The 56,365-nt window shown below is 64.5% G+C and carries 50 protein-coding genes and 3 pseudogenes (2 of these 53 cut by a window edge); 28 read left to right on the top strand and 25 right to left on the bottom strand.

From position 1 onward, the window contains the following. Both rpoB and WKH79_RS12420 read right to left on the bottom strand, forming a co-directional pair. A pseudogene (rpoB, locus tag WKH79_RS12425) lies at positions 1-2,987 on the bottom strand (DNA-directed RNA polymerase subunit beta); it reaches 1,220 nt to the left of the window's first position. Between the two features lie 316 nt (positions 2,988-3,303). Continuing rightward, positions 3,304-3,792, bottom strand: a complete 489-nt coding sequence (locus tag WKH79_RS12420; RefSeq protein ID WP_341859057.1) for a nuclear transport factor 2 family protein — start codon at positions 3,790-3,792, stop codon at positions 3,304-3,306. A 210-nt stretch (positions 3,793-4,002) separates the two neighbouring features. Here WKH79_RS12420 and WKH79_RS12415 point away from each other — a divergent pair, with 210 nt between their 5' ends. From WKH79_RS12415 to rplL, 6 genes are all read left to right on the top strand, one after another. Continuing rightward, the gene (locus WKH79_RS12415; RefSeq protein WP_341859056.1) at positions 4,003-4,512 is read left to right on the top strand and encodes a DUF2975 domain-containing protein; all 510 of its coding nucleotides are present in this window, start codon (positions 4,003-4,005) and stop codon (positions 4,510-4,512) included. After that, the gene (locus WKH79_RS12410; protein WP_050601752.1) at positions 4,512-4,748 is read left to right on the top strand and encodes a helix-turn-helix transcriptional regulator; all 237 of its coding nucleotides are present in this window, start codon (positions 4,512-4,514) and stop codon (positions 4,746-4,748) included. The genes WKH79_RS12415 and WKH79_RS12410 overlap by 1 nt, the downstream gene beginning before the upstream one ends. Then, positions 4,745-5,494, top strand: coding sequence for a hypothetical protein (locus WKH79_RS12405; protein WP_341859055.1), 750 nt, complete (start codon positions 4,745-4,747; stop codon positions 5,492-5,494). Before WKH79_RS12410 ends, WKH79_RS12405 begins: the two co-directional genes overlap by 4 nt. 33 nt (positions 5,495-5,527) lie before the next feature. Continuing rightward, the gene (locus WKH79_RS12400) at positions 5,528-5,779 is read left to right on the top strand and encodes a hypothetical protein (protein ID WP_050601750.1); all 252 of its coding nucleotides are present in this window, start codon (positions 5,528-5,530) and stop codon (positions 5,777-5,779) included. A 306-nt stretch (positions 5,780-6,085) separates the two neighbouring features. Then, entirely contained in the window at positions 6,086-6,601 is a 516-nt protein-coding gene (rplJ, locus tag WKH79_RS12395) for a 50S ribosomal protein L10 (RefSeq protein ID WP_050601749.1), read from the top strand. Between the two features lie 80 nt (positions 6,602-6,681). Further along, positions 6,682-7,056 carry a 50S ribosomal protein L7/L12 gene (gene rplL, locus WKH79_RS12390; protein ID WP_050601748.1) on the top strand — a complete coding sequence of 125 codons (375 nt, stop codon included), beginning with the start codon at positions 6,682-6,684 and terminating at the stop codon, positions 7,054-7,056. A gap of 115 nt (positions 7,057-7,171) precedes the next feature. On the opposite strand, the gene WKH79_RS12385 is transcribed toward rplL, so the two are convergent. After that, positions 7,172-7,837, bottom strand: coding sequence for a hypothetical protein (locus WKH79_RS12385; protein WP_341859054.1), 666 nt, complete (start codon positions 7,835-7,837; stop codon positions 7,172-7,174). 240 nt (positions 7,838-8,077) lie between these two features. On the opposite strand from WKH79_RS12385, the gene WKH79_RS12380 reads away from it, so the two are divergent. Further along, on the top strand, positions 8,078-9,490 hold the full coding sequence (locus WKH79_RS12380) for an MATE family efflux transporter (protein WP_341859053.1): 1,413 nt from the start codon (positions 8,078-8,080) through the stop codon (positions 9,488-9,490). Between the two features lies 1 nt (position 9,491). On the opposite strand, the gene WKH79_RS12375 is transcribed toward WKH79_RS12380, so the two are convergent. Next, positions 9,492-10,325, bottom strand: a complete 834-nt coding sequence (locus WKH79_RS12375) for a mechanosensitive ion channel domain-containing protein (protein ID WP_341859052.1) — start codon at positions 10,323-10,325, stop codon at positions 9,492-9,494. Between the two features lie 226 nt (positions 10,326-10,551). Here WKH79_RS12375 and groES point away from each other — a divergent pair, with 226 nt between their 5' ends. Both groES and groL read left to right on the top strand, forming a co-directional pair. After that, on the top strand, positions 10,552-10,839 hold the full coding sequence (groES, locus tag WKH79_RS12370) for a co-chaperone GroES (RefSeq protein ID WP_050601743.1): 288 nt from the start codon (positions 10,552-10,554) through the stop codon (positions 10,837-10,839). Between the two features lie 53 nt (positions 10,840-10,892). Further along, positions 10,893-12,542 (top strand): chaperonin GroEL, encoded by a 1,650-nt coding sequence (gene groL, locus WKH79_RS12365; protein ID WP_050601742.1) that lies wholly within the window; start codon positions 10,893-10,895, stop codon positions 12,540-12,542. A 98-nt stretch (positions 12,543-12,640) separates the two neighbouring features. Here groL and WKH79_RS12360 read toward each other — a convergent pair whose 3' ends face one another. The 4 genes from WKH79_RS12360 to WKH79_RS12345 form a co-directional block, all read right to left on the bottom strand. After that, positions 12,641-13,699: an endonuclease/exonuclease/phosphatase family protein gene (locus tag WKH79_RS12360; protein ID WP_341859051.1), complete on the bottom strand. Its 1,059-nt coding sequence runs from the start codon at positions 13,697-13,699 to the stop codon at positions 12,641-12,643. A 1-nt stretch (position 13,700) separates the two neighbouring features. Further along, positions 13,701-15,923, bottom strand: a complete 2,223-nt coding sequence (locus tag WKH79_RS12355; protein ID WP_341859050.1) for a DUF305 domain-containing protein — start codon at positions 15,921-15,923, stop codon at positions 13,701-13,703. 105 nt (positions 15,924-16,028) lie between these two features. Further along, entirely contained in the window at positions 16,029-17,321 is a 1,293-nt protein-coding gene (locus tag WKH79_RS12350; protein ID WP_341859049.1) for an acyl-CoA dehydrogenase, read from the bottom strand. Continuing rightward, complete coding sequence (locus WKH79_RS12345) at positions 17,321-18,670, bottom strand: phosphotransferase (RefSeq protein WP_230833927.1); 1,350 nt, start codon at positions 18,668-18,670, stop codon at positions 17,321-17,323. The genes WKH79_RS12350 and WKH79_RS12345 overlap by 1 nt, the downstream gene beginning before the upstream one ends. A 102-nt stretch (positions 18,671-18,772) precedes the next feature. Between WKH79_RS12345 and WKH79_RS12340 the strand changes: the two genes are divergently transcribed. Next, positions 18,773-19,180, top strand: coding sequence for a host attachment protein (locus WKH79_RS12340; protein WP_050601737.1), 408 nt, complete (start codon positions 18,773-18,775; stop codon positions 19,178-19,180). Between the two features lie 182 nt (positions 19,181-19,362). Beyond that, complete coding sequence (locus WKH79_RS12335; protein WP_307020024.1) at positions 19,363-20,337, top strand: serine hydrolase; 975 nt, start codon at positions 19,363-19,365, stop codon at positions 20,335-20,337. 92 nt (positions 20,338-20,429) lie between these two features. On the opposite strand, the gene WKH79_RS12330 is transcribed toward WKH79_RS12335, so the two are convergent. Then, positions 20,430-20,831, bottom strand: a complete 402-nt coding sequence (locus tag WKH79_RS12330) for a hypothetical protein (protein WP_341859048.1) — start codon at positions 20,829-20,831, stop codon at positions 20,430-20,432. Positions 20,832-20,924: 93 nt separating this feature from the next. Between WKH79_RS12330 and polA the strand changes: the two genes are divergently transcribed. The 3 genes from polA to WKH79_RS12315 are packed head-to-tail and all read left to right on the top strand — an operon-like array spanning position 20,925 to position 26,164. Continuing rightward, positions 20,925-23,759, top strand: a complete 2,835-nt coding sequence (polA, locus tag WKH79_RS12325) for a DNA polymerase I (protein WP_341859047.1) — start codon at positions 20,925-20,927, stop codon at positions 23,757-23,759. Between the two features lie 44 nt (positions 23,760-23,803). Beyond that, positions 23,804-25,036, top strand: coding sequence for a CHASE3 domain-containing protein (locus WKH79_RS12320; protein ID WP_341859046.1), 1,233 nt, complete (start codon positions 23,804-23,806; stop codon positions 25,034-25,036). A 39-nt stretch (positions 25,037-25,075) separates the two neighbouring features. Beyond that, entirely contained in the window at positions 25,076-26,164 is a 1,089-nt protein-coding gene (locus WKH79_RS12315) for a mechanosensitive ion channel domain-containing protein (RefSeq protein WP_063511509.1), read from the top strand. A 51-nt stretch (positions 26,165-26,215) separates the two neighbouring features. Here the strand turns inward: WKH79_RS12315 and WKH79_RS12310 are convergent, their stop codons facing one another. Continuing rightward, positions 26,216-28,543, bottom strand: coding sequence for a CDC48 family AAA ATPase (locus tag WKH79_RS12310; RefSeq protein WP_341859045.1), 2,328 nt, complete (start codon positions 28,541-28,543; stop codon positions 26,216-26,218). A 488-nt stretch (positions 28,544-29,031) separates the two neighbouring features. On the opposite strand from WKH79_RS12310, the gene WKH79_RS12305 reads away from it, so the two are divergent. Genes WKH79_RS12305 through WKH79_RS12295 form a run of 3 tightly spaced genes read left to right on the top strand, consistent with a single transcriptional unit; the run spans position 29,032 to position 32,330 of the window. Continuing rightward, positions 29,032-29,988 carry an HAD family acid phosphatase gene (locus WKH79_RS12305; RefSeq protein ID WP_341859044.1) on the top strand — a complete coding sequence of 319 codons (957 nt, stop codon included), beginning with the start codon at positions 29,032-29,034 and terminating at the stop codon, positions 29,986-29,988. 25 nt (positions 29,989-30,013) lie between these two features. Then, positions 30,014-31,153 carry a nitronate monooxygenase gene (locus WKH79_RS12300; protein WP_341859043.1) on the top strand — a complete coding sequence of 380 codons (1,140 nt, stop codon included), beginning with the start codon at positions 30,014-30,016 and terminating at the stop codon, positions 31,151-31,153. A gap of 37 nt (positions 31,154-31,190) precedes the next feature. After that, complete coding sequence (locus WKH79_RS12295; RefSeq protein WP_341859042.1) at positions 31,191-32,330, top strand: CaiB/BaiF CoA-transferase family protein; 1,140 nt, start codon at positions 31,191-31,193, stop codon at positions 32,328-32,330. Between the two features lie 30 nt (positions 32,331-32,360). Here the strand turns inward: WKH79_RS12295 and metK are convergent, their stop codons facing one another. The 6 genes and pseudogenes from metK to hisS all read right to left on the bottom strand — a co-directional run bounded on the left by metK (position 32,361) and on the right by hisS (position 39,322). Continuing rightward, on the bottom strand, positions 32,361-33,602 hold the full coding sequence (gene metK / locus WKH79_RS12290) for a methionine adenosyltransferase (RefSeq protein WP_341859041.1): 1,242 nt from the start codon (positions 33,600-33,602) through the stop codon (positions 32,361-32,363). Between the two features lie 30 nt (positions 33,603-33,632). After that, on the bottom strand, positions 33,633-35,228 hold the full coding sequence (lnt, locus tag WKH79_RS12285; RefSeq protein WP_341859040.1) for an apolipoprotein N-acyltransferase: 1,596 nt from the start codon (positions 35,226-35,228) through the stop codon (positions 33,633-33,635). Positions 35,229-35,270: 42 nt separating this feature from the next. Continuing rightward, positions 35,271-35,936, bottom strand: a complete 666-nt coding sequence (locus WKH79_RS12280) for a DUF4167 domain-containing protein (protein ID WP_082835740.1) — start codon at positions 35,934-35,936, stop codon at positions 35,271-35,273. A gap of 238 nt (positions 35,937-36,174) precedes the next feature. Then, positions 36,175-37,024: pseudogene (gene prmC, locus WKH79_RS12275) on the bottom strand (peptide chain release factor N(5)-glutamine methyltransferase). Beyond that, on the bottom strand, positions 37,017-38,084 hold the full coding sequence (prfA, locus tag WKH79_RS12270) for a peptide chain release factor 1 (RefSeq protein WP_050601726.1): 1,068 nt from the start codon (positions 38,082-38,084) through the stop codon (positions 37,017-37,019). The pseudogene prmC and the gene prfA overlap by 8 nt, the downstream one beginning before the upstream one ends. Then, on the bottom strand, positions 38,081-39,322 hold the full coding sequence (gene hisS / locus WKH79_RS12265) for a histidine--tRNA ligase (RefSeq protein WP_341859039.1): 1,242 nt from the start codon (positions 39,320-39,322) through the stop codon (positions 38,081-38,083). The genes prfA and hisS overlap by 4 nt, the downstream gene beginning before the upstream one ends. Positions 39,323-39,432: 110 nt before the next feature. Here hisS and ppa point away from each other — a divergent pair, with 110 nt between their 5' ends. Continuing rightward, entirely contained in the window at positions 39,433-39,966 is a 534-nt protein-coding gene (gene ppa, locus WKH79_RS12260; RefSeq protein WP_050601724.1) for an inorganic diphosphatase, read from the top strand. A 3-nt stretch (positions 39,967-39,969) separates the two neighbouring features. Here ppa and WKH79_RS12255 read toward each other — a convergent pair whose 3' ends face one another. The 3 genes from WKH79_RS12255 to WKH79_RS12245 all read right to left on the bottom strand — a co-directional run bounded on the left by WKH79_RS12255 (position 39,970) and on the right by WKH79_RS12245 (position 43,150). Beyond that, a complete protein-coding gene (locus WKH79_RS12255; protein ID WP_341859038.1) occupies positions 39,970-41,358 on the bottom strand; it encodes a mechanosensitive ion channel family protein in 1,389 nt (462 codons plus the stop codon). Further along, positions 41,355-42,701 carry a TldD/PmbA family protein gene (locus tag WKH79_RS12250; protein WP_341859037.1) on the bottom strand — a complete coding sequence of 449 codons (1,347 nt, stop codon included), beginning with the start codon at positions 42,699-42,701 and terminating at the stop codon, positions 41,355-41,357. Before WKH79_RS12250 ends, WKH79_RS12255 begins: the two co-directional genes overlap by 4 nt. A 74-nt stretch (positions 42,702-42,775) precedes the next feature. Beyond that, complete coding sequence (locus WKH79_RS12245; RefSeq protein WP_050601721.1) at positions 42,776-43,150, bottom strand: hypothetical protein; 375 nt, start codon at positions 43,148-43,150, stop codon at positions 42,776-42,778. 206 nt (positions 43,151-43,356) lie between these two features. On the opposite strand from WKH79_RS12245, the gene lptB reads away from it, so the two are divergent. From lptB to WKH79_RS12230, 3 genes are all read left to right on the top strand, one after another. After that, on the top strand, positions 43,357-44,142 hold the full coding sequence (gene lptB, locus WKH79_RS12240) for an LPS export ABC transporter ATP-binding protein (RefSeq protein WP_230833907.1): 786 nt from the start codon (positions 43,357-43,359) through the stop codon (positions 44,140-44,142). A 26-nt stretch (positions 44,143-44,168) separates the two neighbouring features. Next, positions 44,169-45,617, top strand: coding sequence for an RNA polymerase factor sigma-54 (gene rpoN / locus WKH79_RS12235; protein WP_341859036.1), 1,449 nt, complete (start codon positions 44,169-44,171; stop codon positions 45,615-45,617). A gap of 142 nt (positions 45,618-45,759) precedes the next feature. Continuing rightward, positions 45,760-46,455 carry a response regulator transcription factor gene (locus WKH79_RS12230; RefSeq protein WP_050601718.1) on the top strand — a complete coding sequence of 232 codons (696 nt, stop codon included), beginning with the start codon at positions 45,760-45,762 and terminating at the stop codon, positions 46,453-46,455. Positions 46,456-46,518: 63 nt separating this feature from the next. Here WKH79_RS12230 and WKH79_RS12225 read toward each other — a convergent pair whose 3' ends face one another. Continuing rightward, positions 46,519-47,733, bottom strand: a complete 1,215-nt coding sequence (locus tag WKH79_RS12225) for a mechanosensitive ion channel family protein (RefSeq protein WP_341859035.1) — start codon at positions 47,731-47,733, stop codon at positions 46,519-46,521. 128 nt (positions 47,734-47,861) lie between these two features. Between WKH79_RS12225 and WKH79_RS12220 the strand changes: the two genes are divergently transcribed. The 3 genes and pseudogenes from WKH79_RS12220 to WKH79_RS12210 form a co-directional block, all read left to right on the top strand. Beyond that, on the top strand, positions 47,862-48,629 hold the full coding sequence (locus tag WKH79_RS12220) for a sulfite exporter TauE/SafE family protein (RefSeq protein WP_063512310.1): 768 nt from the start codon (positions 47,862-47,864) through the stop codon (positions 48,627-48,629). Positions 48,630-48,648: 19 nt separating this feature from the next. Next, positions 48,649-49,350, top strand: coding sequence for a tRNA (guanine(46)-N(7))-methyltransferase TrmB (locus WKH79_RS12215; RefSeq protein WP_050601715.1), 702 nt, complete (start codon positions 48,649-48,651; stop codon positions 49,348-49,350). Between the two features lie 127 nt (positions 49,351-49,477). After that, positions 49,478-50,452 (top strand): annotated as a pseudogene (locus WKH79_RS12210) (integrase arm-type DNA-binding domain-containing protein); the annotation flags it as partial. Between the two features lie 45 nt (positions 50,453-50,497). On the opposite strand, the gene WKH79_RS12205 reads toward WKH79_RS12210, so the two are convergent. The 3 genes from WKH79_RS12205 to WKH79_RS12195 all read right to left on the bottom strand — a co-directional run bounded on the left by WKH79_RS12205 (position 50,498) and on the right by WKH79_RS12195 (position 52,540). After that, positions 50,498-51,289: a phytanoyl-CoA dioxygenase family protein gene (locus WKH79_RS12205; protein WP_341859034.1), complete on the bottom strand. Its 792-nt coding sequence runs from the start codon at positions 51,287-51,289 to the stop codon at positions 50,498-50,500. After that, positions 51,286-51,798, bottom strand: coding sequence for an acyl-homoserine-lactone synthase (locus tag WKH79_RS12200; RefSeq protein WP_341859033.1), 513 nt, complete (start codon positions 51,796-51,798; stop codon positions 51,286-51,288). Before WKH79_RS12200 ends, WKH79_RS12205 begins: the two co-directional genes overlap by 4 nt. 316 nt (positions 51,799-52,114) lie before the next feature. After that, on the bottom strand, positions 52,115-52,540 hold the full coding sequence (locus tag WKH79_RS12195) for a helix-turn-helix domain-containing protein (protein ID WP_050601710.1): 426 nt from the start codon (positions 52,538-52,540) through the stop codon (positions 52,115-52,117). 59 nt (positions 52,541-52,599) lie between these two features. Here WKH79_RS12195 and WKH79_RS12190 point away from each other — a divergent pair, with 59 nt between their 5' ends. The 4 genes from WKH79_RS12190 to WKH79_RS12175 are packed head-to-tail and all read left to right on the top strand — an operon-like array spanning position 52,600 to position 54,908. Beyond that, complete coding sequence (locus WKH79_RS12190; protein ID WP_341859032.1) at positions 52,600-52,962, top strand: mercuric transporter MerT family protein; 363 nt, start codon at positions 52,600-52,602, stop codon at positions 52,960-52,962. An 11-nt stretch (positions 52,963-52,973) separates the two neighbouring features. Next, on the top strand, positions 52,974-53,321 hold the full coding sequence (locus WKH79_RS12185) for a heavy metal-associated domain-containing protein (RefSeq protein WP_050601708.1): 348 nt from the start codon (positions 52,974-52,976) through the stop codon (positions 53,319-53,321). Next, positions 53,321-53,539, top strand: a complete 219-nt coding sequence (locus WKH79_RS12180) for a GDCCVxC domain-containing (seleno)protein (protein ID WP_341859031.1) — start codon at positions 53,321-53,323, stop codon at positions 53,537-53,539. The genes WKH79_RS12185 and WKH79_RS12180 overlap by 1 nt, the downstream gene beginning before the upstream one ends. Beyond that, positions 53,442-54,908, top strand: coding sequence for an NAD(P)/FAD-dependent oxidoreductase (locus tag WKH79_RS12175; RefSeq protein WP_341859030.1), 1,467 nt, complete (start codon positions 53,442-53,444; stop codon positions 54,906-54,908). Before WKH79_RS12180 ends, WKH79_RS12175 begins: the two co-directional genes overlap by 98 nt. A gap of 154 nt (positions 54,909-55,062) precedes the next feature. Here WKH79_RS12175 and WKH79_RS12170 read toward each other — a convergent pair whose 3' ends face one another. Together WKH79_RS12170 and WKH79_RS12165 are read right to left on the bottom strand one after the other, a co-directional pair. Continuing rightward, positions 55,063-55,815, bottom strand: coding sequence for a LuxR family transcriptional regulator (locus WKH79_RS12170; RefSeq protein WP_050601707.1), 753 nt, complete (start codon positions 55,813-55,815; stop codon positions 55,063-55,065). 280 nt (positions 55,816-56,095) lie between these two features. Next, on the bottom strand, positions 56,096-56,365 hold the 3' portion of the coding sequence (locus WKH79_RS12165; protein ID WP_341859029.1) for a DUF2285 domain-containing protein. Its footprint extends 210 nt past the window's final position; the window shows 270 of its 480 coding nt (coding positions 211-480); its start codon lies off the right edge, out of view; the stop codon is at positions 56,096-56,098.

The following is a 56,365-nucleotide window of genomic DNA, read 5'->3' as shown; positions in this document are numbered from 1 at the left end:
GGTTGTAGGTCGCCCGGTTGAGAATGGCGCGTTCGTCGTTCGAATCCTTGCGGAGGCGTTCGATCTCCTCGTTCTGGATCGCACGGGTACGGTCGTCGATCTCGATACCGTGGCGGTTGAACACGCGCACTTCTACGACCGTGCCGGCCACACCCGGCGGCAGGCGAAGCGAGGTGTCGCGCACGTCGCTGGCCTTTTCGCCGAAGATCGCGCGCAGCAGCTTTTCTTCCGGCGTCATCGGGCTTTCGCCCTTGGGCGTGATCTTGCCCGCCAGGATGTCGCCCGGATGCACTTCGGCGCCGATGTAGACGATGCCCGCTTCGTCGAGGTTGCGCAGCGCTTCCTCGCCGACATTGGGAATGTCGCGGGTGATGTCTTCGGGCCCGAGCTTGGTGTCGCGCGCCATGACTTCGAATTCCTCGATATGGATCGAGGTGAAGACGTCGTCCTTCACGATGCGTTCGGAGATGAGGATACTATCCTCGTAGTTGTAGCCGTTCCAGGGCATGAAGGCGACGAGGCTGTTGCGGCCCAGCGCCAGCTCGCCGAGATCGGTCGAGGGACCGTCGGCGATGATGTCGCCCGGCGAAACCGTTTCGCCCACCTTCACCAGCGGGCGCTGGTTGATGCAGGTATCCTGGTTCGAACGCTGGAACTTCTGCAGCGTGTAGATGTCGACGCCCGACTGGCCGGGTTCGACATCGCCGATCGCACGAATGACGATACGCGTCGCGTCGACCTGGTCGACGATACCGCCGCGGGTCGCCGCAATGGCCGCGCCGCTGTCGCGGGCGACGGTTTCTTCCATGCCGGTACCGACCCAGGGCGCTTCCGCCTTGACCAGCGGCACGGCCTGGCGCTGCATGTTCGAGCCCATCAGCGCGCGGTTGGCGTCATCGTTTTCCAGGAACGGAATGAGCGATGCGGCAACCGAGACGAGCTGCTTGGGGCTGACGTCCATCAGCGTGATCGATTCTGCGCGGCGCCATCAGGTTGTCGCCGTCGTGACGGGCCGACACGAGATCTTCGAAGAACGAACCGTCCTCGGTTAGCTCGGCCGATGCCTGCGCCACCGTGTGCTTCTGCTCTTCCATGGCGGAGAGATAGACCACTTCGTCGGTAACCTTGCCGTCGACGACCTTGCGATACGGGGTCTCGATGAAGCCGTACTTGTTGACGCGGGCGAAGGTCGACAGCGAGTTGATCAGGCCGATGTTCGGGCCTTCGGGCGTTTCAATCGGGCAGATACGGCCATAGTGCGTCGGGTGAACGTCGCGCACTTCGAAGCCGGCACGCTCACGCGTCAGGCCGCCCGGGCCAAGCGCCGAGACGCGGCGCTTGTGGGTGACTTCCGACAGCGGGTTGGTCTGGTCCATGAACTGCGACAGCTGCGAGGAGCCGAAGAATTCGCGCACTGCGGCGACCGCGGGCTTCGCGTTGATCAGGTCGTTGGGCATGACGGTCGAGACATCGACCGAGCTCATGCGCTCCTTGACTGCACGCTCCATGCGCAGCAGGCCAACGCGGTACTGGTTTTCGAGCAGTTCGCCAACCGAACGCACGCGGCGGTTGCCGAGGTTGTCGATGTCGTCGACGTCGCCCTTGCCGTCCTTGAGGTCGACCAGTTCCTTGACCACGGCGAGGATGTCTTCCTTGCGCAGCGTGGTGACGGTGTCTTCGGCATCGAGCTCGAGACGCATGTTGAGCTTGACGCGGCCGACTGCCGAAAGGTCGTAGCGTTCGCTGTCGAAGAACAGGCCTTCGAACAGCGCTTCGGCGGTTTCCTTGGTCGGCGGTTCGCCCGGGCGCATGACCTTGTAGATCGCCTCGAGACCCTCGTCGCGGTTCTCGGCCTTGTCGACCTTGAGCGTGTTGCGGATCCACGGACCGGTGGTCACGTGATCGATGTCGAGCAGTTCCATCACGTCGACGCCGGCAGCGTCGAGGACTTCGAGATTCTCGGCCGAGACCTCGTCACCCGCTTCGATGTAGATGCGGCCCGTCTTCTCGTCGATCAGATCGCGGCTGGCGTAGCGGCCGAAGATTTCCTCGGTCGGCAGCAGCAGCGTTTCGAGCCCGTCCTTGGCCGCCTTGTTGGCCGCGCGCGGACTGATCTTCTGGCCGGCGGCGAAGACTTCTTCACCCGTCTTGGCATCGATCAGCGGGAAGGCAGGCTTCTGGCCGCGCCAGTTTTCGGCGACGAAGGGAATGTTCCAGCCTTCGCCCTTCTTGCCGGTCGCCCGCTTCCAGGTGACGGTGTCGTAGAAGTGCGAGAGGATGTCTTCGCTGTCGAGGCCGAGCGCATAGAGCAGCGCGGTGACCGGCAGCTTGCGCTTGCGGTCGATCCGCACGTTGACGACGTCCTTGGCGTCGAATTCGAAATCGAGCCAGCTGCCGCGATAAGGAATGATCCGCGCCGCGAAGAGGAGCTTGCCCGAGGAATGCGTCTTGCCGCGGTCATGGTCGAACAGGACGCCCGGCGAACGGTGCATCTGCGACACGATCACACGCTCGGTGCCATTGATCACGAAGGTGCCGTTGCCCGTCATCAGGGGCATGTCGCCCATGTAGACGTCCTGCTCCTTGATATCGAGCACCGAACGGGTTTCGGTTTCCTGGTCCACCTCGAACACGATCAGCCGCAGCGTCACCTTCATCGGCGCGGCATAGGTGATCCCGCGCTGGCGGCATTCGACGATGTCGTACTTGGGCGCTTCGAGTTCGTAATGGACGAAATCGAGTTCGGCAGTGCCGGCGAAGTCGCGAATCGGGAAAACCGAACGCAGCGTCTTTTCGAGGCCGGAGACGTAGTCGATCTCCTTGTTCGAACGCAGGAAGTGCTCGTAGCTCTCGCGCTGCACCTCGATCAGGTTCGGCATGTCCACGACTTCGTGGATGTCGCCGAAGATCTTGCGGATGCGCCGCTTCGCCGTACCCTGCGCATTTGCGCCGCGGGTCTTCTTGGGAGCCTTCGCCTTGGTAGCCATAAGGGGTAGATACCTCTTCTCGTGTGCATCGGCCGCTGCGCGGACAGAGCCGGAATTTCGTGTCTCATGCGCGTGAGATCCATCGCCGGGACGCGAAAAGGCCGCAGCGTGAGCGCACCCGTCCGGCGGCCTGCTGCAGCTTCTCTAGCGTCGCGATTATGGAAACGCCGCTTCCATCCTGTACCCGATTCCCGCGCATGAATCGGATTCGCTCGAAGCGTGCGGTTGCCGCATCATGTAGGATTTGCGCCGCGCCGTGTCAAACCGGCAGATCGGCATCCGCATAGCGATACCGCTGCGGCGCGGGATCGGCCACTTATTCGGGCGCGCGGGCGTTCCACATCATCCGTTCGATTTTCCAGTAACCCTGGTCGTCGGGGCGCGCATGGATGATGTAATGCCCCTCCTGCGCAACCCGCGTCCCGCGCGAAAAGAAGGCGATCCGGCTGTGGCCGGTAATCGCCGCGAGCGCGATCGACCCTTCGATGGCGAGAGTGTCGTGCTCGATGAACTCGACCGCGGCCGGCTGGCCCTCTTCGGCGAACCAGAATGCACGCAGGCGCTGCTTGCCGTCGATGGGCGAAGTGCCATAGCCTGGATAGACGACCACATTTTCGGCAAACAGCGTCATGAGCGCCTGCTCGCGTGCCGCCGCGTCGGGAACCAGCCACGCTTTCGCATAGGCCTTGTCGAGCGCGCGGAGCGCCGCACGGTCGCCCGAGGTCAGGCTCCCGGCCGGGCGCGGTTCGATGCCCTCAGGCTGCGCGCAATCCCCCGGCGAACAAGCGCCGAGCATCATGGCCATCAGCAATAACGCGAAGCGCGGCATCCCATACCTCCAGCGAGCCGGAAGTCCGGATGGCCGATCCGCCCGGCAGCCGCGACCGCTGTTCCACCAATGGCATGCGGCAAGCGGCGAACGGCTTGCCAGCGAGGATTTATCGATTTCCGATATTATCGATTGACGATAAGGAATCGGCAGGTCATATCGTTTTTCGATATTGGAGATCGCACCGTGTACGTTTTCATCCTCGCCGGGCTCAGGTTTTTCCGCTGGGTCAACTGGATCGTCGCCGCATTGCTGACGCTGTTTTTCGTGGTACTGCTGACCGATGCCGGGGGCCTCGGGACCTCGGTGCTGGCCGGTGTCGAAGGCGATCTCGCGGTGAGAGCGCAGGTTCGCGACTACCTGCTCGGTGTTACCGGACTGGTTCTGCCGATGGCGCTCGCGATAGATCGCATACTGACCCGCCTGGCAGGGCTGGTGCACGACGCGCGTGCAGGCACGGCGCTGAGCGAAGCCAACGCGGCCCGGTTGCGGACCATCGGCTGGTGCCTGCTGGCAATCAACCTGGCCGATCTCGTCTATGGCTCGCTGTCGGTACGGGCCAGCGCGGCCACCGGCGAATACTTCGGCTGGTCGCTCTCGCTGACCGGCTGGGTCGCGGTGCCGCTGCTGTTCGTACTCGCGCATGTATTCCGCGAAGGGGCGGCGATGCGCGACGATCTCGAAGGAACGGTCTGATGACGGTCCAGACCTCCTTCATCGCCGTCCGGCTGGACGAACTGCTGCGCGAGCGCGGCATGACATTGACCGAACTGTCCGACCGCATCGGACTCACCCTGGCCAATCTCTCGATCCTCAAGACCGGGAAGGCCAAGGCGATCCGCTTTTCCACGCTGGAGGCAATCTGCCGCGAGCTACGCTGCCAGCCGGGCGACCTGCTGATCTATTCCGAAACCGGGGGAATCGACCAATGACCACTTTCCTGCCTGTTTTCCGCGCCGTTCATACCCGCAGCCTCGCCTTCGCTGCCGCGCTGCCGTTCGCCGCGGCCATTCCGCTGGTGGCCGAGTTCGTCCAGCACGTGGTGGAGATGCGTGTCGGCATGTATGCCGGCGTCGAAGCCGCGCAACTGGCAGAGAACGACCCGGACCGGATCCTGGCCGGCTTCTTCAAGACGATCGCGCTGGGCCTGCCCGCCTATTTCCTCATCCGCTGGCTGCACAGCGAGGGCGATCGCGGTTTTGCCGTCCGGTTGGAAAAACCCGCCACCGCGCTGTTCGGCCTCGTCATCGGCTTGCAAGCATTGTTCGCGTGGCTCGGCCTCTATGTCTGGACCGGCGGACCGATCGCCATCGGCTTCTTCGTCTTCGGCCTGATCTTCATGCCGCTGATCGTGCGCTTCGTCGTCGCCGCACCGCTGGGCACGCTGATCACCCCGCTGCAGTCGATCCGGGTAATGGCGCGCGATGCGGTCTTCGCGATCCTCTTCCCGCTGGCCGCGATGCTCCCGCTGATGGCAGTGCATTACGCGCTCGGGATCGGGGCCATCTTCGTTGCGGGGGATGCGACCAAATGGGTGATGCTGGGGCTCGACAGCGTGGTGACCGCATGGCTCGCCCTGGTCATGATTTGCGCCCAATACGTGATCGCCACCCGCCGCGCGCCGCTGCCCGGTGCCCCGCAGCGGCAGCGGGCCGCAGCGGGAACAATCGCCGAATAGGTCCATTTTCGTCGCACACGCAGGAGAATAGACATGAACAAGACCGCACTTCTTGCCGCCCTTCCCCTGGCGCTGACGCTTGGCGCCTGCGGCGAACCGATCGACGGCAGCGACACGGCCGATCTCGGCAACGACACCACCACCGCGCCCGCTGCCGATGCACCCGATGACGGCCCGCTGGATTACGAGCCCGGCGAAGACGGCCTGCTGCAATCGGACATGGAGCCGATGGGCGACGACGACGCGGCCGACGAGACCGCGATGGACGACGACGCCGCAATGTGATGCCCGCGCGGAAGCGCCGGATAGGCTTGACCGCAGCAACCAAACCGCTAAAGGCCCGCCACGCAACGGCGGGTCTTTTCGATTCCGTCCTGCATCCGTCCGAGACAGTTGGTGAAGGCGAATTGGCGCTTTCTTAATCTCCAACCTAGGCGGGGAACAGAGATTTCCGGTGCTTCGGCGCCGTTTCGCGCCAACTGGCGCACTCCTTCCCCATCAACGGACTCGCCCGTCCCGGTTCGCCGGAACGGACAAACGTAGCCGGTCGCGGCGGGTTCTCCCGGCGCGGCCATAGTGAAGGAGTATGGCATGGATCGTTCGCAGAAAGCCGACGCGGTCGCCCAACTCAGCGAAGTCTTCGCCCAGTCCGGCGTGGTGGTTGTCACCCGCAATCTGGGGCTGACGGTGGATCAGTCCACCGAACTGCGTACGAAGATGCGTGAAGCCGGTGCGACCTACAAGGTTGCCAAGAACCGTCTCGCCAAGCTCGCCCTGAAGGACACCGACTACACGGGACTCGACGAGTTCCTGACCGGTCCGACCGCTCTCGGTTATTCCGAAGATCCGGTCGCCGCGGCCAAGGCCGTGGTGGAGTTCGCCAAGACCACCGACAAGATCGAAATTCTCGGTGGTTCGATGGGCGCGCAGAAGCTCGACGAAGCAGGGGTACGGGCACTCGCCTCGCTGCCCAGCCTCGACGAACTTCGTGGCACGATTGTGGGTCTCGTCAACGCACCGGCAACCAAGGTTGCCCAGGTCGTCAACGCACCCGCAGCCAAGCTCGCTCGTGTCTTCGGTGCCTATGGCGCCAAGGAAGCCGCGTAAGAGCTGGTTCGACGCACGAACATATATTCATCGGGGCAATACCTTCGGGAACCCCGGCCCTAATTTTGGAGTGAAACATCATGGCCGATATCGCCAAGCTTGTTGAAGAACTGTCGAAGCTGACCGTCCTGGAAGCCGCTGAGCTTGCCAAGGCACTTGAAGAAGAGTGGGGCGTAAGCGCCGCCGCTGCCGTTGCTGTTGCTGGCCCCGCCGGCGGTGGTGACGCCCCCGCAGCCGAAGAAAAGGACGAATTCGACGTCGTCCTGACCGGCGACGGTGGCAAGAAGATCCAGGTCATCAAGGAAGTCCGCGCCATCACCGGCCTGGGCCTCTCGGAAGCCAAGGCTCTCGTCGAAGGCGCGCCCAAGCCGCTCAAGGAAGGCGTCAACAAGGCAGAAGCCGAAGAAATCAAGGGCAAGATCGAAGCAGCCGGCGGCACCGTCGAGCTCAAGTAAGCGACTGCCCGTTTGGGCGCTTACGCTTCGATCTCGTTTCGCGAGATCACGGAAGGGCGGTGCCGCAAGGCGCCGCCCTTTTGCGTTGTTGGCCGGTGCCCGCAAGCGGCTCGGATCAGTCCAGCTGCGCGTGCTCCACGGTGTAATAGACCGAGTCCCCGTCGCGGCGGCGGTGCAGCACGATATGCCGCGGCGGCGCATTCGCCCCCAGCGCTTCGGCGATCGTGCTTTCCTTGGCCCGGACGAAATCCTCGGCGGACAGCGTCTGGAAACCGACCCCTTCCTCGTCCGCGAAAACGAGCGCCGCCGGCGCTTCGCCCCCCATCCGCGCGAGGAAGGTGGCGGCCGGTTCGCCGGTCATATAGCCGCTGAGTTCGAGGATCTGCGTCAGCGAATGCGACATCGCTACGTGGTTGTAGCCCTTCCCGTTGTGCAGCTTGCACAGTGGCATGAGATAGCAGGTCTGGGACGCGGGGACGCTTCCGTCCTGGTTCGGGGTCATGTGTCCGCCGACCTGGAAGCCGGGATGCGACCGGTCGGGAACCTGCGGATCGACATAGCAGTGATTGTCGCTGCCGACGCCGATTCCCTTGCCCTGGAGCAGGCTGGTCCAGCTGGAGTAGCCGGGCACCTTGGGATCGTCCGTGCTGCCGATCACGTTGTAAAGCGGCGCGGGATAGGTGACCACCACGGCGCTGGTCGAAAACAGGCGAATTTCGCCGAACCTGGTGACGAATTGCTGCAGGATGCCGACATGGTCGGCAAGGGCGGAAAATCCCATATGCGCGCTCCCCACTTGTGCGAGACGGCCTTCATATGAGCCTGCCATACACCCGCTGGCCAATCCTGTTGCGTACGGATCCGATCCGATAGCGTAGCGCCATCCGCCCGGCACGCCGCGCGATCCCCTTGGGCGATGCCGCTGAGTGTGGCCGGGCGGGCGCACCCGGGCTGCGTTCTGTGCAGCGCCGGGACTTAGTGTTTGAGCACCCGCACCCCTGCCCCTATCCGGTCCGGCTGCATGACGAACGCATACGCCATGGAGCCCCCGCCCCGTGGCGGCGATGGCTGGCGCGCCGAACTGCGTGCCACGTTGCAGCTGAGCTGGCCGCTGGCGGCAGCGAACCTGTTGCAGATGCTGACCTATGCGATCGATGTGATCTTCATTGCGCGGCTGGGCGACGACCAGCTCGCCGCGTCGGCGCTGGCGGTCGCGCTGTTCGGGCTGGTGCTGTGGGCGCTGTCGGGCCTGACCGGAGCGGTCGCACCGGTAGCTGCCGCAGAGCTGGGCGAACGGGCCCCGGCCCTGCGCCCGGTCCGCCGATCGGTGCGAATGGCACTGTGGCTGGCACTGTTTTCCGGCACTGCCGGGATCGGCGTGTGCCTGCTGCTCGGCCCGCTGATGCGCGTGACGGGCCAGCAGCCGCACATCATCGCCATGGCGATAGAATACAACACGCTGCTGGTGGTCAGCCTGGTCCCGATGCTGTTCTGCAACGTGCTGCGCAGTTTCGTCTCCACGCTCGACCGGCCGATCTTCGCCACCGCGATCACCGCGGGCGGCATCTTCGTCAATGCGCTGGCCAATTACGCTTTCATCTTCGGCAATCTCGGCGCGCCCGAGCTGGGGCTGAAGGGCGCTGCGGTGGCGACGATCTTCACCACGCTGACCACGCTGGCCGCCTATGTGGTCGCGATCCGGCTGGACAAGAAACTGCACCGCTACCACGTCTTCGGTCGCTGGTGGTCGCCCGACTGGGCGCGGCTCATGCATATCGTCCGCGTCGGCGCGCCGATCGCGCTGACGATCACTGCCGAGGCCGGTATCTTCGGGGCGGCGGCCTTCCTGATGGGCAATATCGGCGCCAGCCAGCTGGCTGCGCACACCGTGGCGTTGCAGATCGCCGCGCTCGCCTTCCAGGTGCCCTTCGGAGTCGGTCAGGCGGCGACCATAAGGGTCGGCTATTTCTATGGCGCGCGCGATCCCGAGGGGGTCAAGCGCGCGGGCTGGACCGCGATCGTCGTCGGCACCGGCTTCATGGTGCTCACCGCGCTGGCGATGGTGATCATTCCCAAGCCGCTGATCGCGATCTATGTCGATCCATGGGACCCCAAGAACGCGGTGCTGGTCGGCTTCGCGCTGCAGTACATAGTCATCGCGGCGGCGTTCCAGCTGGTCGACGGGATGCAGGCGGTGGCTGCGGGCGCCCTGCGCGGGCTGCAGGATACGCGCATTCCGATGTGGATCGCGGCCTTCGCGTATTGGGTCCCCGGGATCGGGACCTCGCTGGTGCTCGGGTTCCTGACCCCGCTCGAGGGAGTTGGCGTGTGGATCGGCCTTGCCACCGGCCTCACCGTTGCAGCGGTGCTGCTGGGCTGGCGCTGGCACCGGCGCGAGCGGCTGGGCCTGACCCGGCGCCCGCTCCCGGGCTGAATTACGCGCTGCGCTGGACGATCTCGCGCTGCGGGAAGGGGATCGAGATGCCCGTTTCGTCGAACCGCGCCTTGGCCGCTTCGGTGAGGTCCCACGATAGCCCGAGATAGTCGGGCGTCTTGCACCAGACACGCATGCCGATGCCGACCGAACTGTCGTCGAGCGAATTGACGAAGGTCACCGGGGCGGGATCGTCGAGCACGCGGTCGTCGGCCTCGGCGAGCGCCAGCAGTTCGCGCCGCGCCTGATCCATGCTGTCGCCGTAGCCGATGCCCACCACGAGTTCGAGCCGGCGGGTCGCATGCCGCGTGAAGTTGACGATTGCCTGGTTCCACAGCTCCGAATTGGGCACCATCACGAACAGGCCGTCGAACTGCTTGAGCTCGGTGGTAAAGAGGCCGATCTGCTGGACGGTTCCCGTCACTGCGCCGGCCGAGATCGCTTCGCCCACCTTGAACGGCTTCTGGACGAGGATCATCACCCCGGAAGCGACGTTGCTGAGCGTGCCCTGCAACGCGAGGCCGATCGCAAGCGCCATGCCGCCGAGCGCGGCGAGGATGCTGGTGGTTTCCACTCCGAACTGCGCGAGCACGGTGACCAGCACCACCGCCCACAGAGCGTATTTCACGATGCTCGAGAGGAAGTTGGCCACGGTCGGCTCGAACCGCGGTGAGCGCGTCATCGCGCGTTCCGCCCAACGCGAAAGTATCCCGGCAAGCAGCAGGCCGATGACCAGCACCGCGAAAGCCCCCGCGATATCCATCATGTGCAGCCGCAGCCAAAGCCAGATCTGTTCGGGAATGGTCAGTGCGGAAATGGCTTGGTCGGTCGTCATTCGTGGGCAGCCCTTTATCGCGGCATTTTCATATCGGTCGGGGTGGGCCCATCGGGAATTGGCCCACCCGCTTCGCCACCCCCAACGCAGCACTGGCGCAAGAGTTCATTTTTTGCTCGCCGACCCGTTGACTCTGCCAACCCGTGCACCCAAATGCCCCGTGCTGGCACTCTCACCGAGTGAGTGCCAACATCCCTTTTTCACTCTTAGAAGAGAGGTCATCATCATGGCATTTCGTCCGCTGCACGACCGCGTACTGGTCCGTCGCATCGAAGCCGAAGAAAAGACCGCCGGCGGGATCATCATTCCCGACAGCGCCAAGGAAAAGCCGAGCGAAGGCGAAATCGTCGCTGTCGGTTCGGGCGCCAAGGCGGAAGACGGCACGGTTACCCCGCTCGACGTGAAGGCAGGCGACCGCGTGCTGTTCGGCAAGTGGTCCGGCACCGAGGTCAAGCTCGATGGCGAAGACCTGCTGATCATGAAGGAAAGCGACATCATGGGGATCATCGGCTGATCGCCGGATCCTGACGCTTTCCCCCAGACACACGAATTCCAGGAGAAACACCAATGGCAGCCAAGGACGTAAAGTTCGGCCGCGACGCGCGCGAAGGCATCCTGCGCGGCGTCGACACCCTCGCCAATGCCGTCAAGGTCACGTTGGGCCCCAAGGGCCGCAACGTCGTGATCGACAAGAGCTTCGGCGCCCCGCGCATCACCAAGGACGGCGTCACCGTCGCCAAGGAAATCGAACTGACCGACAAGTTCGAGAACATGGGCGCGCAGATGATCAAGGAAGTCGCATCGAAGGCGAACGACGCCGCCGGTGACGGCACCACCACGGCAACCGTTCTTGCCCAGTCGATCGTGACCGAAGGCATGAAGTCGGTCGCTGCGGGCATGAACCCGATGGACCTCAAGCGCGGTATCGATCTCGCCGTGACCAAGGTCGTCGAAGACCTCAAGGGCCGTTCGAAGGACGTTTCGGGCAGCGAAGAAATCGCCCAGGTCGGCGTGATCTCGGCCAATGGCGACCGTGAAGTCGGCGAAAAGATCGCCGAAGCCATGGAAAAGGTCGGCAAGGAAGGCGTGATCACCGTCGACGAGTCGAAGGGTCTCGAATTCGAGCTCGAAACCGTCGAAGGCATGCAGTTCGACCGCGGCTACCTGTCGCCCTACTTCATCACCAATCCGGACAAGATGACGGTCGAACTCGAAAACCCGTACATCCTGATCCACGAAAAGAAGCTGTCGAACCTGCAGGCAATGCTGCCGGTGCTCGAAGCGGCTGTACAGAGCGGTCGCCCGCTGCTGATCATCGCCGAAGACATCGAAGGCGAAGCGCTGGCCACCCTCGTGGTCAACAAGCTGCGCGGCGGCCTCAAGGTTGCAGCGGTGAAGGCTCCGGGCTTCGGCGATCGCCGCAAGGCCATGCTGCAGGACATCGCGATCCTGACGCAGGGCGAAATGATCAGCGAAGATCTCGGCATCAAGCTCGAGAACGTCACGCTGGGCATGCTCGGCGAAGCCAAGCGCGTCACCATCGACAAGGACAACACGACCATCGTCGACGGTGCCGGTTCGGAAGGCGACATCAAGGCTCGCGTTGGTGAAATCCGCGCGCAGATCGACAACACGTCGAGCGACTACGACCGTGAAAAGCTGCAGGAACGTCTGGCGAAGCTCGCCGGCGGTGTTGCCGTGATCAAGGTCGGCGGTGCGACCGAAGTCGAGGTGAAGGAACGCAAGGACCGCGTCGACGATGCGCTGCACGCAACCCGCGCAGCCGTCGAAGAAGGCATCGTCCCGGGCGGCGGTACCGCGCTGCTCTACGCCACCAAGGCGCTGGACGGCCTCGAAGGCGTCAATGACGACCAGACCCGCGGCATCGACATCATCCGTCGTGCGCTGCAGGCTCCGGTCCGCCAGATCGCCTCGAACGCCGGCCATGACGGTGCGGTGGTTGCCGGCAAGCTGACCGATGCCAACGATACCTCGCTCGGCTTCAATGCGGCGACCGACACCTATGAAGACCTGGTCAAGGCCGGCGTCATCGACCCGACCAAGGTCGTGCGCACCGCGCTGCAGGACGCCGCTTCGGTGGCCGGCCTGCTGATCACGACCGAGGCTGCGATCGCCGAGAAGCCCGACGACAAGTCGGGCGCCCCGGCAATGCCCGACATGGGCGGCATGGGCGGTATGGGCGGCATGGGCTTCTAAGCCCCGCCCCCGACCGACAGGTCACATGAAGAGGCCCGGCAGGAGCGATCCTGCCGGGCCTTTTTGATTGGGGCTCCAAGCGCTGCCGGACGCTGCCGCTAGAGCTCGCCCGCTGGCGCGGTGTCCGGCGCGAACAATCCCTCGATATCCGCATCGGCCGACATCGGATCCACGCACACCTTGGCAATCAGCGGCAGGTGATCGGACCCGACATCATCGCCGATCTCGAGCTCTTCCACCTTCACCCCGTCCTTCACGAAGATCTGGTCGAGCGGCCAGCCGATCCAGGCATAGTCCGCCGGGAAGGTCGCGAAACTGCCCCGGCCCGCGCGCGGATCGCGGTAGCCGCCTTCGGCGACGAAACGCGACGTGGTGTTGGACCAGGGGACATCGTTGAAATCGCCGATGGCGAGCACGTTCGAAAGGCCGTCGGGCGTGCGCGCACCCGCCTGCGCGATATTGGCGTCGCGGCTTTCGGTCGACTGGCCGGGCAGCGGCGGCCGCGGGTGAAGGCCGATCATTTCGAACCGCGCGCCGTCGCCCATCCGCAGCGTGGCATAGAGCGTCGGCGTGTTCGAACTGGTGTTGGCCACCATTTCGGCGCGATCCACCGTCAGCCGGGTGGCGAAGGCCATGCCGTATTTGTTGTCGAGCGGGCGGTCGAGCCGGTAGCCATAGCGCGAAAGCTGCGGTTCGAGCGCGTCGAGCCACGACTGATCGGTTTCCATCAGCAGCAGGATGTCGGGATCGACCCGCTCGATCAGCCGGGCGGTATCGCGGTGCCGGTCGTTGCCCTGCAGGACATTGAACGACAGCAGCCGGGCACAGCTCATCCCGTCGACTTCGTCGGGTAGCGGAACCTGCGTCGCGGCAAGCGCCGTATAGGGCCACAGCCGCCACATGTTGATGCCGATGGCGATTGCGGCAAGGCCCACCACCACGACGGCGCGGCTGCGCGCCAGGATCACGCCGAGCGCCGCCAGCGCCGCGGCCAGATAGACCGAGGGTTCGCGGACCATGTCGAGCATGCGGACCGAACCGCGATTGGTGTCGAGCAAGGATATCAGCGCAGTGCCAACCAGCAGCACGAGAAGGCCGATCACGATTTTCGCGGCGCGTGTCCGGCCGCTGCCCCGGGTCCGTTCGCGGGCTGCCATCCTATCCGCCCTTCCGGCTGGCCGCCGCTGCGGCGATCGCCGCCTCGGGCCAGCTGACCTGCGTCTGCGTCTGCGGATTGAACACGCCGCCATCGTATTGCGCCGCTTCCGCCGCAGCGATTTCCTCCGCCGTCAGGAATTCGCTCGGCGATAGCGCGAAGACGTCGAGCCCGCGGCTGATCTCGGTGGCGTAGATGCGGCCGTTGTACCAATAGGCCGACCAGTATCCGCCCGTGATGAGCTGGTCCGCATCGACCGGGCCGCGGTCGAAATAGGCGATTTCGAAGGGGTTTTCCGCATCGGTGAAATCGATCACCGAAATGCCGCCCTGATACCATGCCTGGACGAAGATATCGCGGCCCGGCACGGGGATGATCGAACCGTTGTGCGCGACGCAGTTCTCCACGTCGCTCTGCGGAGCCGGCAGCTTGTAGAGACTGCGGAAGGCGAGCTTGCCATCCTCGATCGCATAGATCGCATTGGCGCCCCAGGTCACCGGGTCGCCCGCCTGGCAGCGCGGCCGCCCGCCGCCGCCCCATTCGTCGGTGAACAGCACCTTGGTGCCATCGTTGTTGAAGGTGGCCGAATGCCAGTAGGCAAAGCCCGTGTCGGTAACGTCGTCGAGCCGTTTCGGCGCCAGCGGATCGGCGATGTCGAGAATGATGCCATTGCCCGAACACGCGCCCGCGGCGAGGTTGAGCGAGGGGAAGACGGTGATGTCGTGGCACTGGTCGGTCACGCGTGTTTCCTGCGTGCCTTCGCCATGGTCGCCGCCGCGCCACAGGCCGGCGATCCGCCCGTCCTGCGCGAATATGCGCGGGCTGTCGACGATCCGCGCGGCGGCCGGATCGGCCAGCGGGATCTCGATCACATCGATGCTGAACAGCGCGGTGTTGTCGCCGCCGCGTTCGAAACAGCCGGGCAGTTCGCGATCGTCGCGCACGTAGCTGGTGCCCGAATTGTAGACCACCAGCCGCTGGTCGTCGGCGCTGACGATCGAATGGGTGTGACTGCCCCGGCAGGTCTGCACCTGGCCCACCTGCCGCGGGCGGGTGACGTCGGAAATGTCGAAGATGCGCAGGCCGCGGAACCGCTCGTCGCTGATATTGCTTTCGATCCCCTGCAGGCCGCAGTCCTTGCGCGCACGGCTGTCCTGCACGCTCATCAGCAGCAGATCACCCGCGATCGAGACATCGCCCTGCCCGCCGGGGCAGACGATCGAGCTGGCCAGCTGCGGGATCCCGTCATCGCCCAACCGGTACACGTTGAAGCCGTGGTAATTGCCCGCGACCAGAAGATCGCCGCTGAACGCCATGTCGGTGTTGGCAAAACTCAGCAGCGAGCCGCGCTCGCCAAAGCGCGGATTGCCGTCCTCGTCCTCTTCCTCGCGGATATCGGGGCGCGCGGTATCGACCAGATCACCCGCCTCGTCGGCTTCGGCGTCTTCCGCGATACGCGGCGCAAGCTGCGCGGGGTTCTCGGGATCGTAGAAGCCGGTCGGCTTGGGCAGCGCGGCGACCAGCCGCAGATTGCTGATCGCCTCCTCGGCATCGCGAAAGCCTGCCGCGAGATTGGCCCGCGGGTCGTCCGACAATTCGGCGAGGATCGCGTTCATCCGGTCGATCTCGGCTTGCTGTTCCTTGACCAGGTCGTTGGTGAATTCGAACATCACCGGATCGTAGGCAGTGCCGGGCTGGTCGTGCAGCGTTTCGACCATGTCGATCGCGCCGCCGTGATGGCGCACCATCAGCTGCAGGAACAGGCGGTCGAACGCAGTGCTTTCCAGCGTGCCGAGTTCGGCCATCTGCGCGGGCGTGGCCATGCCCATCATCAGGTGGTGCGCGGCATGATCCATTCCTGCGTGATTTTGCATCGCCGCGGGCTGCCCGCGTTCGGCCAGCCATTCGCGCATGAAGGCGATTTCATCGGCCTGGCTGGCGTCGATGCGCCCCGCGATCGCCACGATATCGGAATTGTTGCTGCGGCCCTCGACCAGCGCGGCCAGATCGACCGCCTGCTGGTGGTGGACAATCATGTCCTGCAAGAATTTGACATCGGCGGGTGAAAAACGCGTGTCGGACAGACGCGTGGCTTCGTCTTCGTCGATCACCCGCGGCGCGGCGCCGGGCGCACCGGGCAGAACGATCGGAGCCTGCTGCGCGAGCGCAGTGGTGGCGGTGGAAAGCAACAGGCCGGCAGCCAGTGTCCGAAGTGTCGGTGTCATCGTATGGGTCCCCTGAATATCTGCCGCTTACAAGGCCTTGCCCGCCCGCCCGGGTCAAGCGCCGATTGACCGGGCGGGCGCACGAGCATCGGCGGACCGTACCGATCAGGCTTCGTCGAAGGTGCCCCGCCGCGGCCCCATATAGCCGAACAGATAGGCCGCCACCTTGCGCATCTGGATCTCCTCTGCGCCCTCGGTGATGCGATAGCGGCGGTGGTGGCGATAGATGTGCTCGAACGGCTTGTGCCGCGAATAGCCGATGCCGCCATGGACCTGCATGGCGCGGTCCGCGGCTTCGCAGACCAGCCGGTTCGCCCAATAATTGCACATCGACACCTTGTCCGAGATGGTCTTCTCGATGTCCTCGTGCGGCATGTTGTCCATGTCCCACGCGGTCTTGTAGATCAGCAGGCGCAGCATCTCGCACTGGGTCGCGAGCTCGACCAGCGGGAACTGGATCGCCTGGTTCTTGGCCAGTTCCTCGCCGAAGGGTTTGCGGGTCCGGGCATAGCGGACGCTCTGCTCGATACAGTATTGCGCCGCGCCAAGGCTGGAGGCGGCCTGGCGGATGCGGTTCTGGTGGACGAAGCTTTGTGCCAGCGCCAGCCCGCCGCCCTCGCGCCCCAGGATCGCGGAATCGGGCACCCAGACGTCATTCACCGACAGCCGCGGATGGTCGGTCGGCATGTTGAAGGTCCACATCCATTCCTCGATCTCGAGGCCGGGCGTGGGATTTGGGACGAGGAAGCAGGTTATCCCGCTGGGCTTGCCGTTGTGGCCGCTGGTCCGCGCGAACATCGCGCAATGCGTGGCGACATGCATGCCGGTGATCCACATCTTCTCGCCATCGATCCGCCAGCCGTCGACCCCGTCGCGTGTCTCGCGCACCGCGCGCGTTTCCATCCAGGTCGCGTCCGATCCGTGATCGGGTTCGGTCAGTCCGAAGGCGACCCGGCGCGTGCCTTCGAACCCGCCATTGATGAATTCCTGCTTCTGCTCTTCAGTCCCGAAAGTCTCGAACATGGCGACGAAGGGAAAATTGCCGACGATCGAATGTTCGTTCTGCAGATCGTTGTGCAGGCCCAGCCCGCGCTGCGCAAACCGGTCGCGGATCACTGCCATCCACAGGTTCGAACCGTCCTTGCCGCCGTATTTCTTCGGGGCGGAGAAGCGCCAGTGGCCAGCCTCGTCGGCCGCCTTGCGGCATTCGCGCAGCAGCTCTTCCCAGTCATGGCTGGGCAGCCCGCCGCGTTCCCAGTCGGTGCGCGCGTCTTCGCGGCGGTGGTCGAAGAAACGGATGTTGTCATCGCGGGCGACCATCGGGTCGATCGTGTTTTCGATGAAGGCTTCGAGCTCTGCGTAATAGTGCTCGAGCTCCTGCGGTATCGCGAAATCCATCAATCCTCTCCCGTCCATTTTTTCCGTGCCAGCGCCAGCATCGGGTATTTCGGGACATCGGCCCCCAACTTGTCGAGCGCGGCGCGGCGGAGCATCGCCAGCAGTCCCGGCGTCGCCAGCGAGGCGCGCCCGTCGAGCACATCCTGCGCGAGCATGTCGTCTTCCACCTGCGTAGCCGCCGCATCATTGCGGGCGATCATCCCCAGCGCATTGCGCGCAACGGCGAGCTGGAAGCGGTCATGGCCTTCCATCCGGTCCTTCACGCTGCCGAGCCATTCGGCCACGGCAGTGGCGAGCTCGCCCGCGCTGGCTTCGCCGAGCGGTTCGGGAAGCGCATCGCGCGGCGGCATGGCGCGGGCCTGTTCGGCCTCCGGCGCATCCTCTTCGAGCAGCAGCAGCAGGTCGAGTTCCTGTTCGCTGGTCCGGCGCGAGATGACCACGCGTTCGAGCATGCGGTCATCGCCGCTGCGCCAGAAGCTCGCCATCCGCAGGCATCCAAGCGCCCACCATACCGTGCGATAGACCAGCCAGAAGCGGAACCGCCCGGCATCGACCCTGGCCCCGCTCTCAGCCTCATAGGCCGCAACATAGTCCTGCAGCGATCCCAGCCCCAATGCCGGGCGGTCGACCCGGGCAAAGCGCCACACCGCCATGCAGCCGAATGCCAGGTCCTCGTGCCGGTCGCCGAAATGCGCCAGTTCCCAGTCGAGCACGCCGGTCAGCTGCGAATCTTGCGCCAGCAAATTGCCCAGACGGTAATCGCCATGGTTGAGCACCGGCTCCACCCGGTCGGGCATATTCTCGCGCAGCCAGCGCAGGCCCAGCGCGATGATCGGCCGGTCGCCGCCCGCTTCCTCGAACTGTTCGGCCAGGCCTTCGATACCCTCGGCGTAGTCCAGTTCGGGCACGTCTCCCGGCAGACCGGCGCGCGGAAGCGCGTGGATTCTCGCCAGATCGCGTGCCACGTCGCGCAGCAAACGGGCCGGATCGTCCATTGCGAGGATCGCCCGCGGATCGGGCGTGCCGGGCAGTGCGCGCATCACGAAGCCGCTGCCGATCCCGTCGCCCGGCTGCAGGCCGACCAGCACCTCGGGCGCGGTCACGCCCGCGGCATGCGCCGCACCGATAATCGCCGCTTCGCTGTCATGACCAAAGGGGCGGCCTTCCATGAAAGCGAGGCTCGGCGCGCGGCGAAGGACGAAATCCTCTCCGCCGCTGCTGAACCGCCAACTTTCCATGGTTGCCCCACCGGTCAGCCGCCGCACCCCTTCGGGCGCCGCCATGCCGGCACGCGCCAGCGCCTTGGCCAATCCCTGCTCGAGCGCCCCCGCGCTTTCGATCTCTCCCATGGACACATCTGTGCAGACAAACGCCGCGTGGCTCAAGCCCGGACCTCCTGCGGCGTTCGAACGTTGTCCGTGCACCAATCACCAATAAGAGGAGACCATTCGATGCGCCTTCCCAGCAATGCCCATGTCGCGATCGTCGACGGCGAGAATTTCACGGTCATGCGCAATACCGGCCAACCGCTCGAACCCAAGCTCGGCTCGGCCGAGAAACCCGATCTGTCGGCAACCAATTACAGCGCCGGGGTGAAGCATCAGGACAATGCGGGACAGCAGCTGGGACGCACCGACCTGGAAGAGCTCGCGCATGGCGCAGCGGCAACCGAATGGCTCAATGCCAAGGCGATCGCTGGCGATATCAGCGACATCCTGGTCATTGCCGACCCCAAGACGCTGGGCGAGATGCGCCGCCACTACCATGGCGAGCTCAAGAAACGGCTGGTCGGGGAAATCGACAAGACCATGACCGGCGAACCCACCGACCGGATCGAACAGGCGATTGCCAACGCATGACCTTCATCGCCCCGCACGAATATGACACCGTGCGGGGCGAAACTGTCGTGATCGAAACACTTTTCGTCGCGCCGCGCTTGTATCGCTACCGGGGATATCCGTTAAGCTTCGCCTAACCAAGCAGGGTGTAAACGATCAGCATGCGAACAAACCTACTCGGAAGACTTCTGGCGATCGGGGCAATGGCCCTGGCCGCTCCCGCAGCTGCGCAAGGTACCGGGTTCGAAGCCCAGTTCGACACTGTCCTGGGCACCGATGTCCGCACCCCGCAAAGCTACGACGCCGTCTACGCGACTCCGCTCGAACAGCAGATCGCCCAGCTGGCCGATGGATCGGACGGACGCATCGGCGTCTATGCGATCGATCTGTCGACGGGGCGCGAAGTGGGCGTGCTGGCGGACCAGCGCTTCCCGATGGCGAGCACCAGCAAGGTCGCAATCGCCGCGACGTTCCTTGCGGGCGTCGATGCGAATCGGTGGAGCCTGACGAGCGAGTACCGCCTGCCGCGGCCCGGCGGGGCCTATCTGCCGGCCTACCGCCACCTCAGCCTGATGATCAGCAAGAGCTGCAACGACTGCACCGATGCGCTGCTCGCAGCGGTCGGCGGCCCGAGCGCTGTCAACAAGTGGATGAAGGATGCCGGGATCGAAGGCTTCAGCCTGTCGCGCGACATCGCTACGCTGATCCGCGAGGACGGCCGGATCGACCCCGCGTGGAGCGTCGATATCAAGGACAGCGCCACGCCGCGCGCGATGGGGCAGCTGCTTGCCGGGATCTATCAGGGCAAATGGCTGAGCGACTATTCACGCCGGGTCCTGCTCGACGCGATGGAGGAAACCACCACGGGCAAGCGGCGGATGCCCTCGGCCCTCCCGGTGAGCGCCAATCTGGCGCACAAGACCGGGACGCTGGCCCGCACCGCCAGCGATATCGGCATATTCCATACGCCCGATGGCCGCGCGATCGCGGCGGCCATCTACGTTACCGGGCAAAGCCCCTCGATGGCGGTGGAAAACGGCAGCCGCAGCCGCAAGCTCGAAGCGCGGGCCAATCGTGATGCGCGGATTTCCAGCATTACGCAGGCGCTCTACACCGGGTTCGGGCAAAGCATGAACGACGGCCGCAACTGGGCCACCGCCGATTACGGCGGCGAATAAGCTTCACGTAACGTCAGGCACGAAAAAGGGCGGCGCCGCGTGGCACCGCCCTTTCTGTTCGTGAACGATAACCGTCCGCGAAGCGTGCGCGATTAGTCGGCAGCAGCTTCGGCAGTGGTTTCGTTTTCAGCAGCAGCTTCGACTTCGGCAGCAGCTTCGTCGGCTTCGGCAGTGACGTCGGCGATGGCTTCGTCGGTTTCTGCTTCGATAGCTTCCATGTTGGTTTCAGCGTCCGCAACTGCTTCGTCTGCGGTTGCTTCAGCCGAATCTTCGGTTGCTTCCGAGCAAGCGGCGAGGGTCAGGGCAGCGGCCGAAGCAGCAGCGAAAAGAGCGATCTTGCGCATAGTTCTAAATCCTTGAACAGCGAATATGAATGCGTTCGGAAGGTTTACCCCCCCCGCGCGAACCCCCAATTGGGGCCTCACAGTGTCTAAATAGTGGCGGAAATAGGGCACGGCAAGCGAATAAAGCCGCAGGTGCCATTTTTCGGTCATATTTCCTCCGGTGGCACGCAGCGGTGCATAGCCATGGGCAGACAGGAAAAAGGCGCTCCCCATTGCGCCGAGCCTTCGCTAAGCCGCCAGACCATGGCTGAAACACCGCATCTCTATCTCGTCGACGGCTCGGCCTATATCTTCCGCGCCTACCATCGCCTCCCGCCGCTGACCGATCCCGAAGGGACGCCTGTCGGCGCGGTCTATGGCTACACGACCATGCTGTGGAAGCTGGCCGACGACCTGCACAAGGCCGACGGACCGACCCATCTGGCCGTCATCCTCGACAAATCGAGCCAGAGCTTCCGCAACGAGATCTACGATCAGTACAAGGCCAACCGCCCGCCCCCGCCCGAGGATCTGGTGCCGCAATTCCCGCTGATCCGCGATGCCACCCGCGCGTTCAGCCTGCCCTGCATCGAGGAACCCGATGTCGAGGCGGACGACATCATCGCCTCCTATGCACGCGAAGCCCAGCGCCAGGGGTGGCATGTCACGATCGTGTCTTCGGACAAGGACCTGATGCAGCTGGTCGGCGAACGCGACGGCGCGCGGATCGACATGCTCGACACGATGAAGAATGCCCGGATCTATATCGACGAGGTCGAGGAAAAATTCGGCGTCGGGCCCGACAAGGTCGGCGACGTGCTCGCGCTGATGGGCGATTCTGTCGACAATATTCCCGGCATTTTCGGTGTCGGCCCCAAGACCGCGAGCAAGCTGATTGCCGAACACGGCGGGCTTACCGCTGCGCTCGATGCGGCCGAGGGCATGAAGAAGAGCAAGCTCAAGGAGCGGCTGATCGAACACCGCGCCGATGCCGAACTCAGCCGCGTGCTGGTAACGCTGCGCGAGGATTGCAGCCTGCCCGTCACGCTCGAGGACATGAAGCTTGACGAGGTTCCGCCCGAACCGCTCGCCGCTTTCCTTGGCAAGCATGGCTTCACCAGCCTTCTCAAGCGGCTCGAGGCAGGCAATGGCAGCCCTTCGCGCGCGACCGATCTCAATCCGGCCAAGCCCGAAACCGCCGGCGCGCCGACCAGCAGTACGGGCAACCGCCAGCCGCTGCCCGAGTTTCCCGCAGTGGATCGCAGCGCCTATGAATGCGTGCAGACGCTTGACCGGCTCGAAGAGTGGATCGCGCGGGCGATGGCGGCGCGGCTGGTCGCGGTCGATACGGAGACCAGCTCGCTCGACTGCATGCTGTGCGATCTCGTCGGGGTGAGCCTGGCGCTCGGATCCAACGATGCCTGCTATGTCCCGCTGGGCCATGGCGGCAGCGACATGTTTGCCGAGCGTCCGGAGCAGGTGGACAAGGCCGCTGCGCTCGCCGCGCTCGCGCCGCTGCTCGCCAGCGATGCCGTGGTCAAGGTGTTCCACAACGGCAAATACGATCTCAACGTGCTCGCGCGCAACGGCTTTGCCGTCGCACCTGTCGAGGACACGATGATCATGAGCTTCGATCTCGACGCCGGGCGCCAGCTCGACGGGATCGGTGGCGGCCACGGGATGGACGAGCTGGCGAGCCGCCACCTCGGCCACACCTGCCTGACCTTCAAGGAGATCTGCGGCACGGGCAAGAAGGCGATTCCCTTCGGCGAGGTCCCGCTCGACAAGGCCACCGAATATGCCGCGGAAGACGCGGACGTCACCTGGCGGCTGTACAAGACGCTCAAGCCGCGGCTGGCGACCGAGGGCGGTACGCGCATCTACGAACGGGTCGACCGGCCACTGGTCCCGGTGGTGGCGCAGATGGAACGCCACGGCATCAAGGTCGACCGGACCCGGCTGGCCAAGCTGTCGGAGGAATTCGCTGGCGAGATCGCCCGGCTGGAGAAGGAAATCCACGCCATTGCGGGCACCGAATTCACCGTCGGCAGCCCCAAGCAGCTGGGCGAAATCCTGTTCGACACGCTCGGCTACAAGGGCGGCAAGAAGGGCAAGAGCGGCCAGTATTCCACCGACCAGAGCGTGCTCGAAAGGCTGTCAGACGAAGGCGCGGAGATCGCCGGAAAGGTGCTCGAATGGCGCCAGCTCGCCAAGCTCAAGAACACCTATACCGATGCGCTGCAGCAGGCGATCAATCCCGAAACCGGGCGCGTGCACACCAGCTACAGCCTGGTCGGGGCGCAGACCGGGCGGCTGTCGTCGACCGAACCCAATCTGCAGAACATCCCCATTCGCACCGAGATCGGCCGCCAGATCCGCGAGGCTTTCGTCGCCGATGAAGGCAATGTGCTGCTGGCTGCCGACTATTCGCAGATCGAACTGCGGCTGGCCGCGCATATGGCCGATGTCCCGACGCTGAAGGAAGCCTTCGCGCAGGGCGAGGACATCCACTCGCGCACGGCGATCGAGATGTTCGGCGAGGTCAATCGCGATACGCGCGGGCGCGCCAAGACGATCAATTTCGCGATCCTCTACGGCATCTCGCGCTGGGGGCTGGCGGGCCGGCTCGGCGTCGAGGCGGACGAGGCGCAGGCGATGATCGACACCTATTTCCAGCGCTTCCCCGGGATCCAGAAATACATCGTGCGTACGCTGGAGCAGGTGCGCGAGCGCGGTTATTCGGAAACGCTCTTCGCGCGCAAGACATGGTTCCCGCGGATCGCATCGAAGAACCAGGCGGAGCGCCAGGGAAGCGAGCGGGCGGCGATCAACGCGCCCATCCAGGGCACCAGCGCGGATATCATCAAGCGCGCCATGGTCCGCATGATGCCCGCGCTCGAGGCTGCCGGGCTGGGGCATGTCCGCATGCTGCTGCAGGTGCACGACGAACTGGTCTTCGAACTGCCCGAGGGGGACGTCGATGCCGCGTCGGCGGTGATCGAACGGGTCATGGCGGGCGCCGCCGAACCCGCGGTGAAACTGGACATTCCTCTGGGGGTCGATATCGGCACCGGGACCAGCTGGGGAGCAGCACACTGACCGAGATCGAGGAATTCGTCGCGCGCACGCGCGATCCGCGGTGGATGAATGTCGTCCTGCTCGGGGTGATTGCCGCCGCGATGTTCGCCACGCTGTTCCTGGTCTACCAGACCGTGGAAGCCGAGCGCGAACAGCGCGAGCAGGTGCGCCGGACGGTCGAGGTGCTCGAGGAACTGCGCCAGGTCAGCCGTTCCGCGATCAGCGGCGAAACCGGCCAGCGCGGCTATCTCATCACGCTCGACCGGCGGTATCTGGCGCCCTACCAGGCGGGACGCGAACAGATCGACCCGACGCTTGATCGCATCCGCGAACTGATCGGCGAGGACGCGACCGCGCGGCAGACCGAACTGATCGACAAGATCGATGCGCTGGCCCGCGCCAAGTTCGACGAAATGGCGACCGGGGTCGAATTGCTCGAGAACGGACGGCTGCTCGATGCACGGCGCGCAATTCTCACCGACGAGGGAGTCGAGACGATGGAACGGCTCGACCGCGCCATCGCCGAACTGGAGGATATCGAGAACGAAACGCTGGCCGCCTACAGCGCCGACGCCGCGCGTACCAATGCCCGCGTTCTCCCGCTGCTGGGCGCGCTGCTGGTGTTCCTCATCATCGCCATGTTCGCCGGCGCGCGGCTGGTCGGGCGCGCGGCACGCGCCGAAGCCGAAGCGGCGCAGGCCGCGGTAGTCAGCGAGGCGCGCGACCGCGCCGACCTGCTGGCGCGCGAACTCAACCACCGGGTGAAGAACCTTTTCGCGGTGGTGCTGGCGATCGTCCAGATGAGCGCCCGCGACAAGCCCGAGGCGAAGGAGGTGACCAACAGCATCGCGCAGCGGATCCGCGCGCTGCTCACCGCGCATGAAGTCAGCCAGGGCGAGCTCGAACGCCCGGTGGCCTCGCTGCGCGCGCTGGTCGAGACCTCGCTGGCGCCCTACCGGTCGAGCAACCACCCGGCCGAAATCGACGGGCCCGAAGTCATGCTGCCCGCCAAGCGCGTGACCCCCCTCGGCCTGGTGCTGCACGAGCTGACCACCAATGCGGTCAAATACGGCGCCTGGAAGGACGAAGGCACGGTCCACGTCAGCTGGAGCGAACAGGACGGGACGGTCACGCTGGAGTGGCGCGAAACCGGCGCGCAACTGGGCGATGCACCCGAGCACACCGGCTTCGGCAGCCTGCTGATGACCAGCGCCGCGCGCCAGTTCGGTGGCACGTTCGAGCGCAAGTTCACCCCCGACGGGCTGGTCGTCACGATCGAGCTTCCCGCCGGTGACTGATCTTGCCATCGGCGGCCCGCGCCCATACCGCCTGAGCCGATGCTAGAGCGCTACGATCCCCGCAATTGGCCGATCTCCTACGACGGCGTGATACACACGCTGATCGTGCTCGGCAGCGCGGTCGCGCTGGCCCTGCTGGCGCACTGGATCGTCTTCGCCCTGCTCCGGCGCGTGACGCGCAGTTCCGAAAGCGCGCTCGACGATGTGGTGGTCGAAGCGGTGCGCAAGCCGCTGCGCTGGGCGGCGATCGCCTTCGCCATCGCCGCGGCGGCCGAAAACGATGCGCTGGTCGGGCGCGGCTGGGACCTTCTGGCCCGCTTTCTGGTGCCCGCGGTGATCGGGTGGGTGGCCTATGCCATGGTCCGCGGCCTCGCGCGGGGCTACGAAGCACAGGTCGGCGCGGCGAGCGATCCGGTGGCGCAGCGCGGCCGCCTAACGCGGATCGCGATCCTGTCGCGGACGGTGAAGGTGGGGATCATCATCGTCACCGTTTCGCTGATCATGCTCAATATCCCCGGTGTCCGCGATGTCGGCACCACGATGCTGGCCTCGGCGGGTCTCGCCGCGCTGGCAGTGGGCGCCGCCGCACAGCCCGCGCTCAAATCGCTGATCGCGGGGCTGCAAATGGCGCTGACCCAGCCGCTGCGGATCGGCGATCTGGTCAAGGTCGACGACCAGGCCGGGCGGGTGGAGGAAATCCGCATGAGCTTCGTCACCGTCCGCACCTGGGACGAGCGCGTGCTGGTCGTGCCCACCAGCCGGTTCCTCGACGAAAGCTTCGAGAACTGGTCGCGCGTCGACGAGAAGCTGACCGGGCCGGTAATGCTGCATCTCGACCCAATCACCGATGTCGAACCGATCCGCAGAGAATTCGAACGCTATGTCTCGGCGCATGAGCTGTGGGACGGGCGCAATCTGCAATTGCTGATGACCGACGCCTATCCCGAGAGCATCGAACTGCGCCTGTCGATGAGCGCCGAGACGATCGGCGACTTGTGGGCCCTGCGCTGCGGCGTGCGCGAACACATGCTGGCCTGGATCAAGCAGAACCAGCCCGATGCGCTGATCCGCCACCGGCTCGAAGTGCCCGGCGGGCATCTCAAGGCCGCCGAGCCGAACACACCGTAAGCCGCGCTCACCGGCAGGTCGCTGCAGGCACCTGCGGCCGGCCAGTAGCGATCAGCCGGTGGTGTCCGGCCCGTGCTTTTCGTCGCGCGTGCTTTCGACCATGCCTTCGTAGAGGAACCCGATCGGTCGCACTTCGGCCGCGCGCTTCTTCAGCTCGCCGCGCATCTTCTTGTATTCGGTTTCCATCTTCGGGGTAACCGTCGCGCGGCTATCCTTCAGCGCTTCTGCGAAATCGAGCGCGGCGACTTCCTCTACATCGCCGCCGACGCGGCGCAGGGCGTTGAGGCCGGCGCGGCGGACGACATCTTCGAGGTCCGCGCCCGTGAACCGCACGGTCTTGGCGGCGACCGCCGCGAGATCGACATCGGCGGCCATCGGCATGTCCTTGGCATGGATCTTGAGGATCTGTTCGCGTCCCGGCTGGTCGGGCGTCCCGACATAAACCAGTTCGTCGAACCGGCCCGGGCGCAGCAGCGCGGGATCGACCAGCGTAGGGCGGTTGGTCGCGCCGATGACGACGACCGACTGCAATTCCTCGAGCCCGTCCATTTCGGCCAGGATGGTGTTGACCACGCGGCCGGTGACCTGCGGTTCGCCTTGCCCGCTGCCACGCGCGGGCACCAGGCTGTCGATTTCGTCGATGAAGACGACGCAGGGCGCGACTGCGCGGGCTCGCTTGAACATGCGTGCGATCTGCTGTTCGCTTTCGCCATACCATTTGGACAGCAGGTCCGAGCTTTTCATCGAGATGAAGTTCGCCTTGGCTTCCTTGGCGACGGCCTTGGCCAGCAGCGTCTTGCCGGTGCCCGGCGGACCATAGAGCAGGAAGCCCTTCGCGGGCCGGATCCCGAGACGATGGAACGCCTCGGGATTCTTCATCGGCAGCTCGATGCCTTCCTTGAGCTTTTCGATCGCGTCGCCCACGCCGCCGATATCGGACCAGCCGACCCGGGGCACCTGCACCATGACTTCGCGCATGGCGGAAGGCTGGATGCGCTTCAGCGCCGAGAGGAAGTCTTCGCGTCCGACATAGAGTTCGTCGAGCACTTCGGGCGGAATCGTCCGCTCGTCGAGATCGATCTTGGGCATGATCCGGCGCACCGCATCGATCGCGGCCTCGCGCGCGAGCGCGGCGATATCCGCACCGACGAAGCCGTAAGTGGCGCGCGCCAGCTCGGCGAGGTCGACCTTGTCGCCCAGGGGCATGCCGCGGGTGTGGATGCCGAGGATTTCGCGCCGCCCCTGTTCGTCGGGCACACCGATCACGATTTCGCGGTCGAAGCGGCCCGGCCGGCGCAGCGCCTCGTCGATCGCGTCGGGGCGATTGGTTGCGGCAATCACGACGAGGTTCGAACGCGCCTCGAGCCCGTCCATCAGAGTCAGCAGCTGCGCGACGAGGCGCTTCTCCGCCTCGCCGGGGACGCGGTCGCGCTTGGGCGCAATCGAATCGATCTCGTCGATGAAAACGATGGCAGGCGCGTCCTTGGTCGCCTGCTCGAACACTTCGCGCAGTGCCTTCTCGCTTTCGCCATAGCCCGATCCCATGATCTCGGGGCCATTGATGGTGAAGAAATTGGCATCGCTTTCATTGGCGACCGCCTGCGCCAGCCGCGTCTTGCCCGTTCCCGGAGGACCGTGCAGCAGCACGCCCTTGGGCGGATCAACGCCGAGACGGGTGAACAATTCGGGATAGCGCAGCGGCAATTCGACCATCTCGCGCAATTGCTGGATGGTGTCTTCCATCCCCCCGACATCGTCGTAATTGACCACCGCGCGGGCATCGCGGGGCGCTTCGAACTCGGCGCGCAGCTCGACTTCGGTGTTTTCGTCGATATGGACGATGCCCTTTGGGCTGGTGGACACCACGCTGAGCCGGATCTGGGTGAGCGCATAGGCCGGGGCATTGAACATCCGGCGCACTTCGGGGGGCATATCCTGGACGGGCTGCTGCCCGGTCGTGGCGACGAGATCGCCCGCGACGAGCGGCTTGCGGAAGAAATTGCGCTTGAGCGCTTGCGCCGGACCCTGCAGGCGCATCTCGCGCTGCGCGGGCGCGAATACGACACGCGTGGCCGGGCGCGATTCGGCAACCGAGACATTCACATGTTCGCCCGAGCCGGCTTCCGCATTGCCGCGCTGAAGCCCGTCGAGCCGGACGACGTCGATGGTCTGGTCTTCGTCATAGGCCGCCATCGCGACCGCCGCGGTCGTGCGCTTGCCGGTGATTTCCACCACATCGCCTTCGGTGATGCCCAGCGCCTGAAAGGCCGATCGCGGCATGCGGGCGATACCCTGCCCGCTTTCCTCCTGCCGTGCCGCTGCCACTTGCAGCCTTACCTTCGTCGTGTCTTCCGTCGTTGCAGCGTCAGCATCGGCCATGTGAGCTGGGCTCCCGTTCCTGTTGGTCGTACAGCCCAAGGTGGGGCCGGTTCGTACCGATGCAATGAGCGGGTGCGGACAGAAGGTCCCGCAGGCAAGAAAAAAGCCCGGCTGGCGAACCAACCGGGCTTGGAAGTCTTGGGAGAGGATGCCTGAAAGGCACGAGCAGATATGCGTGGCCGCCCACTTTTGTGCAAGTGCGAAAAGAACAAGTTTTGTTGCAAAATCCGCAAACAGTCGATGCAAGAAACTGCAACCTCTTGATTTTATGCCCGGCATCCTCGGCTGATGAGAGCCGCCGATATTGCGCTGCACAAAATTCGGCGGTTTTCTGGCGTAGTCGGCAGCGGCGAAATCGGGGCATGACCGGGTCTCCGCTGGAATGGCGGCGCTGCACGCTCTAATCGTGCGAGCCGGATGGATTGCCGACGCCCGCTATGGCAGAGAGCCGCGTCCGCACTATCAGCCGTCGCTCTGGAGATTGCCTCATGACCCGTTTCCTCCTGCTCGCCGCCGGGGCGCTTGCCTTGGGCGGCTGTTCCGCTGCCGGCCCCCGCCCTTCGGCGGCCAGCGCGCCGGTGAATGCTGGCGAAGACCGGCCCGCACCCGATACCATGCGCTGGCTTTACGGCTCGGGCGAAGCGGCCGCAGCCTCGATCCAGACCTGGCGACAAATCGCCGATCACGCCATCGCGGTCGCGCGCCGGCCCGGGATTCCGCAATCGGTTCCGCAGGGCCTGCCAGACGCGGCGGGCGGCATAGGCACGCCGTCATGCGAGACGGATGACGGCGGCATCAAGCCGCTTGCCGCCGTGTTCGATGTCGACGAGACCGTCCTGCTCAACACCGGCTACGAATACTGGCAGGCGCTGAGCGGCAAGCCGTTCGATCCCGCCGAATGGGCACAATGGTCGGAACAGGGCGCGGGGATCGCACATCCCGTTCCCGGCGCGGTCACTGGCCTGCGCCGCCTGCGCGACGCGGGCATCACGGTGATCTTCAACACCAATCGCAATACGCAGAATGCGGCAGGCACGGTGGCGGCGCTGGAAGCCGCCGGCGCGGGGCCGGCCGTGCATCTCGAAACGCTGTTCCTGCGCGGCGACGATGCCATGGGCGGGCGCAAGGACGGCCGCCGCGCGCGGATCGCGCAGAGCTATTGCGTCATTGCGATGGCGGGCGACAATCTCGGAGACTTCGCCGATGTCTTCAACGCGGACGAAAGCGCCATCGCAGCGCGCCGGGCAATGGTGGCGCGGGGCACCTATGCGCAGCTGTGGGGCAATGGCTGGTTCCTGATGCCCAACCCGGTCTATGGCGCATGGCAGGAAGGTACGCTGGACGAGGTGTTCCCCCCGACGCGCGCTGGCAGCCTGCGGCAAGCGACATCGCGCAATGAGGGCACCGCGCTAGACATCGCTTGCACCGCACCGGCTTGGGCATAGGGTGACCGCGGAAGAGGAGACACCCATGACCATGAACCGCGTTTGCGCCCTGACCGGCGCCGAATTCCCGCTGTTCGCCTTCAGCCACTGCCGCGATGTCGTCGCCGCGGTCAGCAAGGCGGGCGGCTTCGGCGTCCTCGGCGCCACCCGCTTTACCCCCGAACAGCTCGAGGAGGAGCTCGACTGGATCGATGCCCATGTCGATGGCGCGCCCTATGGCGTCGATGTGCTGGTGCCCGAGGTGATCGATCCGGCAGTCCGCACGCTCGCGGACAACCGGAGCCGCGCGCAGGCCATCGATCCGGCCTATCAGGGTTTCGTCAATTCGGTGCTGGGCGATTACGGCATCGCCCCCGAGCCCGAACTCAAGATCCTGCCTGAACGCATGGGCATCACGCCCGAAAACGGCCTCGCCTTGATGGAGGTCGCCTTTCGCCATCCGATCAGGCTGATCGCCAATGCGCTGGGTATCGCGCCTGCTGCCATGATTGCCGAAGGGGAGCGGCGCGGCGTCCCCGTGGCGGCGCTGGTCGGGGCGAAAGAACACGCCATCCGGCAGGCCGAGGCGGGCGTCGACATCATCGTCGCGCAGGGCACCGAGGCCGGCGGGCATTGCGGCGAAGTGTCGACCCTGGTGCTGATCCCCGAAGTCGTGCGGGAACTGGCGCGGCGCGGGCACGATATCCCGGTGCTTGCCGCGGGCGGGATAATGACCGGCGGACAGATGGCGGGAATGATGGCGGCGGGCGCGCAGGGCGCGTGGACCGGATCGGTCTGGCTGGCGACGCCCGAGGCCGAGACCAGCGAAGCGTTCCGCGACAAGATGGTCGCCGCGCGCAGCCGCGATACCGTCCGCTCGCGCAGCCGCACGGGCAAGCCTGCACGCCAGCTGAAAACGCCGTGGCATGCGGCCTGGGAAGATCCGCAGGGCCCGGGAACGCTGCCCATGCCGCTGATGGGCATGGTCTCCGAACCCGCCTTCGCGCGGATCGAACGCGAGGCCGCTGCGGGCAATGACAATGCGCGCGAACTGGTCAGCTACTTCGTCGGCCAGGGCGTCGGGCTGGTCGAACAGGTACGCTCGAGCCGCCAGGTGGTGCAGGACTTCCGCGAGGAATTCCTCGAGGCGGCAAGCGGCCTGGCAGCAGCTGCGGGCATCGAGTGACTTGACCCCCGCGCGCTGCCCGCCCAAGCCGCGCGGCATGTGGCTCGACGCTCCGCGCAATCCGAATGCCCCCCTCGCCGGGCTCAAGGTCCTCGAACTGGCGCGGGTGCTCGCCGGCCCCTGGGCGGGGCAGATCCTCGCCGATCTCGGGGCCGACGTCATCAAGGTCGAAAGCCCCGATGGCGACGGCACGCGGCTGTGGGGCCCGCCGTGGATCGAGCGCGAGAACGGCGACCGCGAGGCGGCATATTACCATGCCGCCAATCGCGGAAAGCGCAGCATCGTGGCCGATTTCAGGGACGCGGGCGATCTTGGGCGCGTCGCCGAACTGGCCGCTTCGGCGGATGTCGTGCTGGAGAATTTCAAGACCGGCACGCTGGACAAGTTCGGGCTCGACTACGCCGCGCTGTCCGCGGCCAACCAAGGGCTCGTCTATTGCTCGATCACCGGTTTCGGCCAGACCGGGCCGCGCGCGCATGAGGCGGGATACGATTTCGTCGTGCAGGCGATGAGCGGGTTCATGGCGCTGACCGGCGAACCGGCGGGCCAGCCGATGAAGATGGGCATCTCCATTTCCGACCTCACCTGCGGGCTGTATTCGGTGATCGGCATCCAGGCCGCGCTGGCCATGCGCGAACGCACCGGTCGCGGACAGCATGTCGACATGGCGCTGCTCGATTGTTCGGTCGGCCTGCTCGCCAGCCAGGCAACGCATTTCTTCACCACTGGCGAAAATCCGCCGCGGATGGGCAATGAGCATGCCCAGGTGAGCGCCTATGGCGTCTTCCCGGTTGCCGATGGCAAGGTGGTGCTGGCGCCTGCGAATGACGGGCTGTTCCGGCGGCTGCTCGCGCTGCTCGGGCGCGGCGACCTGCTGGGCGACGAACGCTTCGCCACCAATGAAAGCCGCCTCGCCAACCGCGCGGAGCTCGACGCCATGATCGCTGCGGAGACCGGCAAGTGGCAATTGGCGGAACTGCTTGGCGCATGCGGCGAGGCGGGCATCCCCGCCGGACCGATCAACCCGATCGACGCGGTGTTCGCCGATCCGCAAGTGCGCGAGCGGGGCATGCGGATCGAGCTGGACGGCATCGCCGGCGTACGCAGCCCGTTCACTTTCTCCGGCGCCCAACTTGCGCTCGACCACCCCAGCCCGCGCAAGGGCGAACACGGCTAGCGCGCCCGCCGCGTCCGGCCGGGAGCGCGGCTAGCCTGCCAGCGCGGCCTTCAGATCGTCGCCCAGATCGAGGCGTTCCCAGGGGAAGTGTTCGCCATCGGCCTGCCGCCCGAAGTGGCCATAGGCGGCGCTCTGGCGGTATATCGGCTTGTTGAGGCCGAGGTGCGTGCGGATCCCGCGCGGGGTCAGCCCGCCCAGCTTGTCGATGCTGCGGATCGCATCCTCGAGCGCTTCGTCGGTCACCCCGGCGGCGCTGGTGCCATGCGTATCGACATAGAGCGAGAGCGGCTTGGACACGCCGATGGCGTAGGACAGCTGGATGGTGCAGCGCCGCGCAAGCCCCGCCGCGACGATGTTCTTCGCCAGGTAGCGCGTGATATAGGCGGCCGAGCGATCGACCTTGGTCGGATCCTTACCGCTGAACGCACCGCCGCCATGCGGGGCCGCGCCGCCATAGGTGTCGACGATGATCTTGCGCCCGGTCAGCCCGGCATCGCCGTCGGGCCCGCCGATCTCGAACGCGCCGGTGGGGTTGATATGCCACTCGGTCTCGTCGGTGATCCATCCGCCGGGCAGGATGTCGCCGATCACACCTTTGACATAGGCCTTGAGCTCGGCCTCCCTGGCGCCTTCGTGGTAACCCTTGGCATGCTGGGTCGACACGACGACGGCAGTGCAGGCGACCGGCTTGCCGTTCTCGTAGCGCAGCGTGACCTGGCTCTTCGCATCGGGTTCGAGGAAAGGCGCAGCGCCGCTCTTGCGATCCGCCGCGAGCCGTTCGAGGATCTTGTGGCTGTAGTCGAGCGGCGCAGGCATGTAGTCGGGCGTTTCATCGCAGGCGAAGCCGAACATGATGCCCTGGTCACCGGCGCCTTCGTCCTTGTTGCCCGCCGCATCGACGCCCTGCGCGATTTCGGAAGACTGGCCGTGCAGGTGGTTTTCGAAGGTCAGCGTCTGCCAGTGGAACCCGTCCTGCTCATAGCCGATTTCGCGCACCGTGCGGCGCACCGCTTTCTCGATTTCTTCCTTCGCGCCGGGGGCCCAGCCCCCGTTTTCGGCCCAGTCGGGATTGTTGGCGTTGTACATCGGCGCGCAGCGGATCTCGCCCGAGAGGATCACCCGCTGGGTCGTCGTCATGGTTTCGCAGGCCACGCGGGCTTCGGGATCCTTGGCCAGCATCAAATCGACGATCGCATCCGAAATCTGGTCGGACACCTTGTCGGGATGGCCCTCGGAGACGCTCTCGGAGGTGAAGAGAAAACTGGTGCGCATGAACGAGCAAATCCCGATATAAAGAAATCTTTATGTGTTCTGTGCGGGGTAGCCTTCCGCGCGGCGCATGGCAACCAGCGATAGTGCCAGCAGTGCGATAGCCCAGACGAGCGTCAACCAGTGTCCCGCCTGCGCGAACCATGTGGGCGGCGCCGGTGGCGGCACCACTGTATCGATCCGCCCGGCCACATTGCGCCCGATATGGTCGCGCACGACCCCGCGTGCGTCGATCACGGCGCTGATCCCGGTGGTCGTCGAACGCAGTACCGGCAGCCCTTCCTCCGCCGCGCGCATCCGCGCCTGCGCCAGATGCTGCGGCGGGCCCCAGGCCCCGAACCAGCCATCGTTGGATGGGTTGAAGATGTAATCGGGCCGGTCCGTGCGGTCGACCACTTCGCCCGAGAAGACGATCTCGTAGCAGATCTGCATCCCCGCCTTGCCGAAGGGGCCGAGATCCTGGCTCAGCGGACCGGGACCGGGAATGAAATCGAGCGTCCCTGCGACGAGCCGCGAGAGGCCGAGCGGTTCGAGCCAGTCGCGCATCGGCAGGTATTCGCCATAGGGGACCAGATGCGCCTTAGCATAGCGTTCGCCCAGCCGTCCGGCCGGATCGATCGATGCGATCGAATTGTACGCGGCCACAGCGCGTTCACGGCCCTCGACCATGTCGATCTCGAGATCGACCATCCCGGTCAGCAGCAGGCTGTCGGCGCCGATCACGCGCCCGATCCTGGCGCGCGCGAAGGCCGGGTCGCCCCCGGCGGTCATCTGGGTGTAATAGCGCTGCGGATAACCATCGCGCAGATAGTCCGGAACACCGCTTTCGGGCCACAGGACGAGCCGGTTGGGACGCGCTTCCCGCGGCACGCTGAGCGCGGCGATGCGCTGGAACTGCTCTTCGAAGCGCGCGGCGTCATTGATCTCGTCCTGCCCCAGATTGGGCTGGACCAGCGTGAGCGGCACCGTTCCTTCGCGCGGCTCACCGGCCGGCAGATAAACCAGTATGGCAAGGGCAGCTGCAGCACCTGCCAAGGCAAGCCAGCGCCGGGTGCGCAGCAGGTCGGCAAGCAGCACCGCGGCGCAGGCCATCAGCCCCGACAGCGCGTAACTGCCGGTAAAGGGCAGCGCCGCCGCCAGTCCGGGGCGGTCCCACGGGCCCAGCACCATCATCGACAGCGGACCCCAGGCATAGCCGCTGAAGACCCAGCTGCGCAGCCATTCCGCGCCGATCCACATCGCGCCGAATACCAGCGCGAAGGTGAGCAGCCCGCGCCGGCGCGCAGCGCACCACGCGACACAAGTCGCGAGCGCGGGCCATATGGCGAGGTAGAGCGACAGCAGCGGCGCTGCGGCCCAGCCGAGAATGGCAGGCATTTCCGCCTGATAGGTAAAGGCGGTGGCGATCCAGTTGTTGGTGATGGTGAAATGGGCGAGGCCGAACAGCCAACCGGCAAGCAGCGCCGAGCGCCATCCGGTGGCGCGCCACGCCAGCCAGCCGAACGCGCCGACCGCCGCAAGCCCCACAGGCCAGAGGTGGAACGGCTGGAAGCCCAAGGCCGACAGGCCGCCCAGCACGAGGGCGGCGATTTGCGGGTGAGAACGGGCCAAGCCGGGGAGTTTCTCCATCGGCTTGCCCCTTAGTCAGTCAAAGCAGAGGTGCAAGCGCGATCAGCCGACCGCGCCCACTTCGCTCTCATCGTCCTGCTTGCGCTTGCGGCGACGCGGGGCCGGCTTGTCGTCGCCCGCGGATTCGCTTGCGCCGATCGAAGGCGGCAGCACCGCCGCGTCGATCTCGCCGCCGGCGGGATTGGCGTCGTCGGCCTTCTTCACCTTGCGCGGGGCACGGCGCTTCTTGGGCGCTTCGTCCTCGTCGTCGCGGCGCGTGAAGGGATTGTCCGACGATTCGAACTCGCTGTCGTCGTTCTGATCGTCGTTCTTCGGCCGGCGCGCGCGCGGCTTGCGATTGCCATCTTCGGCATCGTCGCGGCGACTGCGCGGCTGCCGGCGATTGCCGCGGCGATCGTCGCCATCGTCTTCGTCCCCGTCGTCATCCGACTGGTTCTGGCCGCGATCGTCCGGCCGCTTGCCCTTGGATTCTTCCTGGCGGGCCTTGTTGTCGGCGAGGACGCGGAAATAATGGTCGGCGAACTGGAGATAGTATTCGGCCTGCACCCGGTCGCCATTGTGCTGGGCGTCTTGGGCAAGCTTCTTGTACTTTTCGAGCAACTGCGGAGCATTGCCCCGGGCACGACTATCGATCCGATTGGCCGAATTGGCCCCGCCCTGATTGCGGTTACCGCGTCCACGACGACGGTTATTGCGATTATTGTTCAAGGGTAGCTGGTCCTTATTCAATGCGCGGCGCGCACCTTACAACCGGTGCGCATATGGCCGCGTGACCCCTTGCGCGACTGCGCTTGTCGCAGCTCGCGTGCTCCATTTTGTGCAAGGTATACGGGGCCGAAGCCTCGTACCGTAACTGCAATGTCGGAGCTGGAACCGGTGGGAAGCGTTACCCGCGCACCACTGGCCTGTGGCCAGAGGTAAAGGGTCGAATCGGCTTTGCCAAGCCCTAAGTGAGAATCAGCGCCCGGTCGCGTCCGGCGATATCGCGGCGCAGCGCCACCGTATAGCCCGATTCTGCTCGCCAGCGCACGCACCGCCTGCCCTTGTGCCGCCCCGATTTCGAGCACTGCGACACCGCCTGGCGCAAGCAGCTTGCCAAGCTGCGGGATGATCGCGCGATAGTCGTCAAGCCCCTCGGGTCCGGCGAACAGCGCGGAAGCCGGCTCGTAATCGCGCACATCCGGATCGAGCCGGGCGCCGGTTTCGACATAGGGCGGGTTGCACAGCACGAGGTCGAACCGGCCGAGCGCATCGGCCCAGCCGCTGTCCAGCCAGCTCGCTTCCCTGAACTGCGCGCGCTGCGCCAGGCCCAGCGCAGCGCTGTTCCGCTGCGCCACGGCCAGCGCCTGCGCCGAGGCATCGATGCCGATCCCCGTTGCCGACGGGCGCTCGTGCAGGAAGGCCAGCAGCAGCGCCCCCGATCCCGTTCCCATGTCAAGCACGCGCGCGTCGGCGGCCGCGTGTTCGAGCGCCGCCTCGACGATCGTTTCGCTGTCGCCGCGCGGGATCAGCGTGGCAGGCGATACTGCGAAAGGGAGCCCGTAAAACTCCTGCTCGCCCAGCAAGTGCGCCACCGGTTCGTGCGCGGCGCGCCGATTGACCAGCCGCGCGAATGCGGCGGCATGCGGGGCGGCATCGTCGCGCATCCGGGTCAGCAGCATCTGCGAACGCGACGTCTCCAGAACATGCGCCATCAGCAGTTCGGCGTCGAGCCGCGCGGTATCGCTGGTCGCGCCCAGCCGCTCGGCCGCAGCGCGGATCGCAGCGGCCACACTGGCCGGTCCGGGCTCAGTCACTCAGCGTGGCGAGCCGCTTGGCCTCGTCCTCGGCGATGAGCGCATCGACCAGTTCGCCAAGACCCGGTCCGGCGATGATTTCGGGCAGCTTGTGCAGCGTCAGCCCGATCCGGTGGTCGGTCACGCGGCCTTGCGGGAAATTGTAGGTGCGGATGCGTTCGGACCGGTCGCCCGAGCCGACCATTGCCTTGCGCGCCTCGGCCTCGGCGCCCTCGGTCGCCTCGCGCTGCTGTTCGAACAGCCGCGCGCGCAGCACCTGCATGGCCTTCTCGCGGTTCTTGTGCTGGCTGCGGCCGTCCTGGCAGGTAACCACCGTATTGGTCGGCAAGTGCGTGATGCGGATTGCGCTGTCGGTGGTGTTGACGTGCTGTCCGCCCGCCCCGCTGGCGCGGTAGGTATCGATCTTGAGGTCGCCCGCGTCGATCTGCACGTCGACCTCGTCGGGTTCGGGCAGCACGGCCACGGTCGCGGCGGAGGTATGGATCCGCCCGCCGCTTTCGGTTTCGGGCACGCGCTGCACGCGGTGGACGCCGCTTTCGAACTTGAGCTTGGCGAAGACCCCGTTGCCGGTGACATTGGCGACCACTTCCTTGAACCCGCCGACCTCGGACGCGCTCATGCTGACCGGCTCGACCTTCCAGCCCTGCTCGGCGGCGAAGCGTTCGTACATGCGGTAGAGATCGCCCGCGAACAGCGCCGCCTCGTCGCCGCCGGTGCCGGCGCGGATTTCGAGCATGGCGGGCTTGGCATCGGCGCTGTCCCGGGGAAGCATGGCGATGGCCAACTGGCGCTCGGCCGCGGGCAGGCGCTGGCGCAGCTCGGCCAGCTCCTCCTCGGCCATCGCCTTCATTTCCGGATCGGCGAGCATCTCCTCGAGGCTGGCGATCTCCTCGCGCGCCGCCCGTACTTCGGCGGCGACCTTCGCCACCGGCTCGAGCTCGGCATAGTCGCGGCTGGCCTGGACGAAGGCGTCCCCTTCCAGCTGGCCCGACGCCATCCGCGCCTCGAGCTCGGCGAAGCGGTGGGCGATCTGGTCGAGGCGTTCGGCGGGGATGCTCATGAGCGGCCGAGCAGCGCCTCGAGGCGCGCAGTGGCGGCCTCGTCGGCCTTGATCCGCCGTGCGGGCGCACCGTCGCGCAGGTCGAAGGCGACGATCGCCTCGGCCCCCGCCTTGACCGCCTTGTCGAACCGCTTGCGCGGGCTGCCGGATGCGAACAGTTCGACAGTGAGGCCGCCGCGGCGGAGCGTGCCGAGCGCAGCGATCGCGGCGTCCATCGCGCCGTCGTTTTCGACCACGACTATGGCGTCCGCATTGGGTTCGGCCCTGTCCCCCACCAGCATGGCCAGCCGCTCGATCCCCGCGGCCCAGCCGACCGCCGGGGTGGGCGCGCCGCCGAGGCTTTCCATCAGCCCGTCATAGCGCCCGCCGCCCAGGATCGTGCTCTGGCTGCCGAGCTTGCCCGCGGCCTCGCTGCCCTCGTCGGGAATGAATTCGAAGGCGGTGTGGCGATAATAGTCGAGCCCGCGGACGAGGCTTTCGGCGCGCTGCCACCTGACCCCTGCCGCATCCAGCCCGCTGGTGACCGCGTCGAAGAAGGCGCGCGCATCGTCCGACAGGAACTGGTCGATCTTGGGTGCATCGGCGACGAAGGCGCGGTCGCGGCGGTCCTTGCTGTCGAGAATGCGCAGCGGGTTCTTCTCCAGCCGCTCCTGCGAATCCTCCGACAATTCGTCCTTCACGCCAAGGAAATACTCGACCAGCGCGGCGCGCCAGGCTTCGCGGCTGTCGCCATCGCCCAGCGTGTTGAGATGCAGCGTCACGCCGGTGATGCCGAGTTCCTTGAGCAGCTGGTCGGCCATGGCGAGCAGTTCGACATCGGCCTGCGGTTCACCCGCGCCGATGATCTCCGCGTCGATCTGGTGGAACTGGCGATAGCGCCCTTTCTGCGGGCGCTCGTAACGAAACAGCGGGCCATGCGTCGCCAGCTTGACCGGCGCGTGCTGCTGCCATCCGTTCGACAGGAAGGCGCGCGCGATCCCCGCGGTGAATTCGGGGCGCAGCGTCAGGCTTTCGCCGCCGCGATCGTCGAAGGAGTACATTTCCTTGCTGACCACGTCGGTCGTCTCGCCGATCGCGCGGCTGAACACTTCGGTCTTTTCGAACACGGGCATTTCGACGCGGCGGAAGCGATAGAGTTTACGCACGCGCTCGAATGCCTCGACGACGAATGCGAATGCCTCGGCGTCGGCGCCGAAGATGTCTTGCGTGCCGCGAATTGCCTGGGGTGTCTTTGCCATGGCGCGCGCTTAGGCGAGGAAGGCGGTTGCCGCAATATGACGGGGACGCTATCGGCGCGCGCAAGCCTTTCCGGCGCGAGAAATCGCCCGCCAACCAAAGAAGACAGTCCATGCGCATCGAAAACATCCCGACCGGAGACAATCCGCCCGAGAGCCTCAATGTCATCATCGAGGTGCCGACCGGCGGCGAACCGGTGAAATACGAATTCGACAAGGCCAGCGGCGCGCTGTTCGTCGACCGCATCCTGCACACGCCGATGCGCTATCCCGCGAATTACGGCTTCGTCCCGCACACGCTCAGCCCCGACGGCGATCCGCTCGACGCGCTGGTCATCGCCCGCTCGCCCTTCATTCCCGGCTGCGTCGTGCGCGCCCGCCCGATCGGCGTGCTCAATCTCGAAGACGAGCATGGCGGCGACGAGAAGCTGATCTGCGTACCCGTCGACACGACCTTCCCCTATTATTCGGATATCGCCGAAACGAAGGACCTGCCGAGCATCATCTTCCAGCAGATCGAGCATTTCTTCACGCACTACAAGGATCTCGAAAGCGAGAAGTGGGTGCGGATCGGCAATTGGGGCGATGCCGCCGAGGCGCGCCAGATCGTGCTCGAAAGCATCGAGCGCTGCAACGCCGCGAAGTAACGCCTATTCGACCGGGCGGGAGTGATCGAGCAGGTCCTTGTTCTGCTCTTCTCCCGGCCGGTTGCGCTCTTCCTCGACCATAGCGGCGATCTCGTCCGCCGGGCGCACGTCCTCGTCGGCCGGGCTGGCCGCGACATCGCGAACCGCGCGCTTGGCCTGCGGCGGTTCGTCCGCGCTCGGGGTGACCGTAGCGGTGGCCGCTTCGGCCGCGAAGGGCACCGTGGCAGAGCGCGGATCGAAGCGCAGCCGGTAGATCGGCTCCGGCAGGCCGAAGCCCGCATCTTCCAAGGCGCCCTTCACTGCCGGGATCGCCTGGCTCTGCGCCTTCCACCAATCGGTATCGCGCTGGTCGACCCAGCCGAGGAAACGGATCACCACGTTCGAATCGCCAACCTCGATGATCCGCGCTTCGGGTGGCGGATCCGACAGCACGAATTCGAGCCCCGCAAGCGTGTCGCGGCCCAGCTGCCGCGCGGCGCGGGCATCGTCGTCGGCGTCCACGCCGAGGTCGAAATGGAAGCGGCGCTGCGGATTGCGCGTGAAATTGACGATCACTGCCTTGAACACCTGGCCATTGGGAATGCGCAGGTGGTTGCCATCGAGCGTCATCAGCACGGTGGCACGGCTGGTCAGGCGGATAACCCGGCCTTCATAGGTATCGATCTGCACCCAGTCGTTGGCGCGAAACGGCTGCCGCAGCGACAGCAGCAGCGAGGCGACGTAATTCTCGATCGTGTCGCGCATGGCGAAACCCAGCGCGATACCGATGACGCCCGCGCCGCCAAGCACCGCGCCCAGCAGCGCTGTCGCCCCGATCATGTCGAGCGCGATCACCAGGCCGACGATCGTGAAGCCAAACCGGATCGCGCTGGCGATCAGTTCGGCCAGGAAGCTGTTCGGCGCGATCCGGTGCCACAGCCGCCCGAGCCCGGCGATCAGATAGCCGAGAAAGGCGATCGCCAGCCATACGCCGAGGGCCATCCCGATCAGCGGGAGCATGCGGACCAGCGAATTCCAGCGGTCGGCGAGCGTCAGTATCCCCGCGCTGCCCGCCGAGAGCGACAGGTCCCGTTCGAGCCCGTTTTCGACCGTGACGACGCCGGCGACGCGATTGACGATGGCTTCGGCGCGCGCAATGTCGTCCGGCTTGGGCACCGTGCCCGACAGCGAAACCACGCCTTCATTGACCTCGACCTCGACCGCGCCGAAGGCGGGCAGCTCGGCAAAGATCCCTGCGATACGTTCGGCAATACGCCGGTCGTCGCCCTCTTCCTGCGTCGCCGCGATCGTCTGGACGGGGGTCGGCGTTTCGGTCGGTTCGGCGGGCACCTCGAGCTGGGCCGCCAGCGGCACCGCCCACAACAGGGCCGCCAGGGCAAGCAACCGGATCATTGACCGGCCACCGACATGCCGTCGATGCGCAGCGTCGGAACATCGATTCCGCGCAGGAATTCGAGATCATCGGCCGCCACCAGCGCGCGGAACATTTCGGGCAGCGTCCCGGCGATGGTGATTTCCGCCACCGGCCCCGCCAGTTCGCCATTGCGGATGCGCAGCCCGCTGGCGCCGCGGCTGTAATCGCCCGTGACGAGGCTGACCCCCTGGCCGAACAGGTCGGTGATATAGACGCCGTCCTCGATATCGGCGATTAGGTCGGCCGCGCTGGCCGTGCCCGGTTCCATATAGACATTGGCCGGGGCCACGCCGGGCGCCCCGCCACTGCCCCGGCTCGCATGGCCGGTCAGTGGCAGATCGAGCTGGGCGGCGCTGGCGACATTGGTCAGCCAGCGGGTAACCCGCCCGCCTTCGACCAGCGCGCGCGGAACGCTGGCGATGCCCTCGCCGTCGTAATTGCGCGATCGCAGACCGCGGGGGCGCAGCGGATCCTCGACGATCCGGATACCGTTATCGAACAGCCGTTCGTTCTCGCGGTCGATCAGGAAGCTTGCCTTGCGGGCGATAGCGGGCCCGGTCATGGCGCCGAGCAAATGACCGACGATCCCGCCGCCCACGCGCGGATCGAACACCACGGACATCCTGCCCGAAGGAAGCGATCCGGGAGCGACCTTGCGGACCGCGCGTTCGCCGGCCTCGCGTCCGATGCCCGCCGGATCGGGCAGATCGCTGCGGTGCCGCTGCGTGCGATAGGCATAGTCGGTCTGCTTGTCGCCGCCCTCCCCCGCGACCACGCTGGCCGACAATGAGTGCGATCCGCCCGCACGCGCCCGCGCGAATCCGGTGGAAGTGACCAGGGCGAACACCGATTGCGAGGCCGAGGCGCTGCCGCCGTTCGAATTGGTCACCCCCGCGATTGCGCGCGCGGCATCTTCGGTGGCAAGCGCGGCGCTGCGCAAGTCTTCGGGGCGCGGTTCGGCGCCATCGCTCAGCTCGAGTTCGACGCCGTCGCCTTGGAACAATGCGTCGGCCGGGGCGAGCCCGCCATAAGGATCCTCCGGGGCGAGACGCGCCATCTCGACAGCGCGCTGGGCCAGCATGCGCAGCCCCTCACCGGCAAAATCGCTCGTCGCGATCGATGCCGAACGGCGGCCGACGAACACCCGCAGGCCGATTTCTTCGCTTTCGGAGCGTTCGACCTCTTCCAGCGCCCCCAGCCTGACGCTGACGCTTTCCGAAGACGACGCGCTGGCAACGGCATCGGCGGCATCCGCGCCCGCTGCGCGAGCCAGTTCGACGAGGTCATGGCAGCGGGCAAGCGCTGCATCGGGGCCGATCATCGGGCCTGCCGGAGATGCGAAGTCATGCCTCGCGAATTAGGCCCGGGGCGGCTGGCTGGCAACCGCCGGCAGGGTCAGGAAAAAATCAGCGTGAAGAAAGCGGTAAGCGCGGCGGGCAGGCCGATGGCCATTGCCCACAGCAGTATCTGGTCGCGGCGAAAGGCCGGTTTCAACGCTCCGTCGGCTGCCTGGTCGTCGGACAGGTCCGACCAGCGCCGCTCGAACCAGCGGCAGGCAGGAATGATCCCGGCCACCAGGACGATGAGCGCAAGATAGGGGACGATAGAGGACACGCCCTGCTTCATCGCGCCGACGGTCATGAAAATCTGCATGCCGGTATAGACCAGCAGCGCCAGCGCGACATTGTCGCTCATGGCCTTGCGCCAGTCTCGCGCTCGCCCCCCGGTATGCCCGGTTGCGATGTCGGCGTTGCGGAGCGCCTTGTTCATTGCGCCTCTCCTGTTTCCTCTGACCCGAATCGCATTGTTTCAAAATTGTTGCCCGCTGGCAAGCAATCGTGCGCGAAAGGCTGTCTGCACGGCCCGGCAGCTGCGGGCGCCATCTGCCCAGCGCCCATGCAGGAACCTTGCCAGTTCGTCGATCAGGCCGCGTGGCGGGGGTTTTCACATGGCGGACGCGTGCTATGGCACGGGCCATGGCCGATATTGCAACAAGCCACGAAAACGATGCGGTGCACGACGCCGCCCCGCCGATCCCGCAGGGCGGGCTCGAAGTGGTGTCGATCGCCAAGAGCTACGACAAGCGGGCAGTGCTGACCGACATCTCGCTCAGCGTGGGCAAGGGCGAAGTGCTCGGCCTGCTGGGCCCCAATGGCGCGGGCAAGACGACTTGCTTCTATTCGATCATGGGTCTCGTGCGCCCCGATGCCGGGCGCATCCTGATGGATGGCGAGGATGTGACCAACCTGCCGATGTACCGCCGCGCGATCCTGGGGCTTGGCTATCTGCCGCAGGAAACCAGCATCTTTCGCGGGATGACGGTGGAGCAGAACATCAACAGCGTGCTCGAGATGGTCGAACCCGACGCGGAAACGCGCGCCGCGGAACTCGAACGCCTGCTCGACGAATTCGGCCTTACCCGGCTGCGCGCCAGCCCCGCGATGGCGCTTTCGGGTGGCGAGCGCCGGCGCTGCGAGATTGCCCGCGCCCTGGCGGCCAAGCCGTCGATCATGCTGCTCGACGAACCCTTTGCCGGGATCGACCCGCTTTCGATCAGCGATATCCGCGACCTCGTTAAGGACCTCAAGACGCGTGGGATCGGGGTATTGATCACCGATCACAACGTGCGCGAAACGCTCGAGATCGTCGACCGCGCCTGCATCATCTATGGCGGACAGGTGTTGTTCGCCGGCACGCCCGAAGCGCTGGTGGCCGATGAAAACGTGCGGCGGCTCTATCTGGGCGAAAGTTTCACTCTGTGATGCCCGAAGCCGCCCGGAGCTGATCCATGGCGCTGGCCCCGCGTCTCGATCTGCGGCAGACCCAGTCGCTGGTGATGACGCCGCAGCTGCAGCAGGCGATCAAGCTGTTAGCGCTGTCCAATCTCGAAATCGAGACTTTCGTCGCCGATGCGCTCGAATCCAACCCCTTACTGGAAATGGGCGAAGTAAGCCGCGAGACCGCCAGCGATACGAGCGCCGAACCGCAGGAACATGACAGCGCCCCCGACATGGGCGGCGACAATGCGCTGGATATTGCGGACCATGCGATCGACCCCGAGGCCGCTCCGGGCGACATGGGCGACTGGAGCCGCGGCGATATCGGTGGCGCGGGCAGCGCGGAATTGCCCGATCTGGAAAACCGTTCGTCCGCCGGACCAACGCTGGCGGAACATCTTGCCGACCAGATCGGCGCGGTGGCGCGCGATCCGCGGGAAGCCCTGATCGCGCTGCGCATCGCCGGCGAACTCGACGAAGCGGGCTATCTGCCCACCGACCTGCTGGTCATCGCAGATGAACTCGGCGCCCCGCTCGCGGCGGTCGAGCAGGCGCTGGCCACGGTCCAGTCGCTCGATCCCACCGGGGTCGGCGCGCGGTCACTGAGCGAATGCCTGGCGTTGCAGGCCAAGGAAGCGGACCGCTACGATCCCTGCATGGCCCGGCTGATCGACAATCTCGATCTGGTCGCTGCGGGCGAAATCGCCAGGCTCAAACGCATGTGCGAGGTCGATGACGAGGATTTCGCCGACATGCTGGCCGAACTGCGCGGCTACGATCCCAAGCCGGGTCTTGCCTATGGCGGCACCGCGCAGGCCGCAATCGTCCCCGACGTGCTGATCGCGCCCAGCGCCGATGGCTGGGACATCCGGCTCAACGAAGCCAGCCTCCCGCGGCTGGTCGTCAATCGCGACTATTTCCTCGAACTCAAGACCGGTGCCCGCGACAAGGCCGCGCACAGCTGGCTCAACGAACAACTGGGCGAGGCCGACTGGCTGATCCGCGCGCTCGACCAGCGGCAGAAGACCATCCTCAAGACCGCGGCCGAAATCGTGAAAAAGCAGGAAGGCTTCTTCCGGCACGGGGTCACCGCGATGCGCCCGCTGACCTTGCGCGAAGTGGCCGAACAGATCGAGATGCACGAAAGCACCGTCAGCCGCGTGACCAGCAACAAGTATCTCGCGTGCCCGCGCGGCACGTTCGAACTGAAGTATTTCTTCTCCAGCGGGGTGTCCGCGGCCGACGGTGAAGGCGCCTCTTCCGAAGCCATCAAGGCGCGCATCAAGGCACTGAGCGAGGCAGAAGACCCCAAGAAGGTGCTGTCCGACCAGAAGCTCGCTGACCTGCTAAACGAAGAGGGCTTCGATCTCGCGCGGCGCACCGTCGCCAAATATCGCGAGGCGATCGGCATCGGTTCCAGCGCGCAGCGACGGCGGCAGAAGAAGCTCGCGGCGCTGTGACGCAAGCATGCCACGCGCAAAAAAGTTAACGCCCTTTACCGCGCGTTAACCTTTCCCGTTCAGATGTTGTGTGGTTAATACAGGGCAATACCTCTTTACCGGAGGTTACCGCCGTACTTAGGGGCCATACAGGGGATTTCCCATGCGTGTACTGCTGATCGAAGACGAGCCGACTACCGCCAAGGCCATCGAGCTCATGCTCACGACCGAAGGCTTCAATGTCTACTCGACCGACCTCGGCGAGGAAGGGCTCGATCTTGGCAAGCTGTATGATTACGATATCATCCTGCTCGATCTGAACCTGCCCGACATGCATGGCTACGACGTGCTCAAGAAGCTGCGCGTCGCCAAGGTCCAGACCCCGGTCCTGATCCTTTCGGGCATCGCCGAAATGGACAGCAAGATCCGCAGCTTCGGTTTCGGCGCCGACGATTACGTCACCAAGCCGTTCCACCGCGAAGAACTGGTCGCCCGCATCCATGCCGTCGTGCGCCGCTCGAAGGGCCACAGCCAGTCGGTCATCCGCACCGGCAAGCTGGCGGTGAACCTCGACGCCAAGACGGTCGAAGTCGACGGCGCCCGCGTCCACCTGACGGGCAAGGAATACGCGATGCTCGAGCTGCTCAGCTTGCGCAAGGGCACCACGCTGACGAAAGAAATGTTCCTCAACCACCTTTACGGCGGCATGGACGAACCCGAACTCAAGATCATCGACGTCTTCATCTGCAAGCTGCGCAAGAAGCTCAGCCATGCCTGTGGCGGCGAGAATTACATCGAGACCGTATGGGGCCGCGGCTATGTGCTGCGCGATCCGAACGAAGAGGCCGAGGCGGCCTGATCACCGGCTTTCCCCGGACGGGATAGCGAGAAACGCCCGGAGCCTCGGCTACCGGGCGTTTTGCTATGCGGGATTGGCCAGCCGGGCGAGATCGAGCCCGCTCGGCTGCTGGAATATCCGCAGGCCGAATTCGGGCAGGATAGCCAACAGATGGTCGAAGATATCCGCCTGGATCGCTTCGTAGATCGGCCACTCGACCGTATCGGCGAAACAATAGATTTCGAGCGGGAGACCCTCCGGCCCCGGCGCCAATTGCCGCACCATCAGCGTGAAATTGGTGCTCGCAACACTGGGGTGGCTGCGCAGATAGGCAATCACATAGGCCCGCAGCGTGCCGATATTGGTGATCCGCCGCGCATTGACCGCATCGTCGTCGCCCGCCAGTTCATGGCGGTTCCACTCGGCGATCTCCTTCTCCTTGCGCGCGAGGTAGTCGTCGAGCAGGCGGAAGCGCTTGAGCCCGGCGACTTCTTCTTCGCCGAGGAACCGTACCGAGTTCTGATCGATCACCAGCGACCGCTTGATCCGCCGCCCGCCGCTGTCGGTCATCCCCCGCCAGTTGCGGAAACTGTCGGCGATCAGCCGGTGCGTCGGAATGGTGGTGATGGTCTTGTCGAAATTCTGGACCTTCACGGTGTGCAACGCGATATCCACCACATCGCCATCCGCATCCATGCTCGGCATCTCGATCCAGTCGCCCACCCGCAGCATGTCGTTGCTGGTCAGTTGCACGCTGGCCACGAGGCTGAGGATGGTGTCCTTGAACACCAGCAGCAGCACCGCGGCCATCGCGCCCAGACCCGAAAGCAATAGCAGCGGCGATTGTTCGATCAGCACAGCGATCATCAGGATGGCCGCGCCGCAGAAAACGGCGATCTTGACCACCTGGACATAGCCCTTGATCGGCCGGCTGCGCGCCTCTGGCCGGCGCGAGTACAGCTCGTTCGCGTAATTGAGCGCCCAGCCAATCGCCATGGCGATCGACAACACGATCAGCGCCCGCGCCACATTGACCGTCACCGTCACCACCGTTTCGGGCAAATGGGGCACCAGCAGGATCCCGCGCGAGACGATCAGCAGCGGGATCACCGTAGCGAGCCAGGCCGCGCCGCGGTCGGCCGTATCGGTCCGGTTGTCGAGATAGGGCGCCGCAAAGCGCAGCAGCACGCGTTTGAGCAACCAGTTCACTGCGAATGCCAGCGCGGCCAGCCCCAGCAGCGCGATCAGGGACTGGAGCCATAGCGCCAGCGCGGAATAGTCATCGAAGAGTGCCTGCATCGCCCGGGCAACTACCCCGCTGCCCCCGCCGGGTTCAAGCCCCGCGCGTCGAGGCAGATTTTCTATCTCGTCGCCGGGAAGCGGACGCAGTAGCTGCAGGCGGCATCAACATTGAAAGGCCCACCCCCATGATGGAGGTGTTCGGTTTCGATCTGGGGCCCATAATCCCCTTCATTCTCATCGGTTTCGCAGCACAGATGGTCGACGGCGCATTGGGCATGGCCTTCGGGGTCATCACCAACACGCTGATGGTCGGCCTGCTCGGTGTGCCGCCGGCGCTGGCTTCGCAGCGCGTGCACCTGGTCGAATGTTTCACCACCGCGACGTCGGGCATCAGCCATCTGCTGCACGGCAATATCGACAAAGGGCTGTTCTTCCGCCTGCTGGTCCCCGGCGTGATCGGGGGCCTGCTGGGCACCTATCTGATCACTTCGATCGATGGCGATACGATCAAGCCCTTCGTGCTGATCTATCTCGCCGGGATCGGCGTGTGGCTGCTGATCCGCGGCCTGCTATATCCCCCGCGCGTGCGGCAGGCCAGGCATGTCGCGCCGCTGGGACTGGTCGGCGGCTTCCTCGATGCGGCAGGCGGCGGCGGCTGGGGACCGGTGGTGACCTCCAACCTGCTGGTCCAGGGGGCCGAACCGCGCAAGGTCGTGGGCACGGTCAATTCGGTCGAGTTTTTTCTCACGCTGACCATTTCGGCCAGCTTCATCTATCATCTGGGCATCTCGCATATCGCCGGGGCGACGCTGGGCCTGATCATCGGCGGGATCGCGGCGGCACCCTTCGGCGCTATGGCAGCCAAGCATTTCAGCCCCAAGCTGATGCTGGTCCTTGTCGGCATCGCGCTGAGCGTGACCAGCGCCTACGGCATCTGGACGGCGTGGGGGTAGGCTTGTAGGCGGCCGCGCCATGAGCGCGTTTAAAGAAGGCGACCCCACCACCCTCAACCGGCTCTACGGCCGCAGCCAGGGCAAACCGCTGCGCGCGTCGCAGCAGGAACTGGTCGACAAATTGCTGCCCCAGATCGCGGTGCCCGCGGAAGGCCCGGTGACAGCCGAACGCCTGTTCGGCTTCGATCGCCCGCTGCATTTCGAAATCGGCTTTGGCGGCGGCGAGCACATGGCCGAGCGCGCCGACATGCTGCCCGACCACGGCTTCATCGGCGCCGAACCGTTCGTCAACGGCGTGGCGCAGGCGCTGACGCATGTGCGCGACCGGACGCTGGCCAATGTCCGAATTCAGCATGGCGATGCATTGGAAGTGCTCCGCCGCGTGCCCGATGGCGCGCTGACGATGGTCTATCTGCTCCACCCCGATCCCTGGCCCAAGAACAAGCACGCCAAGCGGCGGATGATGAACGATGGCCCGGTACGGATGATCGCCGACAAGCTGAAGCCCGGTGGCGAATTTCGCTTCGGTACCGATCACGCGGTCTATCTGCGCCATGCGCTGATGGTGATGCGGCGCTTCACCGATGAATTCGAATGGGTCGCCGAAGGCCCTGCGAGCTGGCAGAACCGCCCCTCCGGCTGGCCCGAGACGCGCTACGAGCACAAGGCCCGCACAGTCTACGACCACGAAGTGTGGTACTTTCGATTCAGACGACGCTAAAGTACGAAATCATTGTAAAACAATGTACTTAGCAGATTCACCTTACGCTAGAATTGCCTCCATTTCGCCCCTTTTTCCGCTTGCGTGATTGCCCGGTGATTGCCAGAAAAGGGACACGAGGTTTGGGATGGCAACAGGAAAAATCACGAAAAAATCGATAGATGCGCTGGAGCCGAGCAGCTCGAGCCAGCTCCTTTGGGATACGGACCTCAAAGGATTCGGTGCGAAAATCACTCCAGCCGGCTCGATATCCTATGTGCTGCAGTTCCGAATGGGCGGCCGTGAAGCTCGAACAAGACGCTATACTATCGGGGCGCACGGGTCGCCGTGGACACCGACGACAGCGAGAGTGGAGGCGGAACGCCTTCAGTTACTAATTGCGCAAGGTATCGACCCTGTAGACGATGATAAGCAGAGGCGCCGCGAAGCCGTCGATCTCGCATTCGACAACTATGCGTCGCATTTCGCTCGGTCCTGCAAGGGTGTTGGCTGGGCGAGGCTCGTTGAACGCGTCATCCGGCTTTACCTTGAACCGGTTATCGGAAAAAAGCCGCTTCCCCGAGTTTCGAGGCCGGATATCGTAGCCGTCCTGGACAATATGCCCGAGCATCAGGTTGCCAATCGCCGGAATGTCTTTGCGGTGATGCGGCGCCTATTCCGATGGGCTGTCAGTCGTGGCGATATCGAGCGCAGTCCTATGGAGGGAATGGAAGCACCACCGCCGGTAAGACCGCGGGATCGCTGGCTACAGGACGACGAGCTTCGACACATTTGGGAGGCAGCTCCCGAATGCTATCTTTGCTTCGGTCCAATTGTCCGCTTGCTCATTGCAACAGGGCAACGCCGCGAAGAGGTTTCAGGAATACATTGGCAAGAGGTTGATCGGAAAGACCGGTTTTGGACGCTACCAGGTTCACGAACAAAGAATAATGAACCAAACGCGATCCCGCTGAACGACCTTGCCGTTGCCGAACTCGATCGGCAGGCAGGTGGCGCAAACTGGCCGAAGAAAGGACGCGTGTTTGCCACGTCAAGCGGGGCAGGCTTTACCGGCTACGCCAAGGGCAAGAAGAAACTGGACGGTCTCATAGAGCAAAAACTTGGTGAGCCATTGCAACCCTGGCGGCTGCACGATCTTCGGCGCACGCTAGCGACCAACTTCCAGCGCCTCACCGAGCAGAATGGATGGACACTGACCTTCGTAGTTCCCAAGATTCGGCCGGTGCTGCGCATAACCTGCCAATTCAGCAAGTTCGGGCGGAAAATTTCGCGCGACCTCTGGCGGATATGCCAGCCAAAGGTTCTCGTACGGCTTGAGCCAGCCGAGGCTGTAGCCGATCACAACGCCGCGTCGGACGTCTTCGGTCAAGTTTGGTCCAGCACCGTGCACGGTCGAACCGAGGAAGCAGATCGCATCACCTGGCTTGCTTGCCGCAACAATCGGATCACCGAGCTGATCGAGGCTCTCGACAGGACGTTTATGTGTCCCGGGATAGATGCGGGTCGCGCCGTTGGATGAGTTGAAGTCGGTGAGCGGCCAAATGACATTGAGCAGATATTCGTGTTCACCCTTTGCACCTGCCCACATGTCGTGATCGCAATGCGGGAATTGTTCGATCTCGCCGGGGTGAATGGCTATTGCCTGGGCCACATTGAGCTGAATTCGGTCGCAAGCCTTTCCGAGCACTTCGCGGGCCAGCGAAAGGATGAGAGGCTGCAGAACAAGGTCACAGGCCCAGCGGGAGCGGCGCAACAAACTACCGAAACGCTTCGTGCGAAACCCGTAGAAATCGCCGTGACCCATAGGGGTTTCGGTAAAATCCCGTTCAAGATCTGCATCGAGCGCCGCGATGCTGCTCTGAGGAAGGAGGTCCGGAATGATGCAATAGCCATCCTTCTGCAGCCGTTCGAGCCAATCGATTGATTTGATATCGCTCATGACACCACCTCCGATGCCGCCTCGGCGACCCGATAGGCACCTTTTCGATAGATACCGCCGCGAGCGAGATCGTCCGGCGTGTCGCAATCTATATCGATCTGCAGTGCGACAAGGTCCTCACCGTCAATCCTGCAGCCGCCGCCAAGTGTGCGACATTGCCAGCCGAAGTTTTCGATTTGGCGGAACCAAACTCTATTGGCCACAGCGGTGTAGCCCGACAGTCCGGTCTTTAGGGCATGCTCGGCAAGCGCGGTCACAAGTTGGTCGCGTGCCGTGCGGCGCTCAAACCGCGAGAGCGTGGGTTCGATGCAGAAACGCGTGATCTCGCGAAAATCGGACCGAGAGGGTATCGGACCATCACACAGACAGGGGAATAGCTCCCCGAGAATGTGAGCGCCGTCAGTCCGCAAAAGGCGCGCTGAAGCGCGATGACGGCCTTCTCCGTCGGTCAGCACCAAATAGCTCGCATCGGGCGTATCGAACTGGTCGATCTCGTATGCATCATCCAAAACGGGAACATCTCATTTGAGAAGATCGACGAATACCCGCTTGCGCGCCTCGAACATTGCGCGAAGTGCTGGATCCGAAGGGCAAGCTTGGAGAGAAACTGGGGAGTGTTGCATGGCGGCTACCTGGCGATTTGAAGACAGGTCGCCTTTCACCAGATCGGGGCGATCGCAGACATACCAAGAACTGGGGATGCTGCGACTTTGGGGTGCTCATAATCGTGTCATCGGACGCAGTCGCAACGGCGAGCTCGCTCTGTTCTGTTCCTCTCTTCAAATCTTAAATCAGCCAATTTACGGGCCTTGGCGACGTGAAACCTCAATTGGGCACAACGACCTTATGCCCGTAAAGCGCGTCGATGATGGGGCACTCGGGAACGTCGCCGCCGTCGCACTGAGCCGAGACATCGGCAAGCGTTCGCTCGAGCTTCTTCAGGTCAATAATTTTCTGCCGAACGCTCGCTAGATGGCCGTCAGTCAACTCTAAAACCTCACCACAGCTGTAGTCGTGAGAATCGACGAGAGTGAGCAGACTCTTGAGCTCTCCGATCGAGAAGCCGAGATCACGGCCACGCAGGATGAAACCAAGCCGCGCTTGGTCATCGCGCGAATAGAGCCTGTGCCCGCTGGCCGTGCGCTCGGGCGGCTTCAGCAGACCGATCTTTTCATAATAGCGAATGGTCTCAAGGTTGCAGCCTGACCGATTGGCCAGTTCGCCTCGCTTGATCATTTTTGATGTCGTCATATGCCGCGTGCCAATTTGTGCTTGAACCTGTAGTAACTACAGAGATTATATTGAACTCCATGGCCGATCAAACGCAAAAGACCTCCCAGAGATTGTTGGCGAGCGGTGGCGCATTAAGTGCGGTTTTTGCAGCCTCCTGCTGCATTGCTCCGCTGCTCCTGTTGAGCCTCGGCGTCAGCGGCGCGTGGATCGGCAATCTGACCGCGCTCGAACCCTATAAGTGGATCTTTATTGCTGTAGCGGTCGCTTGTCTGGGCCTCGGATTTTGGCATGTCCATTTCCGAGAAGTCGAGACTTGTGAGGACAGTACATATTGCGCGCGTGCTGAAGCGGGCCCGATCCTAAAAAGCGCCCTGTGGCTGGCAACCGCCTTGGTTGCTGCCTCGGCCACGGTCGATTGGTGGGCGCCGCATTTTTATTAGGAGTTAGACGGATGAAAAAAACAATGATTGCCGTTGCTGCGGGATTGGCCATCGCCGGAGCAGGCATTGGGGCAGCGACGCTCATGCCGCAGTCCTCGAACGAGAAAACCGCTCAAAGTGCTGAAACGCTGCAAACGGCAAGCTTCGCGGTTGAAAATATGACCTGCGCGACCTGTCCGATCACGGTGCGGCGCGCAATGGAAGGCGTTGCAGGTGTGCATGATGTGACAATCGATTACGAAGCCAAGACTGCTACAGCGCATTTCGATCCTGCCAAAACCACCATGCGCGACATCGCCACTGCTTCGACCGAGGCAGGCTATCCTGCCCAAACACAATTTAGCGGGACCGACCTCTGATGCAATTACAATCCACGCTCACGTGCCCTCAGTGCGGACACCAGGAAATCGAAACCATGCCGACCGACGCATGCTGGTTTTTCTACGACTGCAAGGGCTGCGGAATGAAGCTGAAACCCAATGCAGGCGACTGCTGTGTCTTCTGTTCGTTCGGCACAGTGCCTTGCCCGCCAATTCAAGAAGCGCGTGCCAATGGCACAAGCGTTGAATGCTGCTGAGGTCAATGACATGAACGAACGCAGCTTCGATCTTATCGTACTCGGCGTCGGAATGGCGGCGGTGAATGCCGCGAACAAATGCGCCGCTGCGGGTTGGTCGGTCGCAGTGGTTGACGAACTTCCCTATGGCGGCACCTGCGCGCTGCGCGGCTGCGACCCCAAGAAGATGCTGCGGCGAGGCGCCGAAATCATCGATGGAGCTCGGCTGATGCAGGGCAAGGGTATTGAACCGAATGATATCGCGATCAACTGGGCTGATCTCATCGCCTTCGCTCAGAGCTTTACCGACAGAATGCCCGAGAAGATCGAGGGCGGTCTCGACAGTAACGGCGTCACCACGCTTCACGGGACGGCGCAATTTGCTGGCGAAGACACGATCGAAATCGAGGGCCAAGGGCGGTTTCAAGCCAACCATATCCTGATCGCTACTGGCGCCAAGCCCCGCCCGGTGGATGTTCCAGGTGCCGAACACCTCACCAACAGCACCGAATTCATGCGGATGGACGCCCTCCCGAAGCGTATATTGTTTATCGGCGGCGGGTTCGTCTCGTTCGAGTTCGGTCATATCGCTGCACGAGCTGGCAGCGAGGTGCAGATCATTGATCGCGGTGACAGGCCATTGAAGGCCTTTGACACAAACCTCGTCGAAAAGCTTGTAGCACGAGGTGAGGAAATTGGGGTGGGATTGCGTCGGCGCACATCGCTGAAATCGATCGCCACTGACGGCGTCGAATTCATCGTCACTGTCGAAAAGAATGGTGAAACCGAAGACTTGCACGCCGATCTGGTCGTGCACGGTGCGGGACGCGTGCCTGAAATCGATCGCCTGAACCTGAGCGCTGCCAATATCGAGGCGGGAGACAAGGGAATAGCAGTCAATGAATATTTGCAGAGCCTGTCCAACCCGAAAATCTACGCCGCAGGCGATGCGGCCAACACGCACGGGCCTCCGTTGACACCTGTCGCAGTATTCGAAGGCAAGGTCGCTGCCTCCAACATGCTCAAGGGCAATCAGACCAAGCCAGACTATCGCGGCGTGCCCAGCGCTGTGTTTACAATTCCGGAATTAACCCGCGTCGGAATGCTCGAAGAAGAAGCAGAGGAAGCCGGTCACAATATCCGCGTCGCGGAAAACGACACTGGCAATTGGTATTCCAATCTTCGCGTTGGCGAGACCTGTGCTGCCACCAGAATTATCATCGATAAAGACACCGACACTATCCTCGGCGCGCATCTGCTTGGACCCGAATACGGGGAGATTATCAATTTCTTCGGCCTTGCAATGAGGCTGTCACTGACAACTCGAGATCTGAAGAAATTGGTCGCGGCCTACCCCTCGGTTGGCTCGGATTTAGGGTCCATGCTGTAATCTGCTCGATACCAGCTGTTGATCGTCGGCTTCTGGTGAAGACGTTAGCTGCTTGCATGGTTTGGGGCGTAGAATATTCACTTTCCATCGAGCTTGATGGTCAGCAATTGACGGCCTCCGAGCGGTTCCGGCCTTAGAGCTTCTGTTTCGCCAATCATCCCGCATCGCGCCATCGGATGATATCGGAAAACCCGATCAGACCATCGAACAGCGCCGAAACGATCAAAGATTGCTTACAGTGAACCTGATAGCGTTCTCGCGCCATTTTGAGATGCTGGATTACTGTTTCGGTCGCAATCCCAAGGATCATGGCCGTCTCGGCTGAGGTCTTGCCTCGTGCGACCCACAGAAGACATTCGCGCTGCCGGTCGCTCAGGACAGGCACGGATTCGTCGGATTGAGCTGAGCCCAGTCCCAGTGCACAGCTCAGTGCGAGCGTACCGACCATTTCTGCGACCGCAAAGCGACTGTGTGGCAGGTCTCGGTCGGGGCAGACCGCAAATGTACACGTTCCGCGCGCAAGACCGGGCAAATGTCGCGGGACAGTGTAGCCATCACCGATTCCGCATTCGCGCCCCACCGCCAGCATCTGGCGATCACCGCGAGTTAGCGGGATCAGTTCGCCCAGTGAGCCCCACGCAAAGCCGACAAACGACTTGTCGCAGGCTCGCCGGACCGGATCCTGTCCGGCCAGATCGAACCCGACATACACCTTGGCCCATTCGTCGGGATAATCATGCAGGAGCAAACCGGGAGCCTCGCACGATCCTGAACGCAGCTCGAGGCTCAAGGCGAAGTGGTCGAAGCCAAGCCGCCGACAGACTTGCTTCAGCGCCTGGTCGAGTTCCTCGTCTGACTGGACATTGACCAGTTCGGATGCGAATTCCTCCGCGAAATAAGCCTGCATAGCCCTGCCCGTCCGATCGGCAGGGCGCTATCCAACACGCCGCCGTCCGATCGCCTGCTGGTGGCCAGTCCCGGCGCTTCCATTGCACCGGTTCCGGCTGCTGCAGTTGCGCCCCCGAAGGTCGGGTTCCTTGCGGCGTCGGTCGCGAGATGCAGATCGCGCCACAAGGAGAGGCATAACGACTTCAGCGAATTTGGGATGACTTTGCAAGGACGTAGGCCTGATATTCGTCTGGCCTGTGACTGGTAGGCCAGCCGGGCGAATACGATTTCGACGCCAGTTAATTCGCACAACGCTTGCCCCGTGAGGGATTGAGCAATTCACGATAACCCTCAGCCGCCATGCGATGCGCTTCGGCGACGAGGCGCTGTGTCTGCCGGCGATGCGATGATGTTTTCCAGTCGATCGCGCGGCCCGCTTTGAGGCCTGGATAGATCAGCGCCTTGGCGAGCTCTTGCAATGTCACCTGCTTGGGTGAGGCGTCTTCGAGCAGATCGAGAATGGCGAGCAGGATGCTCAGTCTGTAGCGTTTGTAAGCAGATGGCTTGAG

The organism is Qipengyuania sp. GPGPB31, from assembly GCF_038396345.1.
GTDB classification, from domain to species: Bacteria; Pseudomonadota; Alphaproteobacteria; order Sphingomonadales; family Sphingomonadaceae; genus Qipengyuania; species Qipengyuania citrea.
The sequence above is the reverse complement of the archived record's forward strand: the minus strand, read 5'-3'. Positions and strand labels throughout refer to the sequence as shown.

Coding starts and splice junctions, on each gene's coding strand:
- WKH79_RS12180 (WP_341859031.1), top strand. CDS start 53,321: ATGCAATTACAATCCACGCTCACGTGCCCTCAGTGCGGACACCAGGAA.
- polA (WP_341859047.1), top strand. CDS start 20,925: ATGGCTGAAACACCGCATCTCTATCTCGTCGACGGCTCGGCCTATATC.
- WKH79_RS12340 (WP_050601737.1), top strand. CDS start 18,773: ATGCGCCTTCCCAGCAATGCCCATGTCGCGATCGTCGACGGCGAGAAT.
- WKH79_RS12380 (WP_341859053.1), top strand. CDS start 8,078: ATGACGAACGCATACGCCATGGAGCCCCCGCCCCGTGGCGGCGATGGC.
- WKH79_RS12310 (WP_341859045.1), bottom strand. CDS start 28,543: ATGGCCGATGCTGACGCTGCAACGACGGAAGACACGACGAAGGTAAGG.
- metK (WP_341859041.1), bottom strand. CDS start 33,602: ATGCGCACCAGTTTTCTCTTCACCTCCGAGAGCGTCTCCGAGGGCCAT.
- WKH79_RS12185 (WP_050601708.1), top strand. CDS start 52,974: ATGAAAAAAACAATGATTGCCGTTGCTGCGGGATTGGCCATCGCCGGA.
- WKH79_RS12385 (WP_341859054.1), bottom strand. CDS start 7,837: ATGGGATTTTCCGCCCTTGCCGACCATGTCGGCATCCTGCAGCAATTC.
- WKH79_RS12405 (WP_341859055.1), top strand. CDS start 4,745: ATGACCACTTTCCTGCCTGTTTTCCGCGCCGTTCATACCCGCAGCCTC.
- WKH79_RS12355 (WP_341859050.1), bottom strand. CDS start 15,923: ATGACACCGACACTTCGGACACTGGCTGCCGGCCTGTTGCTTTCCACC.
- groES (WP_050601743.1), top strand. CDS start 10,552: ATGGCATTTCGTCCGCTGCACGACCGCGTACTGGTCCGTCGCATCGAA.
- WKH79_RS12295 (WP_341859042.1), top strand. CDS start 31,191: ATGTGGCTCGACGCTCCGCGCAATCCGAATGCCCCCCTCGCCGGGCTC.
- WKH79_RS12410 (WP_050601752.1), top strand. CDS start 4,512: ATGACGGTCCAGACCTCCTTCATCGCCGTCCGGCTGGACGAACTGCTG.
- WKH79_RS12300 (WP_341859043.1), top strand. CDS start 30,014: ATGACCATGAACCGCGTTTGCGCCCTGACCGGCGCCGAATTCCCGCTG.
- WKH79_RS12375 (WP_341859052.1), bottom strand. CDS start 10,325: ATGACGACCGACCAAGCCATTTCCGCACTGACCATTCCCGAACAGATC.
- WKH79_RS12190 (WP_341859032.1), top strand. CDS start 52,600: ATGGCCGATCAAACGCAAAAGACCTCCCAGAGATTGTTGGCGAGCGGT.
- WKH79_RS12195 (WP_050601710.1), bottom strand. CDS start 52,540: ATGACGACATCAAAAATGATCAAGCGAGGCGAACTGGCCAATCGGTCA.
- WKH79_RS12245 (WP_050601721.1), bottom strand. CDS start 43,150: ATGAACAAGGCGCTCCGCAACGCCGACATCGCAACCGGGCATACCGGG.
- WKH79_RS12315 (WP_063511509.1), top strand. CDS start 25,076: ATGCTAGAGCGCTACGATCCCCGCAATTGGCCGATCTCCTACGACGGC.
- rplL (WP_050601748.1), top strand. CDS start 6,682: ATGGCCGATATCGCCAAGCTTGTTGAAGAACTGTCGAAGCTGACCGTC.
- WKH79_RS12400 (WP_050601750.1), top strand. CDS start 5,528: ATGAACAAGACCGCACTTCTTGCCGCCCTTCCCCTGGCGCTGACGCTT.
- WKH79_RS12230 (WP_050601718.1), top strand. CDS start 45,760: ATGCGTGTACTGCTGATCGAAGACGAGCCGACTACCGCCAAGGCCATC.
- rplJ (WP_050601749.1), top strand. CDS start 6,086: ATGGATCGTTCGCAGAAAGCCGACGCGGTCGCCCAACTCAGCGAAGTC.
- WKH79_RS12250 (WP_341859037.1), bottom strand. CDS start 42,701: ATGATCGGCCCCGATGCAGCGCTTGCCCGCTGCCATGACCTCGTCGAA.
- WKH79_RS12360 (WP_341859051.1), bottom strand. CDS start 13,699: ATGGCAGCCCGCGAACGGACCCGGGGCAGCGGCCGGACACGCGCCGCG.
- WKH79_RS12170 (WP_050601707.1), bottom strand. CDS start 55,815: ATGCAGGCTTATTTCGCGGAGGAATTCGCATCCGAACTGGTCAATGTC.
- WKH79_RS12345 (WP_230833927.1), bottom strand. CDS start 18,670: ATGGGAGAGATCGAAAGCGCGGGGGCGCTCGAGCAGGGATTGGCCAAG.
- WKH79_RS12215 (WP_050601715.1), top strand. CDS start 48,649: ATGAGCGCGTTTAAAGAAGGCGACCCCACCACCCTCAACCGGCTCTAC.
- WKH79_RS12420 (WP_341859057.1), bottom strand. CDS start 3,792: ATGGCCATGATGCTCGGCGCTTGTTCGCCGGGGGATTGCGCGCAGCCT.
- groL (WP_050601742.1), top strand. CDS start 10,893: ATGGCAGCCAAGGACGTAAAGTTCGGCCGCGACGCGCGCGAAGGCATC.
- WKH79_RS12330 (WP_341859048.1), bottom strand. CDS start 20,831: ATGACCGAAAAATGGCACCTGCGGCTTTATTCGCTTGCCGTGCCCTAT.
- lptB (WP_230833907.1), top strand. CDS start 43,357: ATGGCCGATATTGCAACAAGCCACGAAAACGATGCGGTGCACGACGCC.
- prfA (WP_050601726.1), bottom strand. CDS start 38,084: ATGAGCATCCCCGCCGAACGCCTCGACCAGATCGCCCACCGCTTCGCC.
- lnt (WP_341859040.1), bottom strand. CDS start 35,228: ATGGAGAAACTCCCCGGCTTGGCCCGTTCTCACCCGCAAATCGCCGCC.
- ppa (WP_050601724.1), top strand. CDS start 39,433: ATGCGCATCGAAAACATCCCGACCGGAGACAATCCGCCCGAGAGCCTC.
- WKH79_RS12350 (WP_341859049.1), bottom strand. CDS start 17,321: ATGGATTTCGCGATACCGCAGGAGCTCGAGCACTATTACGCAGAGCTC.
- WKH79_RS12175 (WP_341859030.1), top strand. CDS start 53,442: ATGCAGGCGACTGCTGTGTCTTCTGTTCGTTCGGCACAGTGCCTTGCC.
- hisS (WP_341859039.1), bottom strand. CDS start 39,322: ATGGCAAAGACACCCCAGGCAATTCGCGGCACGCAAGACATCTTCGGC.
- WKH79_RS12335 (WP_307020024.1), top strand. CDS start 19,363: ATGGCCCTGGCCGCTCCCGCAGCTGCGCAAGGTACCGGGTTCGAAGCC.
- WKH79_RS12305 (WP_341859044.1), top strand. CDS start 29,032: ATGACCCGTTTCCTCCTGCTCGCCGCCGGGGCGCTTGCCTTGGGCGGC.
- WKH79_RS12205 (WP_341859034.1), bottom strand. CDS start 51,289: ATGAGCGATATCAAATCAATCGATTGGCTCGAACGGCTGCAGAAGGAT.
- WKH79_RS12320 (WP_341859046.1), top strand. CDS start 23,804: ATGAATGTCGTCCTGCTCGGGGTGATTGCCGCCGCGATGTTCGCCACG.
- WKH79_RS12220 (WP_063512310.1), top strand. CDS start 47,862: ATGATGGAGGTGTTCGGTTTCGATCTGGGGCCCATAATCCCCTTCATT.
- WKH79_RS12255 (WP_341859038.1), bottom strand. CDS start 41,358: ATGATCCGGTTGCTTGCCCTGGCGGCCCTGTTGTGGGCGGTGCCGCTG.
- WKH79_RS12225 (WP_341859035.1), bottom strand. CDS start 47,733: ATGCAGGCACTCTTCGATGACTATTCCGCGCTGGCGCTATGGCTCCAG.
- rpoN (WP_341859036.1), top strand. CDS start 44,169: ATGGCGCTGGCCCCGCGTCTCGATCTGCGGCAGACCCAGTCGCTGGTG.